Origin of the sequence: Promicromonospora iranensis (genome assembly GCF_028994775.1) — a bacterium.
In the GTDB taxonomy this organism is placed as follows: Bacteria; Actinomycetota; Actinomycetes; order Actinomycetales; family Cellulomonadaceae; genus Promicromonospora; species Promicromonospora iranensis_A.
In genome coordinates, this window is the sequence record NZ_JAJQMN010000003.1 from 229506 (window position 1) to 286617 (window position 57112).

Consider the following 57112-nt stretch of genomic DNA (forward strand, 5'->3'; position numbering starts at 1 on the left):
GACGTCGTCGACGTCCGCACCACCGACGCCGGCGCGCTCACCATCGGCGTCGAGCCGGCCGACGGCGGTGCCGTCCGGACCCAGCAGGTCGGCGACCACTTCTACGTGCTCCCCGACGCGGCGCTGCCGTACCTGGCGGCCGGCACGCTCGACCGCCGGCTGTTCGACGTCACGGCACTCCTGGAGCTGCGGTACGACGACGAGACCGCGGACGCCACGCCCCTCATCGTGGAGCGCACCGGGGCCCGCAGCCGGGCCGCCGCGCTCCCCGGCGCCACGCGGACGCTCGACCTGCCGAGCATCGACGCCGATGCGATCGCCGCGGACAAGGCGGAGGCCTCTGACTTCTGGTCGGCGGTCGCGCGCCCGGCCGACGGGGCGACCGACCGGGCGGCCGACCGGGGCGCGCGGGGCTCGGGCGACGCGGGGACGTTCGGCGCCGGCATCGAGAAGATCTGGCTCGACGGCAAGGCCGAGGCCACCCTCGACCGCAGCACCGCACAGATCGGTGCGCCCGAGGCATGGGCGGCCGGCCTGGACGGTACGGGCGCCACGGTCGCCGTGCTCGACACGGGTATCGACGCCACGCACCCGGACGTGGCCGACACCATCGCGGGGAGCAGGTCGTTCGTCCCCGGTGAGGACGCCACCACCGACACGCAGGGGCACGGCACCCACGTCGCCTCCACGGTGCTCGGCTCGGGCGCCGCGAGCGACGGCAGCCACCGGGGCGTCGCTCCGGGCGCCGACCTGCTGGTCGGCAAGGTGCTCGACGAGGGCGGCTACGGCCAGGACTCCTGGATCATCGCGGGCATGGAGTGGGGCGCCGCGAACGCGGACATCGTCTCGATGAGCCTCGGCGACGCCGGCCTCAACGACGGCACGGATCCCATGGCGCAGGCCCTGAACGTGCTGAGCGCGGAGACGGGCGCGCTGTTCGTCGTCGCGGCGGGGAACAGCTACGCGGAGGGCTCGCTCGGCAGCCCCGGCACCGCAGACGCCGCCCTCACGGTCGGCGCGGTGGACGACGGCGACGTGCGCGCCGACTTCTCCAGCTACGGGCCGCGCCAGGGCGACCATGCGATCAAGCCCGACCTCACCGCACCCGGCGTCGGCATCACCGCCGCCCGGTCGCAGCAGGCGGGCGGGGACGGCTGGTACGTCTCGATGAACGGCACCTCGATGGCCACGCCGCACGTCGCGGGGGCGGCGGCCATCCTCAAGGGCGCCCACCCGGAGCTCACCGGCGAGCAGCTGAAGACGGCCCTGGTCTCCTCGGCCGCCGACATCGACGCCCCGGCGTACGAGGTCGGTACGGGCCGCCTGGACGTCCCCGGATCGCTCGACGGCGTGGACGGTTCGGGGGACGGTTTCCTCGGGTTCTACGGCTGGCCGCACGACGGCGACGAGCCCGCCACCAGCACGGTCACCTACACCAACGGCACGGACGCCGACGTCACGCTCGCGCTCAGCACCGACGTCGTCGGGCCCGACGGCGCGGCGAGCGACCTCGTCATCCTGTCGGCCGACGACGTGGTGGTCCCCGCCGGCGGTACCGCCGACGTCACGATCAGCGCAGACGCCGACGACGCCGCGCTGCCCGGCAAGTACAGCGGCGCCGTCGTCGCGACGGACGCGTCCGGTGACATCACCGTCCGCACGTCGACCGCGCTGGTCAAGGAGGAGGAGCGGTACGGCCTCGACATCACGGCGCTCGACCGCTCCGGCGAGCCCGCGAGCGGGTGGGTGGACTTCTACCGCTACGGCGACCAGTTCGTCAGCACCCTGCCGATCGACCCGACCACCGGGGAGGTCGACACGCAGCGCCTGCTGCCGGGCGTCTACTCCGCCACGGCGTTCCTCGACGTCGAGGGCACGGAGGGCCCGGGCTCGACCGGCATCGCGCTCGTCGGCGACCCGCAGGTCGTGGTCGACGACGCGGACCAGTCGCTCGTGCTCGACGCGAGCGAGGCGGTCGAGCTGACCCTCGACACACCGAGGGAGAGCGACGTCGCCCACCGGCGGTTCCAGTTCTTCAACGACTCCGGCATCGGCGGCCTGTACGCGACGTTCGGCGCCACCTACGCCGTACCCGCCGACGTCGACTCGTTCTACGCCGCGCCGACGGGTGCCGTCGACAGCGCCGAGTTCGACTTCGGCGTGCGGTGGCGGGCGGTCGAGCCGGCTCTGGACCTGACTGCCCGGAGCCCCCGGCCGGTCGCGATCGACCCGGTGTACCAGGCCGGGCCGGCCCGGCTCGACGGACCGGTCTCGCTGCGGGCCGTCGCGGCCGGCACGGGGACGACCGCCGACTACGAGGACCTCGACGCCGAGGGCAGGGCGGTGCTCGTCACCCGGGACGACGCCGTACCCGCGCAGGAACGGGAGGCCGCGGCACAGGCGGCCGGTGCGGCGCTGCTCGTGGTCGTCAACGACCGTCCGGGACGGCTGGTCGAGCGCGTCACGCGCGACGACCTCCCCGTCGTCTCGGTGACGCAGGCCGAGGGCGCGCAGCTCCTCCCGGCAGCGGCGCGGGGCCGGCTCACGCTGACCGGCACCGCCGAGGAGTTCCCGTCGTACCTGTACGACGTGTCGCGCAGCTGGCCCGGCGAGATCCCCGCGGACCTTGCGCTGGCGCCCACGGCCCGGCAGCTCGCGACGGTGCAGAGCCGCTTCCACGACACCGAGCGCCGGCTCGCCGTCGACGACCGTGCCGACTGCCGCGACTACCAGTGGCCGCCGTGCCTCAGCGTCCCGGCGCTCCAGGACACCGCGGCGGTGCGTACCGACTACGTCTCCACGTACGACGACGTCACCTGGTACGAGAACGTGGACCACGAGAGCGGCTGGGGACAGCGCGGTGTCCGGCAGGCGTACGAACCCCGGAGCACCACCGTGCGCGACTGGTTCGCACCGGTGACGGCGCCCCGGACCGGGGACGGTTTCTGGGGTCCGTGGCACAGCGGCGACTGGTTCGCGGTCAACGTGGCACCGGCGGGCGGTCAGGACGGCATCACCGGGTCCTTCCCGTGGGGCGAGACCCCGGTGACCTCACGTCTCTACCAGGGCGACACACTGGTGCGGGAGTCCGTCGGCCAGGCGGTCCAGACGACCGTGTCGGCGGCCGAGGGCCCGCAGCGGTACCGGTTCGAGATCGACACCGACGCGGCAGACGACCAGCACCGGTTCTCGACCAGTACCCGCACGTCCTGGACGTTCGTGGCCGACCAGGCCGACACCGAGGACACGGCGCTGCCGCTGGTCCAGCTCGACTACGACGTCGACACCGCGCTCGACGGGACGGTGCGGGCGGGCGCCGTCGTCCCGTTCGCGGTGGTGCCCTACTCGGTGCCGGGTGCGCCGCGTGCGGGCACCGTCACCGGCGCGACGCTGGACGTGAGCTACGACGGCGGCGCGACGTGGTCCGAGGCCAGGCTGCGTCAGGACGGCGACCGCTGGGTGACGCGCCTGCGGATCCCGGCGCGGGGTGCCGAGCTGGTCTCGCTGCGGGCGAGCGCCCAGGACGACGCCGGCAACGCCGTCACCCAGGAGATCGCCTCGGCGTTCGGCGTGTCCGGCAACCGCTAGTCACGCCCCAACCACCCTGGTGGTCGAGCTTGTCGAGACCTGGCGAGGTCTCGACAAGTTCGACCACCGGTGGGGCGACCCAGGCGACAGGGTGGTACCCGGCGGTGCCAGTATCGGCGGGGCGCTCCCGCCCCTCGTGACCGGAGCGTTCGGCGCGCAGCCGCGCATCGACCTCGGCCGCGGACCGTGCCTGCAAAACGGTGTGATCAGGCGACGATGTAACGGGTGTCACCGATAGTGACCTCGACACTCAGCGTGCCGCCCAGGGCTTGGGCATAACGGCGCAGTGTGTCCAGACGGGTCGACTCCGCTCCGCCCGACTCGATCTGTGAAACCCGGTTCTGCCCAACGTGCATCCGTTCGGCGAGCTCCGCCTGCGTCAGTTCCTGCTGGGTACGCAGCTCTCGCAGCTGCCAGGCTCGCTGACGGGCCAGCAGCCGCTCCTCAGCGGCAGCAACCTTCTCCGGATCGACCGGGCGGGCCCGGTCAAGGTCGTCGAGACTCCTGGTCATCGCTCCCCTCCTGTTCCTGCTCCGCCGTCGTCAAGCTTCTTCGTCAGCGCCTTGAGGTGGCTGTCGTAGCGATCGTCGGCCAACGGGATCGCCGATCTGTACCAATCCTGCCACCGCCCGGCTTTGTCCCCGGCCACCAGAAGGATCGCAGAACGCGCTGGGTCGAACGCGAACAGCACTCGAAGTTCGCTCCGGCCCGCAGACCCGGGCCGCAACTCCTTCATGTTCTTGTGCCGGGATCCCGTCACGGAGTCGACCAAAGGGCGGCCCAACTGGGGACCTCGGTCACGCAGCACGTTGATCGCAGCGCGAACTTGGACGAACGACTCCTCCTCCAGATCGGTCAGCCACACGAACACCGCCTCATCGAACTCAACATCCCAGGACACGATATCAGGTTATCGTGATCTACTGATAGCTACCCGCGGAGCCAGCGGCTTGCATCAGGCCTGCGTCGACTCCACCGGATCGGGCCGAACGCCCTCCACCTCAGGTGAGACGCGGCGTCCGAGCGCGAACGCCACCGCGGCGATCCCGAGGCAACCGGCCACCATCACGCCGATGAAACCACCGGCCCATCCACGCTCCAGCAGCAGACCCGCGACCACCGGGCCTGCGATGGTGCCGCCCTGGAACGCGCCGGAGCTGATCGCGTTGTACCGGCCGCGCAGGTGCGCGGGCGCCATGTCGTTCGTCAGGGCCGGCAGCGCGGACTGCATGAGGGTCTCCCCCAGCCCGAAGAAGGCGTGGAACACCAGGACGATCACCACGGCCGCCATGCCACCGGGCACCATTCCCGCGACGCCCAGCAGCAGCCACGCCGCCACCCACACCACGGCCATCAACGCGAGCGCCCGCGTACGACGGCGTCCGCGCACCCGGTTCATCACCCAGAACTGGAGCGCCACGATCACCACCGTGTTCACCACGAACGCGAAGCCGATGGTGCGGGTCGAGACCTCGGCCACCAGGCGTGCGAAGGCGGGGAACCCGCCCTCCATCTGCCCGTATCCCACGAACGCCGCAAGCAGCCCGAGCCCCGACAGCCAGAGCACCTCGGGCCGGCGCAGGATGCTCAGGTAGCCCTCTGCCGCGCCGCCGTCCTCGGCCGGCCGGTCGACGCGCCCGTGCAGGTGCCGCAGCGGCCCCATGAGCACGAAGACGGGGACCACGAACGTCGCCGCGTTGACGAGGAACGCCATGACGAACGTGGCGGGCCGCTCGACGTCGACCACGAGGCCGCCCACGACGCCGCCGACTCCGACGCCCAGGTTGAGCAGCGCGAAGTTCACGCCGTAGTACCGCTGCCGCAGGTCACCCTCGACGACGGTGGCGACGATCGCGTTGACCGACGGCCAGCCGACGCCGAGCTGGACGCCGAACAGCGCGAGTCCCAGGGCGGCGACGGCGGGGACGGTGGCGAACGCGAGCACCGAGTAGCCGGCGACGGCGAAGAACAGCCCGGTGAGCATGACGCGCCGGGCGCCGTACCGGTCGACGAGCGCGCCTGCCGGCCCGGTGACGAGCAGGCCGACCACCGCGATCAGGCCCATGAGCGTGCCGGACAGGCCGAGAGAGAAGCCGCGCACCTCGTGCAGGTAGATGATCGTGAACGGGAGCGTCAGGCCGCGGCCGAAGAACTGCACCACCACGGTGGACAGGAGCCAGCGGCCGTCGCGGGGCAGCTCCGACCAGAATTCGAGCGCACCGGAGCGTGGGGAGGATGTCACGGGCTGATCCTCGCTCGCGCCGTGGCCAGGCTGCTAGCGGATTTCGGACGCTGTGGCACGTGCGACACCCCGTCGGCCGCCGTCGGGTGCGAGCCCTTCAGCCGTGCGCGAGCAGCTTCAGCGCGACGACGCCGACGGCGAGCGCGGCGAGCACGCCCAGAGCCAGGATCCGGGCGGGCCAGGGCAACGCGGAGCGACGGACGCCGAGCCAGGCGATGAGCACGAGCGACACGATCAGCGCGCCGACGCCGACCCGCAGCGCCGTCGTCACCTCCCACCACCCGAGGCCGGCGGCCAGCAGGGCGAGCAGCGGGATGACGAGAGTCGCGAGGGCGCCGCCACTCGTGCGTGTCATCGCACCCAGGTGGTTCCGGTCGGGAAAACCGCCGTGTGCCGCCAGGTGCGCGATGAGCTCGGCGAGCCAGGCTGCGGCGACCGTGCCGACGGCGGTGATCGTCAGTGACCCGGCGGCGACCCCGGCGGTGAGCCCGTGCGCATGGGCCAGCAGCGTGAGGATGACGGCGAGCGTGGCGAACGTGACGTAGACGCGTTCGCGGAGCCGCTCGGCGAACTCCTCCTTGTCGCCCTCGCTGTTGGTGGAGAGGGCGGGGCGCGCGGGACGGCGGGGCTGGCTCATGACCTCATTGTGCTGCCGGCACGCGGGTGGCTCCGGAGCGCGGGCCGGGGATGACAGTACGAATTCCAGCTCTGTCACTCACGGTAGACATCGTCTACGCAGAGCAACACACTCCGTATTCGTAGAGTCACCGCGGCAGCCCGCGGGGCGGTTCCGCGTCACGCCACGCCTCCGCCAGTGCCTCGACCGACTGCCACCGCGCCTCCCGCACCGGCGCCATGGCCCGGGCGGCCACCTCGAACAGCGCGTCGGAACCTACCCAGGCCTCGCGTGACTTGGTCGCGTCGTCGCCCAGGAACGTATGTGCCAGCGCCCCGAGCGCGAAGATGTTGGTGACCTCGTCGATGGGCGCGCCGAGCTGGTACTCCTCGGGCGACATGAACCGGGTCGAGCCCCACATCCGTCCCATCCGGTTGACCGCTGGGCCGCGTTCGTAGAGGTCGAGGTCGCACAGGACGACCCGCCCGCTGTTGGCGTCGAGCATCACCGAACCGTCGTACAGATCGATCGCCACCCAGCCGTGCCCTGCAGCGTGCACGTGGAAGTCGTAGATCTGCTGCACGGCAGCAGCCCGCGCCGTCAGTCCGAGGGACCGCACGACGTGCGACCGCTCGTACTGCCGACCGACCGGCGTCGCGTCGGTCCAGTCGAACACGAGGGCGTGCCCGCCACCGACGTCGGCGGCCTCGCGCAGCGTCACCAGGGACGGGTGCGCGAGGGCACGGTAGACCTCGGCCGAGCGGCGGAGGTTCGCCACCGCCGTCTCGGCGGCGCCGTCGTACCGCTCGGTCGGTGCGCCCGCGTACTTGACGAACACCCTGCCGGCGCGTCCGTCGACGCCGAAGCAGAGGTTGCCCGAGTCCTGCTGGTCGAGCACGGCGAACACGGTGCCCCAGCGCGCCAGGAAGGACAGGTCGTGCGGTGCGCGGAGACGCACGGGAATTCCGTCGAGCTCGGTCACGATCACGCGTGGGAGCCTAGGACCGGTCCGGCACCGGCGTCCCCCTCATTTGCGCACCCGCCCCCCGGCGGCTGACCGGTCCGCCCCACCCGCAGGGCGCGGATGCGTTTGCGTACGAGGCCGTCCAGCCTGTCATTTTCTTGCGTCTTAAGCAAGACCGCATGTCTGTGCCGCAACACCAGGCTAACGTCGTCCGTGTCCGGCCCTCGACCTCCGGGCCGCTACGGAAGGAAACGACACCCATGTCTGCCACGAGCCCCGCACCCGAACACACCGCCCGCGAGCTGCCGGCGGAGCCGATCGACGCCGTGGTGATCGGCGGTGGCGCCGCCGGCCTGAACGGCGCCCTCATGCTGGCGCGCTCACGCCGCTCGGTCGTCGTGATCGACAGCGGCACGCCCCGCAACGCGCCGGCCGAGGGCGTGCACGGCCTGCTGGGCCACGACGGCGTTCCGCCGTCCGAGCTCCTGGAACGAGGGCGTGCGGAGGTCCGCGGCTACGGCGGCTCGGTACGGACCGGCGAGGTGATCAAGGCCGCCCCGGCGGACCCGTCCGCCGACGGCGACCCGCGCTTCACCGTCACCCTGGCCGACGGCACCACGCTGCACGCGCGCCGGCTCCTGGTGGCCACCGGCCTGCGTGACGTCCTGCCCGACATCCCGGGCCTGGCCGAGCACTGGGGCCACAGCGTGGTGCACTGCCCCTACTGCCACGGTTGGGAGGTCCGCGACGAGCCGATCGGCGTCATCGCGACCGGGCCGGCGTCGGTCCACCAGGCGCTCCTGTTCCGCCAGCTCACCGACGACCTCGTCTACTTCACGCGTGGCACCACGCTGGACGACGACACCCGGGCGCGCTTCGCGGCACGCGGTATCCGGGTCGTCGACGACGCCGTCGACCAGGTCGTGGCCGAGGACGACGGGGGCATCGCCGGCGTGCGGCTCGCGGACGGCCAACTCGTGGCCCGGAGGGTCCTCTCCGTCGCGACCACCATGCTGGCGCGCACCGACGGCCTGGAGGATCTGGGGCTGCCCATGCAGGACCTGCCCCTCGGCATGGGCCGGCACGTCGTGACCGGGATGGCCGGGACCACCGAGGTACCGGGTGTCTGGGTGGCAGGCAACGCGACCGAGGCTTCGGCCCAGGTCGGAGCCTCTGCGGCGGCCGGTGCGATGGCCGGCGCCCACATCAACGCCGACCTGGTCACCGCCGACACCACAGCGGCTCTCGCGCAGACACCCCGGTAGCCGGAAGGAAACAACGAGCCGGTGGGCTCCCGCAGACGCGGGAGCCCACCGGCTCGTTCACCACCGGACGCGCGACGGTCAGTCGCAGGCGTCACAGCGGCCGGTCGCGGGCAGCTGCATGTAGCAGCCCGGGCAGCTCGCCGGGGCGGCGTCGGGCGCGTGCGCGAAGGTGTTGGTCTGCGTTCCGGAGAACCCGGCCATCAGGACGCGCTTGTACCCGCCGCCGTCCTGCTGCAGGTCGACGAAGCCCTTGTTGAAGAAGGCGCTCGCCTCTTGACCGGGGCCGGCCGAGACCGCCACGTACGAGCGGGACGAGGGGATCCAGATGCGGGTCTTGTCGAGCCCCTCGGCGATCTCGCGCATCGCCGGGCGGTGCACTTGCGGGATCGGCAGCGCCTCGAGCGCGGCCTCGAACGAGTCGAAGTCGTCGCGGCTGGTGCCCGAGAGGGCCACGAGGCACGTCTTGCACACCTTGAACTTCTGCCTGTCGAGGTCGGTCGCAGGCTGCAGGGAAGCCAGACGATCCTCGGACAGGTGCTGGCAGTCCTTGCCGTGCAGGACCTTGCCGTATGGAACCCGGAAGAGGAGCTCTACCGGGATCTCTGCTCCTGCCAGTGCAGGGGTCTCGCTGGACGTAGTCACCTGTTAAGTATCGCTGCTGAAAGTGGCCTGTGGGGCCGCCTCGGCGAACTCGTCCTCGACGAGCGCCCGAGCCGGCCCTGCCGACCGTGCGGCTGATCGTGCGTCCGTGCTCGTCAGGGGCCCGTCAGCGGCTCGTCAGATGCTCTTGCGCGATCCGTCGCACGCGGTCATCCCGATGCAGCCGTGGCGATGGTGGGCACGGGAACCGGATCGGGTTCCGTGTCCGCCCAGTCCGGCACCCAGGCGCCGTCGGCGCCCGGGCGCACCGTCCAGCAGAGGGCCGCGGGCTCCCACAGGAAGTCCGCGGGCTCCAGGCGCTCCAGGTGGTACTCGAACAGCGACCAGGTGAAGTCGAACTGCCAGCGCAACAGATCACGTCGGGAATCGCTCACCCGGGGACCCTGACAGCCCTCCCTCGTCCAGGAAAGCGATTGTCCGGTGGCAGGCCTCGCCCTGGCTGCTACCAGGGCAGCACCCCGTTCTCGTCCTGGAAGGTGCCGGAAGGCCCGTCCGGGCCGAGGGTCGCCAGGCGCACGACGGTCCGCGCACTCTCCTCCACCGGCCTGCCGATGCCGAAGGCCGCGGTCATGTCCGTCGCGGTCGCCCCGGGTTCGAGCGCGTTGAACGTGATGTCCGGCTGGGACTTCGAGTACTGCACGGTCAGCATGGTCGCCGCCGCCTTGGACGCTGCGTAGAGCGCGAGCGGTATGCCGGACTCGGGACGGTCGGGATTGGTCACCGCCCAGAACGAGCCCATGCTGCTCGAGACGGTCACCACGACGGCCTTCGAGGACTTGTGCAGCAAGGGCAGTGCCGCCTCGGTGACCCGCACCAGGCCTACCGCGTTGGTGTCGAAGGCCCGCAGGGCCGCCGGGCCGTCCACGGGCCCGTCCGCCAGAATCCCGGCGTTGTGGACGAGCACGTCCAGCACCCCTTCGGCCTCTGCGATGGTCGCCAGCGCGCCGGCGACCGAGGCGTCGTCGGTCACGTCGAGCTGTACGAACCGCGCGCCCAGCGTGGCCGCCGCCTTCTCACCCCGCTCGACGTCCCGCGCCCCGATGTAGACGGTGTGGCCCAGCTCCAGGAGCTGGCGGGCGGTCTCGTAGCCGATGCCCTTGTTGGCACCGGTGATCAATGTGACGGTCATGCGTCTCCCTCGTCGAAATTCCTGGCCCGATGGGGCCGTTGGAAACGCTATGGACAGCCACCCGCCTCGACCAGAGCCCCCGCGAGCCTGGGGTGTGGCAGGGCCCCCGCTGTATGCGGCCCGGCGCCATAGGTTGATCTCGTGAGCAACAACCCGAACACCCTCGGCGCCTACCTGCGTGCTCGACGCGAGCTGGTGACCCCGCAGCAGGCCGGCATCCCCGATGTGGGCGTGCGGCGCGTTCCCGGGCTGCGCCGCGAGGAGGTCGCCATGCTCGCCGGGATCAGCGCCGACTACTACCTGCGGCTGGAGCGGGGCCGGGACCGCAACCCGTCGGTACAGGTGCTCGACTCGATAGCGCGGGTGCTCCAGCTCGACGACGACCATCTCGCGTACCTGCTGTCGCTGGTCGTGGAAGCGCCCCGGCGGCACAGGCGGCGGGCGCGCGCGGAGACCGTGCCGGCCGGGGCGCTCAAGCTCCTGGACTCCCTCGCCCAGCCCGCCTTCATCGAGGACCGGTACTTCGACGTCCTGGCCTCGAACGACCTGGCCAGGGCACTCTCCCCCCGCCTCGCCGCCGGGAGCAACCAGCTGCGGGACATGTTCCTCGACCCGGCCGAGCAGGCCCTCTACCCCGGGTGGACCGACTACACGGAGTGCTTCATCGCCAACCTGCGCCAGGCGGTGGGCACCGACATCGACGACCCTCGCTTCATCGACCTGGTCGGTGAGCTCTCGCTGGGCAGCCCTCTGTTCCGGCAGCTCTGGGCCCGCCACGAGGTGCGCGGACAGCGCGGCGGGCTGATCCGGCTCGACCACCCCCAGGTCGGCGGGCTGACCCTCAACCGGGAACGACTGGAGATCAGCGGGACCGAGGGCCTGATGCTGGTGGTGTTCCACCCGGACGCCGGGTCCGACGACGCGGACAAGCTGGCCCTCCTGGCGTCCGCCGGTCTACCCACCTCGGGCAGGCGACGGGCTACCCGCGCCCCCGCCGAGGCCGGTTAGGAGCGTGACCGCACGATCCCGAGCTCGATGAGGCTGCGGCCTGTGTCGGCGAGGGTCGGCCGCGCCAAAGTCCGCTTCTACCCAGCGATTGGGCCCGAACCTCGCGCGATTGCGGGCCCAATCGCTGGGTAGACGCCTCGCACCGCGGCGGTCGTGCGGGTGGGTGGACGCCTGCCGAGTGGACGTCGGGTGGACGCCGGTCGGGTGAACGCCAGTCGGGTGAACGCCGGTGGACGCCGGTCGGGTGAACGCCGGTCGGGTCGACGCCGGTGGACGCCGGTCGGGTGAACGCCGGTCGGGTGAACGCCGGTCGGGTCGACGCCGGTGGACGCCGGTCGGGTGAGCGCATACCGGATGGCGGCATATCGGGCTGCGGCGGTGACTTCGGTCCAATGCATCGCGCACATATGACTTCGGTCGGTTGCTCTGAGATCGGTCGGTTGATTGACCGATCTCAGAGCAACCGACCGAAGTCAGTAAGCCCGCCAAGCAACCGACCGAAGTCACCGAGCCCCGCGAGGGCAACTGACCGAAGTCGGCGGCTGCTACCCGACAGTCGACGGCCGCTACCCGACCGGGGTGCCGTCGTGCCCCGGCTACTCCCCGTCCCGAGCTGATGCCTCGCGGCGGTGGCGGTTCACCGGGAGGCCACGCAGGAGGAGCCATTTCAGAGACTCTTCCTGCCGGCCGCCGCTACGGTGTCGCCAGGCACATCACCGACCTGTGAGCGGGGCACCATGGCGCGACGACCGAGCAGACGACCGAGCACGGACCGCCTCCGACAACACTGGGACCGGCAGTCCGCGGGCTACGACCGGAAGATGGGCCGTGCCGAACGCCTGCTCGGCGACACCCGCGACTGGGTGTGCCGCCAGGCCACGGGGCAGGTCCTCGAGGTCGCCGTCGGCACCGGCCTGAACATCGGCCGGTATCCCGAACAGGTCACACTGACCGGCATGGACCTCAGCCCGGCCATGCTCGACGGCGCCCGCGAGCGGGCGGCCGCCCTGGGTCGCGACGTCGACCTCCGGGTCGGCGACGCCCAGCGGCTCGAGTTCGACGACGCCTCGTTCGACACGGTGGTCTGCACCTTCGGGCTGTGCGCGGTGCCCGACGACCGGGGCGCCGTCGACGAGATGGTGCGGGTGCTGCGCCCCGGCGGCCTGCTTCTGCTGGCGGACCACGTGGTCAGCACCTCGCCCGTGGTCCGGCTGCTCCAGGCAGCCGCCGAGCTGTACAGCGTGCCGGTCGAGAACGAGCACTTCCGGCGGCGTCCGATCCTGCACGTCAGGGCCGCCGGGCTCGACATCGAGCGGCAGGACCGGTTCACGAAGGGGACCATCGAGCGCCTCGCGGCCCGCAGGCCCGCGAACTAGGACGTCACCGGGCCACCCGACCGGATGGCGGTGGTCGCCGGCGTCGCACAGCGGCGGCCCTGCTGACGGTCCCGTCCCCGACGACACGGTTGACTTCAGGTCGACATGAACTCGCATCATGACCGGGACACAGTCGACCGACCGGACGAGGACACATGGGCGCGCAGCACTGGGACGAGCGGTACAGCAGCAAGGACCAGCTCTTCAGCGGAAACCCCAACGGGGTGCTCGTCGCCGAGGCCGCCGATCTCCCGCCGGGCCGGGCGCTCGACGTCGGCTGCGGCGAGGGTGGGGACGCGCTCTGGCTGGCCGGACGCGGCTGGCAGGTGACCGCCGTCGACATCTCCCAGGTCGCACTGGACCGCGGCGCTGCCGCGGCCGCCGGAGCGGGACTGGCAGGACGGGTGACGTGGCAGCACGCCGATCTCACCGCCACGCCACCGCCCACCGGCCCGTTCGACCTGGTGTCCCTCCAGTACTTCCCGCTCCCGACCAGGTCGGGCCACGCGGCAGTGCGCCGTCTCCTGGACGTGGTGGCGCCCGGCGGCATCCTGCTCGTCGGCAGCCACGACATGGCCGACCTGGCCACGTACCGGCACCCGGACTTCGACCCCGCCGACTACTACGCGCCCGGCGACATCGCGCGGATCCTCGGCGACGACTGGGCAGTCGAGGTCAACGAGAGCAGGCTCCGCACCACCGCCCCGCCCGAGGGCACGCACCACGTCCACGACACTGTGCTGCGCGCCCGGCGCCTGCGCTGACGGGGCCCGTCAGGCGGCTGCCAGGGCACCCAGGGCGCGGGCCATCTCGGCATTGAACTCCTCCGGTGCCAGCGGCAGCCGCGCCTTGATGTCCCGGCTCCACTGGTCGGCGAGGACCTCGGCGGAGCCCGCCTCCACGCCGTCGAGCACCGCGTCGGCCAGGTCCGACGGCGCGAGCTTGTCCACCGTCCAGCCGGCCGACATGTCGGTGTCGGCCAGCCCCAGGTGGACGCCGGTCACGAGCGTGCCCTGCTCGGCGAGCTCCAGGCGCACGCCGTTGGTCATGGCCCACGCGGCGGCCTTGGTCAGGTGGTAGGTGTTCGCGCCGTTGACCCCGAACCACGACATGGCGGAGAGGATGTTCACGATCGCGCCTCCGCCGTTCGTGGCGAGCGCCGGCGCGAAGCTCTGGATCATGCTCAGGTGGCCGAGCACGTTGGTCTCCAGCTCGTGCCGGACCAGGTCGAACGAGCCGGTCACCAGAGCGGTGCCGGTCTGGATCCCGGCGTTGTTGACGAGCAGCGAGACGTCCGGGGCGGCCTGCGCCGCCGCGCGCACCGACGCGGGGTCGGTGATGTCGAGGGCCAGCGCCTCGACCCCGGCCAGGTCCACGGTCTCGGGCCGTCGGGCCGCCGCGTAGACCTTGCGTGCGCCCCGCTCGAGAAGGCGCTGGGCGATGGCACGGCCCAGGCCACGGTTGGCTCCGGTGACGAGGGCGACTGAGTTGTTGATGTCCATGCCCCGCACGCTAGGACCTGACGTTGACGTCAGGGGCAAGAGCAACCCGCCGGGCACCCGGCTACGGCCGGCCGACCCGCTCCCCGTCGACGTAGAGCTCCAGGTCGGCGCTCTTCTCCGGCCAGAAGCAGACCAGCCCGGCCACCCGCAGCGCCTCGCGCAGGGGTGTCTCGTAGCCCCAGACCACGTCAGGCACCTCCAGGTCCCCGACCTTCAGGGTCCAGTACGACGCCGATCCCTTGTACGGGCAGTGGCTCACGGTGTCGGTGGGCGTGAGCAGGTCCATCCGCACGTCGGTCCGGGGCAGGTAGTAGCGCGGGCCCAGCCCGGTCTCGGTGAGCACCACCGGACGGCGCGACTCGGCGACCACCTCTCCTCCGGCCACCACACGCACGTGCCGGCTCGACGGCAGCGCGTCGATCCGCACGTACGGGCTGCGCGTGTGGGTGTGCAGCACCTCTTCTTCCTCGAGCCAGGTGTCGAAAGCCGACCACACCAGGGTGAACGCGCCCCGGACGGCCTCGTCCGGGGCCTCCGGGTAGCTCCGCGCGGCGCCCTTCAGCATGCGGTCGCCGACGACGACGTCGAACACCTCGCTGATCCCGAGCGCCTCGGACTGCTTGCCCTGGCCTGCCGGGCGCAGCTCTGCCTTCAGATCCTCGGGCGCGAAGAAGTACCGGGGGAAGTACGCGTTCTCCCAGACCAGCAGCGCCGGGTCGGCGTCGGCCACCAGGGTGCCCTCGCTGAAGGCCCGGATCCGGGTCTGCCCGGACCGGGCCGCTCCCGGCGGGATCACGAACGGGTTCTCGACGATGTCAGACATCTCTGTCACCTCTCGCTGCGGGGCCTGGTCCCGGGGACCACGCTACCCACGGCCCCGGGCGTCTCACCCCTCGACAACCCGTCGGGCCGCCGAGGTTGTTCCCCGCCCGGGGCCGGCCGTCACGCGTCGAGGACGACGGCGATGACCACCGGTTCCCGTCGGGAGCTGCGGGCGAGCGACCGCGCGACGGTCTTCGCGATGATGTCCTCGAGCTGGTCGCCGGCGGTGGTCTTGTTCCGCGTGGCGTCCGCCAGCGCCTTCTCGACGGCGCGCGAGGCGTTGTCGAGGCTGTCCTGGCCGTGCACGGAGCCGCGGTGCAGGTACTCGAGAGGCTCGGCGAGCTCCGCGGTACCGGAGCGGAGGAACGCCAGGACGGTCAGGACGCCCGCCGCGCTGAGCTTGCGCCGGTCGGCCAGGGTGTCCTCGGTGACGTGGCCGACGGTCTGGCCGTCGACGTAGACGAGGTCGTTCTCCACCTGGCCGACGATGCGCGCGACCCCGTCGACCATGTCGACGACGACGCCGTCACGGACGATCAGGACGTTGTCCGTGGGCACCCCCGTGCGCTCCGCCAGGGCGCCGTTGGCGCGCAGGTGCTTGGGCTCGCCGTGGACCGGCATGACGTTGCGCGGGCGCAGGATGTTGTAGCAGTAGACGAGCTCACCGGCGCTCGCGTGGCCCGAGACGTGGACGCGCGCGTTGCCCTTGTGGACCACGTTCGCGCCCAGGTCGGTGAGCTTGTTGATGATGCCGTAGATCGCGCTCTCGTTGCCCGGGATCAGCGAGCTGGCGAGCAGGACGGTGTCGCCGTCGCTGATCCGGACCTCGTGCGTCTCGCCCGCCATCCGGGCCAGCGCCGCCATGGGCTCCCCCTGGGAGCCGGTGCAGATGAGCGTCACCTTGTTGGGGGGCAGGTTGCGCGTCTTGGCGTAGTCGATGACCAGTCCGCGCGGGACGGTGAGGTAGCCGAGCTCACGCGCGATCCGCATGTTGCGGACCATCGACCGGCCGACGAACGCGACCTTGCGGCCGCGGGCGTGCGAGGCGTCCAGGACCTGCTGGATGCGGTGGACGTGGCTGGCGAAGCTGGAGACGATGACGCGCCCTGGCGTCGTGGTGAAGACCTGGTCGATCGCCGGGGTCAGCTCCGTCTCGGAGATGGTGAAGCCCGGGATCTCCGCGTTGGTGGAGTCCACCAGCAGCAGATCGAGTCCCTCCTCGCCCAGGCGGCCGAAGGCGCGCAGGTCCGTCAGGCGCCCGTCGAGCGGGAACTGGTCCATCCGGAAGTCGCCGGTGTGCAGCACCACGCCGGCGGGGGTCCGGATCACGACCGCGAGCCCGTCGGGGATCGAGTGGTTGACGGCGATGAACTCGAGCGCGAACGGACCGGCCGTGTGGCGGTCGCCGGCCTCGACGTGCACGAGGACGGGCTTGATGTTGTGCTCGGTGAGCTTGGCGGACAGGAACGCCAGCGTGAGCTGTGAGCCGACGACAGGGATGTCCGGCCGCTGCTTGAGCAGGTACGGCACCCCGCCGATGTGGTCCTCGTGCCCGTGCGTGAGCACGATGGCCTCGATGTCGTCGAGGCGGCTCTCGAGGCTCGTGAAGTCGGGCAGGATGACGTCGATCCCCGGCTGGCTCTCCTCGGGGAACAGGACCCCGCAGTCGACGACGAGCAGCTTGCCGGCATGCTCGAAGACCGTCATGTTGCGGCCGATCTCGCCGATGCCGCCGAGCGGGGTGATGCGCAGGCCCTGCGGCGGTGCGGCGGGCGGGCGGGTGAGTTCTCGTGGTGCGGTATGCATGGTGTCCCTCCGGAACAGGTTAGCTGCAATGAGCTGGGCCCCTCCTGGCGTGGGACGACCGCCAGGAAGGGCCGGAGCTCAGCGTGGCGCGCCGCAGGTGCGGCGCTGTGGATACGTCTGTGGTCAGTGGCCGGCGCCCAGGTTGCCGGCGAGCCGCTGGTGTCGTGCCGCGGAGTCGTCGTTCATACCGACGATCGTCACGGTCTTGCCCTTGGCCTCGTACTTGGTGGTCACCGCGTCCAGGGAGGCCACTGTCGAGGCGTCCCAGATGTGGGCGTTGGTCATGTCGATCACTATGTTCTTGGGGTCGCCCGCGTAGTCGAACTGGTAGACCAGATCGTTGGACGAGGCGAAGAAGAGCTCGCCCTCGACGGCGTAGACGCGCCGGTCGTCGGCGTCGGACGCGTCGAGGCGCGTGACCGACGTGAAGTGCGCCACCCGGTTGGCGAACAGCACCATCGCGACCAGCACTCCCACGATCACACCGTAGGCCAGGTTGTGCGTGGCGACGGTGACCACCACCGTCGCGACCATGACCGTCGTCTCCGACTTGGGCATGCGACGCAGTGTGGACGGCTGGATCGAGTGCCAGTCGAACGTGCCGACGGAGACCATGATCATCACGGCGACCAGCGCCGCCATCGGCATGATCGCCACGACGTCGCCGAGGCCGACCACGAGGATCAGCAGGAACACGCCGGCGAGGAAGGTCGAGAGCCGCGTCCGGGCACCGGAGGCCTTCACGTTGATCATGGTCTGGCCGATCATCGCGCAGCCGCCCATGCCGCCGAAGAAGCCGGTGACGATGTTGGCCGCGCCCTGGCCCCAGGCCTCGCGGGTCTTGTTCGAGTGGGTGTCGGTGACGTCGTCGACCAGCTTGGCGGTCAGCAGCGACTCCAGGATGCCGACCAGTGCCATGGCCAGCGCGTACGGCGCGATGATCTGCAGCGTCTCGAGGTTCAGCGGGACGTTCGGGAAGAGCAGGCTGGGCAGCGACTCGGGCAGCGCGCCCTCGTCACCGACGGTCGGCACGTTGATGCCCGCGACGACGACGGCGGCCGTCAGCAGCACGATGGCCACGAGCGGGGCCGGGACGACCCTGGTCCAGCGCGGCAGCAGCACCATGATCACGATGCCGACGGCGACCAGCGGGTAGACGATCCACGGCACGTCGACCAGGTGCGTGACCTGGGACAGGAAGATGAGGATGGCCAGGGCGTTGACGAACCCGACCATCACCGACCGCGGGATGAACCGCATGATCTTCGCGACGCCGAGCAGGGCCAGGACCACCTGGATCACCCCGCCGAGCAGCACCGTGGCGATCAGGTACTCGATGCCGTGCTCCCGAACCACCGGCGCGATGACCAACGCGATGGCCCCGGTCGCCGCCGAGATCATGGCCGGCCGGCCACCGAGGAACGAGATGGCGACGGCCATCGTGAACGACGCGAACAGGCCGATCCGCGGATCCACGCCCGCGATGATCGAGAACGCGATGGCCTCGGGGATGAGGGCCAGTGCCACCACGAGACCCGCGAGAACCTCGGTGCGCAGGGTCCGGACCGAGCTGAACGCTGCCCGGAACGAGCCGGAGGCCGTCGCCTCCGGAGCGCCGGTGACGGGAACCGGCGCCGGGGCGGGATCAGGCAGGTCGGCAGGAGTGTGTGACACGCGGCTTCCTTCGGGCTCCGGGGCGCGCACGCCCCAAGGACCGAGGTCACGAGACCCGGTCCGACTGGACAGGACAGAGCACGCGACGCTGCGTACGAAGAGTAGGGGGCGGTGCCGGTCCCAGGACGAACAGGGTGGCGCCTTCGACAACTCTACCCTTACGTAAGGGTAGAGTTGCAACATGAGCATCCCGGACACGTCGACCACCATGCATATCGGCTCCGTCGCCGAGCGCACCGGCCTGTCCTTGCGCACCCTCCGGCACTGGGACGAGGTGGGTCTCGTCACCCCGTCGGGGCGCACCGACGGCGGATTTCGCCTCTACACCGAGGCGGACGTCGACCGCATCCTGCTGGTCCGCCGCATGAAGCCCCTCGGGTTCTCGCTCGACCAGATGGCCGATCTGCTCGACGTCGCCGACCGCCTGGCCGCCGGGCAGACGACGGGCCCGGACGACGCCGACCTGCGAGCGCGGCTCGACGAGTTCATCACCACTGCCCGTGCACGCCGGGCCGACCTGGCCCGCAAGCTGGACATGGCCGACGAGCTGATCAGCCAGCTCGGCGCCGTCTGACCCTTCGTCCTGCGGCTGGTCCCGGGACGCGCCCCGGCGTCACGCCTTCCCCAGCGACTCCGGGTCCCGCAGCATGTGCGACTCGATGAGCTCGTGGCGCCGGAAGTAGGTGGTCGCGACCGCCTGGATCGTCGCGGCGACGGGCAGTGCCAGGAACGCGCCGAGCACCCCGAACACCGCGCCGAACGCCAGCACCACCAGCAGGCTGACCGCCGCGTTCATCTCCAGCGCCCGGGCGGACACCTTCGGGGCCAGGTACAGGTTCTCGAACTGCTGGTACGCGATCACGAAGGCGAGCACGCCCAGCGCCTGGGGCCACCCCTGCGCGGTCAGGGCGACCATGGTGGGCAGCGCGCCGCCGAGGTAGGCGCCGATGGTCGGCACGAACTGTGACACCACGCCGACGAAGACCGCGAGCGGCACCGCGTACGGCGTCTGCAGGATCGCGAGGAACGCGAACGTGACCACCGTCGAGACCGCGGCCAGGACCACGCGGGAACCGATGTAGTCGGACACCTTGCCCTGCGTGACCTCCCACAGGTGCAGCATCTCCTGCTGCCGCGCCGGCGTCAGCCAGCCGCACACCGCGGCACGGAACCGCGGGCCGGCTGCCAGCAGGTAGTAGGAGACGAGCAGGATCGTCAGGGTCGCGAGGAGCCCGCCGACCACCGTCGTGCCGACCAGCAGCGCCCCGGAGGCGACGTCGTCACCGAACTCCTCGAGCGCCTGCCGCAGCAGGTTGCCGGAGTCGGGGACGATGATGTCGAACCGTTCGGCGACGAAGCCCTGCAGGCCCTCATAGAGACGTGGCACCGACCGCGCGAGCTCGACGAGCTGCTGCACGAACAGGTTGCCGAACAGGGCCATGAGCACGATGACCACGACGAGCGACCCGAGCAGCGTGACAGCGGCGGCCAGACCCCGGCGCCACCCGTGCCGCACCAGCCAGACGGTGCCCGGTTCGAGGGCCAGCGCGATGAAGACCGCGATGAGCACGTTCACGAACAGCCCTTCGAGGGCACCCAGGGCGTTCCACGCGAAGACCGCCACGAACACGGCCACCACGGCCATGAACAGCGCGCGGGGCAGCCAACGCGGCGGGCGCGGTGAGTCAGGAGCGCCCGGCGGCGGCTCCGGCTGGTCCATCGGGGGCCGGCCGATCGAGGGCTGGTCGGTCGGCGGCTGGTCGGTACCTGGTGGCACGTCAGGACCGGGAGCGCCGGTCTCGGACGAGCGGGGCGACGTCATGCCCAGACCGTATTCCCCACCGCTCCGTACACAGGCGTTCCCGGGCCGGAGTGTCGGGTCAGACGCCGCTGGCGACCAGAGGAATCAGCGGGACGTCGGGGTGGGCGCGCTCGAACGCACGCGCGTGCCAGATGTCGCGCAGCAGGACCAGCGGGGTCCCGTCACCGCGGCGCACCACCTCGACGCCCGGGTAGCCGGCGATGGTGTCGATGTCGCTCGGCGCGGCCTCCCGGGCCAGCGAGAGCCCCAGCGTCTCCATGCGGATCGGCGCGGAGAACTCGTGCTCCATGCGGAACGTCGCGACCTCGAACTGCAGCGGGCCGACGGCCGCCAGGATCGGGTTGCCGTCGCCGCGCGCCTCGGAGATCAGGACCTGGACGACGCCCTCCTGCTCCAGCTGGGCGATGCCCTTGCGGAACTGCTTGGAGCGGCCCGGGTCGGCCACGCGTGCGGCCGCGAAGTGCTCGGGCGCGAACACCGGCATCGGGGGGAACCGCACGCGGGGACCCGAGGAGTCGAACACCGTGTCGCCGACGGCTAGCGTGCTGGCGTTGACGAGGCCGACGACGTCGCCGGGATAGGCGTCCTCGACCGTCGACCGTTCGCGGCCGAAGACCGACAGGGCGTACTTGGTGGCGAACGGCCGGCCGGTGCGCTCGTGCGTGACGACCATGCCGCGCTCGAACCGGCCCGAGCACACGCGGATGAACGCGACGTGGTCGCGGTGGTTCGGGTCCATGCCCGCCTGCATCTTGAACACGAACCCGCTGAACGGCTGAGTGACCTCGCGGGCCCCGCCGTCGACGTCGGGCCGCGGACCGGGGGCGGGCGCGAGCTCGACGACGGCGTCCAGGAGCTGGCGGACGCCGATATTGGCCAGTGCCGCGCCGAACAGCATCGGCGTCGTCGTGCCGGCGAGGAAGGAGTCGTGGTCGACCGCGTCCAGGAGCTGCACGCTCTCAACGGCCTCGGTGTGGTCGTCGCCCAGGGACTCGGCGGCGGCCTGCGGGGTGAGCACACTCTCCTCGGCGATCGACGCGCCGCCCGGGGCGCGGCGGTAGGTGCGCACCTCACCGCTGGCCCGGTCCAGCAGGCCGAGGAACCGGCCCGCCTCGCCGATGGGCCAGGTGAGCGGCGTCGGGCGCAGGTTGATGCGCTCCTCGAGCTCGTCGCACAGCTCGAGCGCCTCGCGTCCGGGCCGGTCCCACTTGTTGACGAACGTGATGACGGGTACCCCGCGACGGCGGCAGACCTCGAACAGCTTGAGCGTCTGCGGCTCCAGGCCCTTGGCCGAGTCGAGCAGCATGACGGCGGCGTCGACGGCGGTCAGGACGCGGTAGGTGTCCTCGGAGAAGTCGGCGTGGCCGGGCGTGTCCAACAGGTTGATCACGACGTCGCCGTAGACGAACTGGAGCGCCGCCGAGGTGATCGAGATGCCGCGCTTCTGCTCCATCTCGAGCCAGTCCGACACGACGCCGGCACGGTTGCCCTTGCCGTGCACCGCCCCGGCCTCCTCGATGGCGTGCGCGTGCAGCGCCAGCGCCTCGGTGAGCGTCGACTTACCGGCGTCGGGGTGGGAGATGACGGCGATGCTGCGCCGTCGTGCCGCCTCGACCTGTACCGGACGGACATCAGAGCTAAGGACGGTCACCGAGACTCACCGATCTGTTCGTGCTGCAACAACAAAACTCCACCTGTCTTCGTCCGCCGGCGCTCAACTCTACCCGCCCCACCCCCCGCCTCGTTGAGTGCTGGGTATTTGTGGCTCAGCACGGCCAGATCCCACAGATAGCCAGCACTCAACGGAGTCTTCGTTGGGTGTATACATCGTGTGTATAGTTCGGTGCATGAGTATTGGACACGCGTTGCTCGGGCTGCTCGAGGGCGGGCCGCGGCACGGGTACGACCTGAAGCGCTCCTACGACGAACGCTTCGGCCAGGACCGCCCCCTGGCTTACGGCCAGGTCTACTCGACGCTCGCCCGGCTGCTGAAGAACGGCCTCGTCGAGGTCGAGTCGGAGCCCGGCGCCGGCCCCGAGCGCAAGAAGTACGCGATCACCGACGCCGGAGTGTCCGACGTCACCGGCTGGCTCGACCGGCCCGAGAAGCCGGAGCCCTACCTGCAGAGCACGCTCTACACGAAGGTGGTGCTCGCCCTGCTCACGGGGCACGACGCCAACGACGTGCTCGACACGCAGCGCTCCGCGCACCTGCGCCTCATGCGGGACCTCACCCGCCGCAAGAACGACGGCGACCTGGCCGACCAGCTCATCTGCGACCACGCGCTGTTCCACCTCGAGGCGGACCTGCGCTGGCTCGAGCTCACCGCCGCACGCCTGCAGCAGCTCGCCGCGCAGGTCCGCGCGTAGCCCGCCCCGGCCCGTTCCCCGCCCGAGACCGCCACACCCTGGAGCCCTGATGCCCACCGAACCACTGCTCACCGCCGAGGACCTGCACCTCAGCTTCGGCCCCACCACGGCGCTGGAGTCGGCGTCCGTCGAGGTGCACGCCGGGGAGGTCCTCGCGCTGATGGGGCCCTCCGGCTCCGGCAAGTCCACCCTGCTGCACTGCCTCGCCGGGATCCTCACACCGGACTCGGGCCGCGTGACGTACGCCGGACGCGACCTGACCGCCCTGCACGACAACGAGCGCAGCGCCCTGCGGCGCAGCGAGTTCGGGTTCGTCTTCCAGTTCGGTCAGCTCGTCCCCGAGCTCACCTGCGTCGAGAACGTGGCGCTCCCGCTGCGGCTGGGCGGCGCGAGCCGCCGCGCGGCCCTGCGCAGCGCGGAGGCCTGGCTGGAGCGGCTGGAGGTGTCCGACGTCGCGGGCAAGCGCCCCGGCCAGGCGTCCGGCGGCCAGGGGCAGCGCGTGGCGGTCGCTCGCGCGCTCGTGACCCGGCCCAAGGTCGTCTTCGCCGACGAGCCGACCGGCGCCCTGGACTCCCTGAACGGCGAGCGGGTCATGCAGCTCTTCGTCGCGGCCGCCCGGGACACGGGGGCTGCCGTCGTACTCGTCACCCACGAGCCGCGGGTCGCGGCGTACTCCGACCACGAGGCGGTCGTGCGCGACGGCCGCGTGCGTGCGCGGGAGTACGTCCGATGAGGCGCATCGCGGACCTCGCCCTCGGTGTCCGTCTCAGCGTCGGCGGCGGGCGGTCCGGCTGGACCCGGCTGGCGCTGATCGCCGTCGGCGTGGGGCTCGGGGTGGCGATGCTGCTGATCGCCGCCAGCGTCCCCACCGTGCTCGACGCCCGCGACGCCCGTGCCGACGCCCGCTCCGTGGCCTTCGAACAGGAGCTGACCCCGGGCGAGCCGACGGTCCTGACCCAGGAGGTGCGGTCGATGTTCCGCGACGATCCCGTCGTGGGCCTGCAGCTCCAGCCGGAGGACGACGACGCCCCGCTGCCTCCCGGTGTGACGCAGCAGCTCGCGCCGGGCGAGGTGGTGGTCTCCCCCGCCCTCGCTGAGCTGCTCGCCTCCGACGACGGTGCGGCGCTGCAGGGCCGGTGGGGCGACCAGGTCGTCGGCACCATCGGGGACGAAGGGCTGGCCGGACCCGAGGAGCTCAGGTTCTACCTGGGCACCGACCAGCTGACCACGAACTCGGTCACCGTCGACCGAGTCCAGTCGTTCGGCGGGGCCGAGACGCCCGACGAGGGCCTCGATGCCATCCTGCTGCTGCTCGTCCTGGTGGGCATGGTCGTGCTGCTGCTCCCCGTCGCGATCTTCATCAGCACGGCCGTGCGGTTCGGCAGCGAGCACCGGGACCGCAGGCTCGCGGCGGTACGCCTCGTCGGGGCGGACGTCGCCATGACCCGCCGGATCGCCGCGGGCGAGACGCTCGCGGGCGCCGTGGGCGGGCTGGCCGTCGGAACCCTGCTCTTTCTCTCGATCGGACGGGTGGCGGGCTATGCCGTCCCCGCGGAGCTGAGCTTCTACCCGGCAGACCTGCGCCCCGTCCCGGTGCTCGCGGCGCTGACCGTGGTGCTGGTGCCGGTGACGACGGTCCTGGTCACGCTGTCGGCGCTGAAGCAGGTGCTGGTCGAGCCGCTGGGTGTGGTCCGGCGCAGCAGCGAACACCACCGGCGGTTCTGGTGGCGGCTGCTCGTCCCGGTGGCGGGCCTGGCCCTGCTGACCCCGCTGATCGGCGGGTTCGACGAATCGCTGGGCAGCCAGGCCATGGTCGTGGCCGGCCTGATCCTCGTCCTGGCCGGTATGGCGCTGATCCTGCCGTGGCTGATCCAGGCGACGGTGCACCGGCTGCACGGGGGCGGGGTCGCGTGGGATCTCGCGGTGCGCCGCCTGCAGCTGGACAGCGGGACGGCAGTGCGCGCGGTGTCCGGGATCGCCGTCTCGGTGGCCGGCCTGATCGCGCTGCAGGGACTGGTGGGCGCGATCGGTGTGGTCACCGCCGAGTCGCAGGCCGACACCACCACGTTCCAGGCCTCGGTGCTGGACATCGATCCCGACGCGGACTCCGCGGCGACGTGGGCCCATGAGCTGTCCCGCGCCGAGGGCGTGGCGGGGGTCGGGACACTGTCCTCCGTGTGGGTGCAGGCGGCACCGGGTACCGGACGGTCCTCCGGTGACGAGACGGCCGGTGACGAGATCGGGGTCGACGCCGGTACCTGCGAGGTGCTGGCACAGGAGGCCCGGCTCGATTCGTGCGACGACGGCGACGTGTTCGTCGTCGCGCCTGACGGTGCGACCGCCCCGGAGGCCGGCAGCACGTACCTGCTGGACACCGGACGAGAAGAGCAGACGCGATGGACGCTCCCGGCGTCGGCCCAGGTCGTGGAGCCGGCGCAGGGCGGCCTCGGCGCGATGGGCGGGATGCCGGCCCGGATCCTGGTCACGCCTGGTGCGCTGGACGGGATCGACGTCCGCCCGGAGTCGGTGATCGCCTACGTCAGCCTCGATCCCGCCGTACCGGACGCGCTGGAACACCTGCGCACCGCGGCGGCCCAGGTGGACCCTGCCGCCTATGCCAACCCGATCGAGCAGGAGCGCGTCGCCTCGGTCCTCGGCGGCGTCCGGCAGGTGCTGCTGGTCGGCACGGTGGCCCTGCTGGTGCTGATCGGTGCGAGCATGCTCGTCAACGTCATCGAGCAGCTCCGGGAGCGCCGTCAGCTGCTCGCGGTGCTCGTCGCGTTCGGCACCCGGCGCCAGACCCTCGGCGGTTCGGTGCTGTTCCAGGTGGCCATCCCGGTGGTGCTCGGGCTGGCCCTGGCCGTGCTGACGGGCTCGGTCCTGGCGCTGGCGCTCCAGGCCGCGGTCGAGGCGCCGCTCACCTTCGACTGGCAAGGTGTGGGGCTGACCTCAGGAGCCGCGGCGCTCGTGGTGCTCCTGACGACGACCGGCAGCCTGCCGCTGCTGTGGCGGCTGACCCGTCCGGGAAACCTCCGGAGCGAATGACGCCGGTGCCTCGTTCGATGGTCGAGCTTGTCGGGACCTCACCGGGTCTCGACAAGCTCGACCACCGGCAGCGTCAGCCCCGCGGCGTCACCTTCGCCGTCGCCTCCGAGACCGCGACGCCCGGGAACGCGCCCGGCCGCTGCGCGGTCACCCGCACAGACATCCGGTGCCCGACGTCGGCGCTCGTCAGGCGCAGCGTCTGGCGGGTCGCACCGTCCACCGGCTCACCGTCGCGGAGCCACTGGTAGCTGAACGCGACGTCGTCCTGGTCCCAGGTGCCGGGCGTCCCGGCGAGCGTCGCCCCGACCGCCGTCCTGCCCCGCACCTTCGGCGTACGCAGTGCCTCGGGCTGGACGCCGTCGTAGGGCAGCGGGTCGACGCTGGTGAGTGTCGGCACCACCTTCTGCATGAGGCCGTCGTCGCCGAAGGTCAGCCGGTCGATGGTGGTCTCACGGTGCGTGCCGTCGCCGCCCGGGATCCCGAACCGGTGGTAGGCGATGTACCACTCGTCGGTCCCCGGTACCTGCACGATCGAGCTGTGCCCGGTCCCGAGGATGCCCTGGCTCGGGTCCTTCTCCAGGATGACGCCGCGGTACGTCCACGGACCGTGGACGCTCGTGGCCGTGGCGTAGCCGACCCGGTAGTTCGGCGAACCGGTGTCGTCGATCGAGTAGGTCAGGTGGTAGAGCCCGTCGCGGTAGTTGAGGAAGAGGCCCTCGCGGAAGTCGTTCAAACCGCTGATCCGCCGGAGCGTGTCCTGCTTGATCGAGAGCATGTCGTCGCTCAGCTCGGCGTAGACCGGCCCGTTCGACGGCCCGCCGTTGCCCCAGAACAGGTAGTACTTGGCGGTCTCCGGGTCCTGGAACGCCGCCGGGTCGATCGCCTGGCCCGACGTGATCGCCTCGTTGCCCAGGACCATCGCCGTCGGCTGCGCGGTGAACGGGCCCTCGGGGCTGTCGGCCACGGCGACGCCCAGCGTCTTGCGGTTGTACGTCGGGTTGTGGCCCGAGAAGTAGAAGTAGTACTTCCCGTCCCGTTCGATGATGGTCGGCGCCCAGGCGTTGCCGCTCGCCCAGGGCACGTTGCCTCCTCCTCCGTCGAGGGTCAGGAACGGCTTCTCCGAACGCTCCCAGTCGGCCAGGTCCGTCGACTTCCAGACGTAGAAGTCCTTGCCGCCCCAGCCCGCGACGCCGTCGGTGGTCGCGTAGATGTAGTAGTGGTCGCCGAACTTCGCGATGTTGGGGTCGGCGTACAGGCCGGGCAGGACGGGCGACCGCATCTCCACGGCGCGCACCGTCCAGTCCCGGGTGGCGCCGTCCTGCGCGGTGACCGTGAACGTCCTCGCGGACGAGAGGTCCATCGGACCCGTCACGTCCGGCGCGATCGACGACGTGGACACGACCTCGAAGGCCGGCTCCAGCGCCGTCCGGTCGGTACCGGGCCGGACCGGCAGCGTCACGGTCGAGGTGGCGTCGTCGATCACCGCGGGGACCTTGAGGCTGTCGAGCTCCACCCCGGTGATGGCCGTCGGGTCCGCCCCGAGCTCGCGGACCTCGTCCGCCGACAGCGCGCGGTTGTAGATGCGGAAGTCCCGCACCTTGCCCTTGAGGTACCTGTCCGAGGCGTAGTTGGAGCGGCCGATGTAGTTGGCCGTCGTCCGGCCCTTGCCGATGTCGCCGGGCTTGATGGTGACGCCGGTCTTCTCGCCGACCTCGACGCCGTCGAGGTAGAGCGTGGCGGTCCCGTCCTGGAGCGTGTAGGTCAGCGTCTTCCACGCGCCGCGCGGCAGCGCGGAACCCGAAGCGACGGTCTGCTCGGTGCTCCAGTTCCCGGTGGCGATCGAGGTCCGGTAGTTGTTGCCCGTGGTGAACAGGTAGCCGTTGCCGACACCGGCGCCGTCGGTGTTGCCGAGGCCCCAGATGAAGTACGGCGTGGCCTGGGCGGGATCGAGCCAGACCTTCGTCGACACGGTGATCGCGTCCAGCCCCGCCATCATGTCGTTCGGCAGCTTCACGTGGCCGTCGGTGCCGCCGAGGTTCAGCGCGCCGTCGGCGAACGTCGCGTCGCCGCTGACCGCGCCGTCGTACCCGTGGCCGGTGCTGTCGGTGGCGACGGAACCGCTGGTCTCGTCGAAGTCGTACTGCGCGACCAGACCGTTCTCGTCGGCGACGACGGGGGTGGGCTCCTCGGGGACCACTATGCCGTCGCGCAGCGCCGCGAGCTCCGCGGCCGTGACCGGGATGACTGTGCCGTGCCGCGGGCTGCCGGGCAGGTCGTACGACGGCGGGACCTGCCAGTCCGGGTTCTCCAGGTCCTCGGTGCCGAGCGGGATGTAGCCGCGGCCGCCGTACTCGTCGACGAACAGGTAGTAGGGCGAGCCGGACGTGTCGCCGGGGTTGGCCTCGAAGACCGTCGGGCCCTCGACGGCGGAGGTGCCGGCGTCGCGGCCGATGCAGCCGGCCATGAACTCCCACGACGGGTCGCCCGGCAGGTCCACGGCGGTCAGCGTCGGGGACTTCTCCTGGATGATGTCGGAGCAGCCCGTGCCGCCACCGCCCTCGTCCTTGGTGAAGCGGTAGTAGGTGTCGTTCTCCTTGATGACCGTGGAGTCGATCCGGGACTCACCGCGGTCCTGCCAGACCTTGGCCTCACTGAACGTCACGAAGTCGCGCGTGGTCGCGTAGAGCATCCGGTTGTACGCGCTGCCGGTGTGGTCCGGGTCGTCGGCCGCGTACAGCTTCGAGGCCCAGAACACCACGTACTGCCCGAGTGTCTCGTCCCAGTACGCCTCGGGCGCCCAGGTGTTGCCGGCGTTGTCCGGCGAGACCTTTACGTGCCGCTGCTCGGACCAGTTGGCCAGGTCCGTGGACTCCCAGATCTCCAGGTACTTGCTGCCCTGGCGCTGTGCGGCGTCCCAGTTGCCGTTGCGGCCGATCGACAGGTCGGTGGCGATCAGGAAGAAGCGGTCGCCCTCGGGCGAGCGGATCAGGAACGGGTCGCGGAGGCCGAGCGTGCCCTCCGCCGACTCGAGCGTCGGCTGCCCGCCGCCCAGTTCGTCCCACCGCAGCGCGTCGTTGCCGCGGCTCGCCGCGAAGTAGATCTTCTCGCCGGCGATCGAGTTGCCCGTGAAGTAGCTGAACGCGTAACCCTCGTACGGCGCGGCGGCCGGCTGCTCGCGCACGGTGAGCGGGATCTCCCGGGTGGCGGTCGCACCGCCGACGTCGGCGGTCGCGGTCAGGGTCACCCGGGCGTCCCCCGCGCCGTGCGCGGGACGGTGCACCACACCGTCGGTGGCGACGACGGCGGGGTCGGACGACGCCCAGGTGACCGTCGCGTCGTGCAGGCCGGACGTCGGCAGCGTGAGGTGCCCGCGCACGTCGTCCGCATGCACGATGCTCAGCGCGGCGGCAGCGGAATCGGCCTCCGCCTGGGTGGCGCCGTCGGCGGCGGTCGCGGTGACGGCGGTGGTGGTGCCGGACATCGTGGTCTCCAGCGCCGTCGCGGGCACCCGCGCCCCCGTGGCGCTCGCGGGCAGGAACGGGATCAGGCTTCCGAGCAGAGCCGCGACAGCGCCGACGGCAACGGAGCGGAGAGGCAGGCGGGAACGTCTGGTGCTTCTTTGCACGGGGACCTCGCAAGAATGTGAGCGTTAACAGTCGCGCCATACGACCATCGCGAGATCGTCGTGTCAACCCGCCCCGGAAAATTCCTTGGCGCTCTCCCGCGGCAGGCTCCTAGAGTCGGCTCCGATATGAACGCAATGATCAGGCAGCGTTCCGCCCGCTAGCGGCGCGGAACGCACACCACCACCCCAGCGCGTGCTCCGCGCCGCCGGCTCCCGCCGGGCGGCGCGTTTCGTGCTGCCCGGAACTCGAGTACCGACGACTTCCGGAGCACACCATGTCGCGCAACCGTTCCTCACGCACCTATGCCCGAGACACCGCCCGCAACGCCGCCTCCCGTGGGGCCTCGCCCGATCGACGGGTCACCGCGGAGGCCGCCCACGACCTGCCGGGCGGCGCCCACGAGCTGGGCCAGAACCTCCTGGTCGACCCGCAGGTCGTCCGCCGCGTCGTCGACCTCGTCCCCGATGTCGACCGGCCGCTGGTCGAGTGGGCGGCGGGACGTGGGGCGCTGACCCTGCCCCTGGCACGTCTGGGCCGTCCGCTCGAGGCGGTCGAGATCGACCCACGCTCCACCGGACGGCTGGGTCAGCTGGTCCCGGGCAACGTCACGGTGACGCGGGACGACATCCTGCGCCACGCACCGCCGTCGGACCCCCACGACCTCGTGTGCAACGTGCCGTTCCACCTGACCACGCCCGTGCTGCGGCGACTGTTCACGCTGACCGGCTGGCAGCGGGCCGTGCTGATCACGCAGTGGGAGGTCGCGCGCAAGAGGGCCGGCGTCGGCGGCGCCACTCTCCTGACCGCCCAGTGGTGGCCGTGGTTCTCGCCCCGCCTGGACCGCCGCGTCCCCGCCGCGGCGTTCCGGCCGCGGCCGAGCGTGGATGCGGGGCTGCTCGTCATCGACCGTCGTGCGGCACCCCTCCTGCCTCCGAGCGAACAACGCCGCTACCAGCGGTTCGTGTCCGCCGTGTTCAACGGTCGCGGCCGGGGACTGCACGAGATCCTCACGCGCCAGGGGCTCGCGCGGGACGACGCGCGGCGGTGGGCACGGGAGCACGGCGTCCGGCCGGGTGCGCTGCCCCGCGACCTGGACGCCCGCGCCTGGGTCGGGGTGTTTCGCCTGAGCAGGCGTTGAGCCGCCCCGGACCCATCACAGCACGCCCAGCGGATCGTCATGTCCGTGCTGTCGAATGGTCCCCATGACACGGAGCACCCCTCATCGTCCTCGCCGTCGCTGGATCGTCGCCATCGCCTCGGTGGTCGGTGGGCTGGTCGTGCTCGGTGTGGCCGGCGAGCTCGTCCTGCGGGGCATCATCGACGACCGGATCGCGGCCACCGAGGCAGACCTCCCCCCGGGGGTCACCGTGACGCGCGACGACACCCCCGCGCTCTGGCAGGTCGCGACCGGTCGGGCCACCGTGTCGGTGCGGGTCTCCCCCGAGGCCCTCACCGACACGGCGCGGTCCACGACGGACCTGCCGGAGCTCGAGGTCGCCGCGGAGTCCGGGAACCTGGTGGCGCAGGTGCCGCTCTCCATCGCGGGCAACGAGCAGACCGTGGACGTGCTCCTCTCGGTGGCGGCCGAGGGCGGTCAGGCCGTCCTGCGCGCGGACACCGTGCGGTTCGGCGGGCTGACCCTCCCCGTCTCCGTGCTGGCGGATCAGCTCGACAACCCCGACCTGGACCGGCTGGCGGAGGGCGTGACCTTCCCGGAGGGGCAGGACGACGTGACGATCTCTTCGGCACGCGCGACCGACGACGGGCTGGAGCTCGGGGCCGAGGTGACGATGTGGTGAGCCTTCCCGGCTGACCGGACACACGTGCCAGACTGCCCATATGGGTCGACGGACAGTGATCGTGGTCATCGCAGTGCTCGGCACCGTTCCCGTGCTCAGCGGGCTGCTCGGCATCGTGGGTGGCCCGGCGGCCCTGCCCGACGGCGAGGCGGTGAACGCCACGGTCGACAGCGAGTACCGGTTCACCAACGTGTTCTGGCTCGCCGCGGGACTGCTGCTCTGGTGGAGCCTGCGCCGGCCCCGGGAGCGGGCTGCCGTGACACGGGTGATCCTCGCGATCGCGTCGCTCGGCGCCGTCCCGCGGCTCGTCTCGGTCGCGGTGACGGGCTGGCCGCACCCGGTGTTCATCGGAGCGCTGGTGCTCGAGCTGGTCGTGGTGCCGCTCGTGATCTGGTGGCACGTCCGGACGTTCCCGCGGTCGGCCGAGCCGGAACCCCGCCGAGCATGACCTCGGTCGCCGGAACCATCCGGTTCGCCGTCGCCCGTGTCTCCGACGAGCTCGGGGAGGACCTTGAGGTCCAGGTCTTCGTGGACGACATCGAGATGACGTCCCGTGGCGCCGGGCTCGGCATGTCGCCGTTCGGGCTGCTCCTCCCGGAGAACCGGCTCGTCGCCACGGCCGAACCCCGCGTCGTGCCGATCGCCCGCTGCACGTGCGGCACCTACGGGTGCGGCGTCACCGACGTCCAGATCCGGCGGGAGGGCCACGTCGTGCACTGGGACTGGCTCCACGCGACCCCGGTCGATCACGGGGCGACGTTCGACGCGGCGGCGTACGACGCCGAGGTCGCGCGCATCGGCGCCGACCACACCTGGGAGCGACCGGAGGACACCGCGGAACGCCTGATCCTCACCGGCGTCGACCACGCGTGGCTCGCCGCCGAGGGCTTGCGGCTGCAGTTCGCCCGGCCGGTCTTCGACGACCCGTCGACCTACCGCGTCGTGCTGCGGACGACGGACCCCGGGTATCAGGTGTTTCTCCGCTTCCCGCTCCGCGGCCGCTCCCCGGTCGAGGTGGTCGACGAGGCGCTCAAGACGCTCCGCACGCCCCCGGCGAGCTGGCCGGCGACGTTCAGCCCGATGTCGACGGCGGCGGTGGTGGCCGGCCCGCCCGCGATCGCGGGTCGGCGCTGGCGACAGGAACACTTTCTCCGCCGCCGCGGTAGGAAGGGCTGACGGGGGCTCGGTGAGCCAACCGGAGCCGTGTTGCCGAGAGCAGACGTTGTCTACGGAGGGCAACACGGTCCGCGGACTACCTGCTTGCCCCTGGCGAGCGGAGCGACGGCCCGTACCGGCTCACCCTGTGCGCCCGGCGCACCAAGACCGGCGTCAGCTGAGCACCAGGCTCGCGATCTTCCCGTCGCGCAGCACGAACTTGAACGGCCCGGTCCCGTTGAACCGGTTGCTCGTCACCTTGATGTTCGCGGTGTACTCGCCGTGGGCGGAGCCAGGCAGCACGGAGATCAGCTCGAACTGGCTCTGCATGCCGATGTTGTCGGTCTCGTTCCAGCTCCGGACGCCGTCGGGGCCGTGGAACTCGCGTCCCCAGTCGTTCAGGTACGCGTCGTCCGCGAAGGTGGCCACGAAACGTTCGGTGTCGGCCGCGTTGGTGGCGTCGATGAACTCCTGGATGACGGGCGGGACCACGGCGGGCGGATCGTTGACAGCCATGCAAACCTCCAAGGCACTCGGTCTCCTCGACCATAAGCACACTTGGCTCCGTCAGCCAGGGATCGGCGGTCCTCCCGAACTCTAAACGTTTCAACAGGTAGTTTTCGCCCGCTCAGCCTCCGCACAGTGTTCCTGCACGCGCCGTGGCGGGCTCCGCCAGGCGCACTCGCCCGAGCACCTGGAGGAACCCATGTCCGTCCGTGCGCACAAGCGCAGTCTCACGCTCGCCATCACCGCGGCACTGGTCGCCCCGTTCGCCATGGTGGCCGCGGTCACCGCGGACACCATCACGGCGGCACCGGCGTCCGCACACGGTTCCGTGACTGACCCGCCCACCCGTAACTACGGGTGCCTCGAGCGCTGGGGCAGCGATCACCAGAACCCCGACATGGACGAGCTCGACCCGATGTGCTGGGGCGCGTGGCAGCACGACCCCAACGCCATGTGGAACTGGAACGGCCTCTACCGGGAGAACGTGGGCGGCAACCACGAGGGCGTCATCCCGAACGGGCAGCTCTGCTCCGGCGGCCGCACCCAGTCGCCGCGGTACGACTACATGGACACCCCTGGTGAGTGGATCGCCAAGGACGTCCCGCAGCAGTTCCACCTCACCCTGACCGACCAGGCCCGGCACGGCGCCGACTACCTGCGCATCTACGTCTCCGAGCCCGGCTTCGACCCGACGACGGAAGCGCTCGGCTGGGACGACGTCGAGCTGGTCAAGGTGACCGGCTCGTACCCGGCGCAGGGCACGTACGAGACCGACGTCGACCTGTCCGGCCGCAGCGGCCGGGCGGTGCTGTACACGATCTGGCAGGCCTCCCACCTGGACCAGCCCTACTACCTGTGCTCGGACATCAACATCGGCGGCAGTGGGGCCGAGACCGGGACCGGGTCCGAGTCCGAGTCCGAGTCCGAGTCGGTCGTCAGGACAAAGGTGGCGACGACGGCGGCCGCCGCCTGCCGTCTCGGCCAGTACGCCATCTGACCCACGTCCGGCGGCCGGACCGGCATCGGCCCGGCGTGGACCCAGCAGCAACCCGGCACAGATAACCCTCAGCGGCCCGTCGGCCTCGGTCCTTCGGTGGACCGGGGCCGATGTGGTGTCCGACGACGATCGGTCACTGTCCGGCGGCAGTCGGGAGCCGCCCGGCAGTCGGCGCAAAGTATCGACATGATCGATACCTGAGACAGATCTTGTCTCACAGTCCTCGCGCGCGTAATCTGCTCCAGGCGAGCCGATGGCCCGCTACGGAACATGCAGCCGCGCGGCCAGCTGGCCGCCCCACGCAGGGAGGACGTCTTGAGCACCGTGCGCTCCGCACTCCCCACCTCCGCCCTCCTGGCCGCCACGCACTCGATGTGCGTAACTGACTGCTGCCCCCGAGGCTGTCTGTAGAGCGTCCGCTCTGCGCCCGACCACACCGGCCCGGCCGTGCGTGGCCCTGGCGCCGGCGCGACGCTCCGGACCCCGCCCACACCCCAGACGATCCACGCCAGTCCCGAGGTGCGCCTCCGCACGACCCGGGCGCCGACGTCGGACAAGCACGACCCCAGCCAGCCACACCGCCACACAGCGAAGGAAGTACGAACAATGGCCCGCATCTACGACGACGCGACCAAGCTCATCGGTAACACGCCGCTCGTCAGGCTCAACCGCCTGACCGAGGGCCTCGAGGCGACGGTTCTCGCCAAGCTCGAGTTCTACAACCCCGCCAGCTCCGTCAAGGACCGCATCGGTGTATCGATCGTCGACGCCGCCGAGGCCTCCGGCGAGCTCAAGGAGGGTGGCACGATCGTCGAGGGCACCTCGGGCAACACCGGCATCGCGCTGGCCTTCGTCGGCGCGGCCCGCGGCTACAAGGTGGTCCTGGCGATGCCGGAGACCATGTCGAAGGAGCGCCGCGCCCTGCTGCGTGCGTACGGCGCCGAGCTGGTGCTCACGCCGGGCTCCGAGGGCATGAAGGGCGCGGTCGCCGCGGCCGAGAAGATCGCCGCCGAGCGCCCGGGCGCCGTCCTGGCGCGCCAGTTCGCGAACGAGGCCAACCCGAAGATCCACCGCGAGACCACGGCCGAGGAGATCTGGGCCGACACGGACGGCGCCGTCGACATCCTCGTGGCCGGTATCGGCACGGGCGGCACCATCACCGGCGTCGGCCAGGTCCTGAAGGAGCGCAAGCCCGAGGTCAAGGTCGTCGCGGTCGAGCCCGAGGAGTCGCCGATCCTCAACGGCGGCGCCCCCGGCCCGCACAAGATCCAGGGCATCGGCGCGAACTTCGTGCCCGAGATCCTCGACACCAACGTGTACGACGAGGTCATCGACGTCAACGCCGGCACCGCCATCGAGTTCGCCCGCCGGGCGGCCCGCGAGGAGGGCCTGCTCGTCGGCATCTCGTCGGGTGCGGCACTGTCCGCGGCGCTGGAGGTCGCGAAGCGTCCGGAGAACGCCGGCAAGACGATCGTCGTGATCATTCCCAGCTTCGGCGAGCGCTACCTGTCCACCCCGCTGTTCGAGGGCCTGGTCGACTGATGGCGCGGGCGCACGGGCTCCTCCAGGTTCTTGCCGAGGACCTGGACGCCGCGCGCGCCCACGACCCGGCCGCGCGGTCCCGCCTGGAGGTCGCACTCGCCTACCCCGGCGTGCATGCTCTCTGGGCCTACCGCGCGGCGCACCGTATGTGGCGGGTGCCGGTCCTTCGCCTGCCCGCGCGGCTGCTCTCGCAGCTCGCGCGGGCGGCGACGGGGATCGAGATCCACCCCGGTGCCCGGCTGGGGCAGCGGCTCTTCATCGACCATGGCATGGGTGTGGTGATCGGAGAGACCGCGGTGGTGGGCGACGACGTCATGCTCTATCACGGCGTCACGCTGGGCGGCCGGTCGCTCAACCGGGGCAAGCGGCACCCGACTCTCGGCGACCGGGTGACCGTCGGCGCCGGCGCCAAGGTGCTGGGCCCCGTGTGGGTCGGGGACGACGTGCAGATCGGCGCCAACGCCGTCGTCGTGAAGGACGTTCCCGCGGGAGCCGTCGCGGTGGGTATCCCCGCACGGGTCCGGGTGCCGAACGCCCCGGTAGCGGACCGCGCGCGACACGAGGACCCCTCGGAACTCATCGAGTACTCGATCTGACCCGCGCCGCGCCCGCGCAGCGCGCCGATCGAGTGGTCGGTAGAAGGTCAGAAGGTCGGCAGTTCAAGTTGCCGACCTTCTGACCTTTTGCCGACCGCCGGACCTCTTGCCGACCACGCGGACGCGGCTCCCGGCCCAGGGGCACGAAGTGCTGGATGGTGAAGAACCCCGGCCGGCCCTCCGCCAGGATCGCCTCCTTCTCCCCCAGGTCCTCGACGCGTACGCCGACGATCGGGCCGCCCGGCACGGGATCGTCCCCGTACCGCTCGAGATCGGCCCGGGTGAACGGGCGCTCCCAGGCGAACGCCTTGCGCCCGACGGACCAGGCGCGGTGGCGGTAGCTCGTGCCCTCGGAGGTCTCGGGCAGCGCGAGGGCGAGCCGGGCGACGTCGTCGTAGGTGGCCACGTCTCCACGGTAGCCGGAGCGGTTCCACCGACCACCGCGATCACGGGTGCGCTAGCGGTAGGGTGGGCGCGGTACCTGGGACGTGTCGTTTCAGGTAAGACGTTTCCACGACGAGGTGAACCCCTATGCGTATCGGATTCCAGACCGGTTACTGGTCCCGCAGGCCCCCGAAGGGCATCCAGCAGTTCATCGTGGCCGCCGACAGGCTCGGTCTCGACTCGGTCTGGACGGCGGAGGCCTACGGCTCCGACGCGTTCTCGCCGCTGGCCTGGTGGGGCTCCCGCACCAAGAACGTGCGGCTGGGCACGGGCATCGCCCAGCTGTCGGCCCGCACGCCGACGGCGACCGCCATGCAGGCGCTCACGATGGACCACCTGTCCAAGGGCCGGTTCGTGCTCGGCCTCGGCGCCTCCGGGCCGCAGGTCGTCGAGGGCTGGTACGGCCAGCCGTACCGGCGCCCGCTGGCCCGCACGCGCGAGTACGTCGACATCGTGCGGCAGGTGATGCGGCGCGAGGCACCGGTGACCCACGACGGTTCCTTCTACCAGCTGCCGCTGCCCGCCGAGGCGCCCGGCGCGATGGGGCTGGGCAAGGCGCTCAAGCCGACGGTGCACCCGTTCCGGCCGGAGATCCCCATCGTGCTCGCCGCGCAGGGCCCCAAGAACGTGGCCCTCGCCGCCGAGATCGCCGACGGCTGGATGGCGGGCTTCTACGCGCCCCGCATGGACGACGAGTTCCGCGCGCTGCTCGCCGAGGGCTTCGACACTCGCGCGGAGGAGCGTTCGCCGGCGGACCGGTTCGAGGTCGCGGCGACCGTCCCCGTCGTCGTGCGGGACGACGTCGAGGCCGCCGCCGACGTCATCCGCCCCCACATCGCCCTCTACGCGGGCGGGATGGGCGCCAAGGAGGCGAACTTCCACAAGCAGTCGCTCGACCGGCTCGGCTACCAGGAACCGCTCGACAAGGTGCAGGAGCTGTACCTCGCCGGGCGCAAGGAGGAGGCGGCCGCGGCTGTCCCGACTCAGCTCGTGGAGGAGATCGCGCTGGTCGGACCGATCGACAAGATCCGTCGCGAACTGCCCACCTGGGAGCGCACGGCGATCACGACGATGCTCGTCCAGGGCGACCCGGCTTCGATGCTGGCGCTGCTGTCGGCGTCGCAGGACTCGTCGCTCGGCGGCCGGGTCCGCTCGACGACTGGCGCGCTGCTGTCCCGGGTAGCCCCAAAGAAGGTCTGACGTGTTGAGTGCTGGCTATTTGCGCTGTTTCGAGCGCTGAGAGCGCAAATACCCAGCACTCAACGACCGGTCAGGGGAGGACCGTGATGCGGCCCTCCGTCGTGACGTCGATCGTGGTCAGCGTGCGGGCGCGGTCCGCGATCACCTCGGCGTCGACGGGCGCCTCACCGATCGGCACCAGCACCTCGGCGTCGGCGAACCCGCTGACGCCGTCGCCGCCCCCGGCCACGTAGGCGGTCACCGCGACGGTGTAGGCGGCGTCCGGGTCGAGCGGCGCGCCGCCCACGCTGATGTCCCGCACGCGCGCCCCCACCGGGGCGGTCGGCGAGTAGGAGTACGCCATGCCGGAGACCTGCGGGAACCCCCCGCCGGCGTCCTGCACACGCGAGACCGCGTCCTCCAGCGACTGACGCAGCCCGGACCCGGTGACCCGTACGTTCAGCACCCGGTTGGCGAACGGTGCGATCGAGTAGGCGTCGCGGAGCGTGAAGTCCGGTCCTGGCGCCTCGGCCCGCAGCCCACCCCCGTTCACCCAGCCGACGTCGGCCCCGTGCCGCGCGCGGAACGCGTCCGCGACGAAGTTGCCCAGCGCCGTCTCCTGGGACCGGCTGATCTGGCCCGGGTTCAGCAGCGGCGTCCGCACGTCGGCGAGCACCTCGGACAACCGCTCGTCCATCTCGGCCGCGTAGCGCTCCTCGACCTCGCGCAGCGCGGGGTCCGGCGTGACCGTGTGGTCCACCTCCACCACCGACGGCGTCACCACGTGCTCCCCGCGCCGCTTGGTGATGTCCAGGCGAACGAGCGAGCCGATGTTCCCCTCGGACGCCATGAGCGGCACGTCGCCCTCGTACTCGATCACTGAGTCGTACTCGGCCATCTCCTCGCCGAACACGGCGTCCAGCTCCGGGACGGCCCGCACCAGCTCGTGGTTCTCGGCCATGGGGTACTGCGTGACAGCGACGACGACGTCGGCCTTCGCATGCTCCTTGAGGTCGGCGACGGCGGCGCGCGCCGCGGCTATCGGGTCGCCCTCGACGAGGTCCCCGGCGGCCGACGTCGTCTCGATCGCGTCCGTGAGGCCGACGAACCCGACGCGGACCTTGCCCACCCGCTGCACCGCCCAGGTGCCGCCCTCGACGAAGGGCGCCCCGTCCGCGGTGGTCAGGTTCGACGTGATCCACGGGAAGTCGGACGCCGCGACCAGCTCGCGCGCGTGGTCGACGCCGAAGTCGAAGTCGTGCTGCCCGAAGTTCGCCAGGTCGACACCGACGTCGTTGAGCGCCTCGACCATCGGCATGCCCTTGTACAGGCCGCCGAAGAGCGTGCCGCCCGCGAGATCGCCACCGAACACGACGGCGGTCGCCGGGTTCTGCTCCTCGACGGTACGCACCGCCGTGGCCAGGCGGGCGACGCCGCCGCGGTCCTGCCCGCCGGTCAGCACCGGGCCGATCTCGTGCGCGTCGTGGAAGTACAGGAGCGTCGCGGAGTGGTTGGCACGATCAGGGGCATGACCTGCGGCTGGGTCGACGGCAGCGCCGGTGGCTGGGTCGGCGGCCGCGGGCAGCAGGCCCGACGTGGCCAGGCTGGACACGAGCAGCAGGGTTCCGAGAGCCCCGGTGATGCGGGCGAGGGGGCGGTGCATGGCAGTACCTCCGACGGCGGATCAGATTCGGCTCGGCACGTTAGCGGGCGGCCGTGAACGGCACCGTTCCCCGGGCATGAACGATGGGTGACGCCGATTCTGCGGGCTCGGGCTCGGGCTCGGGCTCGGGCTCGGGGCGCAGAGTGCTCCGGTGGTGGGTGCCGGTATACCTGAACCAGGTTCGGCTCTGGACCGCATATGCGGGCTGTCCTGAACAATTCAGCGCAGGTGAACTAGCCCTGCCTGAGGTGAACGTTCTTCAGCACTGCCGGCACCTGCCTCAGAGACCTGACCGACCCGGCGGCTCGTCCTCGGGGAACCAGACCGCCCGGCGCAGGTTCACGCGGCGGCCGTCCCGGGACAGCGGGCAGCCCTCGGCGCGCAATGCGTCCAGAGCCTCGGTGAGGTGATGCTGCGGCGGAGAGCCGGCGGCATTGACGACGCGCCACCACGGGACGCGGTCGCCATACGGGTCGGCGCCAGCGTCCGGGTCGGCACCAGCGTCCGGGTCGGCACCAGCGTCCGGGTCGGCGCCCTCGTCCGGGACCAGGTGCGCGTACCGGTCCCCCGACCCGGCCATGACGCTCCCGACCTGACGTGGCCCGCCGCGCCCGAGCTGCTCGCCCACGATCTCCGCGATCAGCCCGTACGTCATGGCGCGGCCGGACGGGATGCGCCGGACGACGTCGAGCACGGCGGCGGCGTACTCCTCGACGTCGGTGAGCTGGGATCCGGGCGGCGAGTCGGTCACGGATGCGATCGTAGACGGCCGCGCTACTGATACGTCTTCAGCAGGTTCCCGGCGGCCATAACCCAGCCGGTGATGGTCGCCCGAAGCCTGCTGAACCCAGCTCAGCCCACGGCCGCGCTCGGGAAATTGCTTGCGGCGGATGCGACGATCGCATCATGGCACTCCCCCAGATCGCCCTGCCCGCGGGCTACCGCTGGCGCACGCTGACGCCCGCCGACCGCCGCCTCGTGACCGAGCTGGACACCTGGGCGTTCCCGTCGGGAACGTCCCACGACGACATCGACGCCGCCCCGTCGCCGCTGACCTGGGACCGCGCGATCGCGATCGAGGCAGACGGTTCCGACGGCCTCGTTGCGATGCACGCGTCGTACCCGTTCGGAAAATTCCCCGTGCCCGGGGCCGAGGTGCCGACGGCCGGCCTGACCTGGGTGGGCGTGCACCCGCAGCACCGGCGGCGCGGCCTGCTGACGGCGATGATCGACCTGCACCTGGCCCGGTGCGTCGAACGCGGTGAACCGCTCAGCGCGCTGTTCGCCGCCGAGGCGCCCATCTACGGCCGGTTCGGCTACGGCCACGCCGCCGACGACCTGCGCCTGGACATCCCGCGCGGCGCGGCCCTGCGAGACGTGCCGGGCGCGGAGCGGCACACGGTCCGGGTCGAGGTCGCAGGCCGGGAGCGGCACGGGGACCTGGTCGACCGCCTGCACCGCGCCGCCGGCGCCGCACCGACGGGCGTGCCCGGCATGAACCGTCCCGGCTGGGTCACGCGTGAGACCGAGGAGCTGCAGGCCGCGCACTGGGACGACACCCCCGCCCACCGGGGCGGACGCGAGTCCCGGCGCATCATGATCGTCGAGCTCGACGGCGAACCGCGCGGCTACGTGACGTTCCGCCGCACCCTGGCGTGGGGGGCCACGGGCCCGCGCGGGCAGGTCAGCGCCGGTGAGGTGGTAGCGGTCGACGCCGCGGCCGCTCGCGCCCTGTGGGGCGCGCTGCTCGACCTCGACCTGACGAACGAGGTCACGCCGTTCACCCTGCCCGTCGACGACGTCGTCACACAGCTCCTGGTGAACCTGCGCGCCGCCTCACCCCGCACCCCGGACAACCTCTGGGTCCGGCTGGTCGACGTCGCCGCGGCGCTCGCCGGGCGCCAGTACGCGGCCGACGTCGACGTCACGATCGAGGTCACCGACGGCCGGCTACCGGCCAACGCGGGCGTCTACCGGCTGCAGGCCGAGGCGTTCGGTCCGGCCTCGGTGGAGCGGGTCGACCCGGAGTTCGAGGCCCCCGAGCTGTCCCTCGATGTGCGCGACCTGGGCGCCGCTTACCTCGGCGGCAAGTCGCTCGCAGCGCTGGCCGCGGCCGGCCTCGTCACCGAGCATCGCCGTCAGGGTCAGCGCGCAAGCGTGCTCGCCCGCGCGAGCACCGCGTTCGGCTGGCCGGTCGCGCCCGGGTCGTCCTGGGTCTTCTGACGCGTCCCACCCGACATGCCCCACCCCTTGGTTGTGAACGCGATCGCTGCGCCTGCGTAGCCGCTTCAGGCGCACCGATCGCGCTCACGGCCAAGGAGCGTCGCGAGGCCGGAGGTCAGGTCTGGCAGGTGGGGCACCAGAACAGGTTGCGGCCCGCCAGCTCCTTGACCAGCACGGGCGTCCCGCACAGCCGGCATGGCAGGCCGGCGCGGTGGTAGACGTAGAACGCGTCCTCGGACGGCACAGCGCCCGGCGTCCCGTCACCGTTCTGCCGGGTCCGGCGCCGGCTCTCCACAGGTCGGGCCGCCTCCGCTGGTCGGGCCTGTCGAGACCTGTCCTCCGGCCGCGTCGTCACGATCGCGCCCCGCGCCACGCCGTCGCGCATGAGGAACACAAGATCGTCCCAGATCGCACGGACCGTCTCCGCGGGCACGTCCCGCCCCGGGATGAGCGGGTCGACACCGGCCCGGAACAGCACCTCTGCGCGATAGATGTTGCCCGCACCCGAGATGACCGACTGATCCATGAGCTGCTGGGCGATCGTCACCCGTGACCGGCCGACCGCGGCGATGAAGGCGTCGACGTCGGCGTCGTCCCGGATGGGATCGGGCCCGAGCCGCGCCTCGACGGCCGTCTTCTCCTCGGAGGTGATCACCTCGCACGCGGTGGGGCCGGTGAGGTCCGCGACAGCGTGGTCGCCGAGCAGGCGCACACGCACTTGTCCGCGAGGCTCCGGCACCGACCAGGCTCGGGTCCCGACAGGCTCGACCGGCGAAGAGGGCTCGACCGGCGAGGACGGCGCCGCTGGGGTGGTCTCGCGCTCACCGATACGTCTGCGGGGCGCGCCGATCGCATGCACCACCTCGGGCGCGTCTGGGGCTCCCGCGAACGTCCAGGCGCCGTACAGGCCGAGGTGCACACGGAGCCAGAGGACGTCGGGTCCCGCAACCGCGCCGGTCATCGGTGCGTCCGCGCTGTCGGCGGGTACGAAACCCAGGAAGAGCTGCTTGCCCCGCGCCTCGCTCGCCACCAGACGGCGCCCCGAGAGCACGGCGGCGCCGTCGGCGAACCGCCCTTGCGGGCTGCTCACCCGGAGAACCTGACCGGCGTAGAGCGACGCGAAGGTCCGCGCGAGCCGATGGACGACGTTTCCCTCAGGCACGCTTTGCTTCGTAGTCGGCGAGCTGGTCGATGCGGCGCTGGTGCCGCTCGTCGCCGCTGAACGGCTCGGCCACGAAGGCCTCGACGAACGACGTCGCCTCCTCCGCCGAGTGCATGCGGCCGCCCACGGCGATCACGTTCGCGTCGTTGTGCTGGCGGCCCAGTCTGGCGGTCTCCAGCGACCAGGCGAGGACGGCACGGACGCCGGTCACCTTGTTCGCGGCGATCTGCTCCCCGTTGCCGGAGCCGCCGATCACGATGCCGAGCGAGCCGGGCTCGGCGACGACGGCCTCGCCGGCGGAGATGCAGAAGGCGGGGTAGTCGTCCTGGGGGTCGAGCTCGTGGGCCCCGTGGTCGACGACCTCGTGCCCGGCGGTGGTGAGGAACTGCACCAGGTGCTGCTTGAGGTCGTACCCGGCGTGGTCGGCGGCGATGTGCAGGCGCATGGTCCCCATTCTTCCCCATCCCGGAGGTGCGGCGCGCAGCACGAGAACCGCGATGCGAAGGTTGCGTACGCTGGCGCAATGACCACCGACGCCACGGGTCTCACGTCGGGCATCGACCTCGACGCGCTCGACCCCGCAACCCGACCGCAGGACGACCTGTACCGCCACGTCAACGGGCGGTGGATCGACAGCCACGAGATCCCCGCCGACCGCGCCATGGACGGTGCGTTCCGAGAGCTGTACGACAAGGCAGAGGTGCACGTCCGGGAGATCATCCAGGACGCGCCGACCGGTTCCATGATCGGCGACCTGTACGCGAGCTTCATGGACACGGAGCGCATCGCCGGCCTCGGCACCACACCCCTGGACGAGGACTTCGCCCTGATCCGGGACGCCCACGACATGGCGGCCCTCACGCGCGCGCTGGGCACGCTCCAGCGCACGGGCGGCACGGCCGGCGTCCGCTTCTGGGTGGACAACGACGCCACCGACCCGGAGAAGTACGTCGTCTACCTGCGGCAGTCCGGGCTCGGTCTGCCCGACGAGGCGTACTACCGCGAGGAGCAGTACGCGCCGATCCGCAAGAAGTACCTGCAGCACGTGTCCCGGATGCTGCGCTTCGCGAAGGTCCACGAGACGTGGGGTATCTCCTGCGACGACGCCGCCCGGCGGGTCTTCGACCTCGAGAAGCGGCTCGCCGCCCACCACTGGGACGTGGTGCGCGACCGCGACGCCACCCTCACGTACAACCCGATGACGCTGGCCGACCTCGTGGAGTCGGCGCCCGGCTTCGGCTGGGCGGCGTGGGCCGAGGCCCTCGGCGTGCCCGACGGCGCGTTCGACCACCTCGTGGTCCGCGAGCCCGACTACGCGACCGGGTTCGCCGCCCTCTGGCGCGAGCTGTCGGTGCTGGACTGGCAGCTCTGGATGACGTACCACGTGATCAGCGCCCGGGCCCCGTACCTGACGGACCAGATCGTCGAGGCCAACTTCGACTTCTACGGCCGCACGCTCACCGGTGCCCAGGAGGTGCGCGAGCGCTGGAAGCGCGGCGTGGCGCTCGTCGAGGGCGCGCTCGGCGAGGCTGTGGGAGCCGAGTACGTGGCGCGGCACTTCCCGCCGGCGAACAAGGCCAAGATGGACCGGCTCGTGGACGCCCTCGTGGTGGCCTACCGCGAGTCCATCCAGAGTCTCGACTGGATGACGGACGAGACCAAGGCCAAGGCCCTGACCAAGCTCGAGAAGTTCACCCCCAAGGTCGGGTACCCCGTGAAGTGGCGTGACTACTCCGAGCTCGAGGTGGACGCCACGGACCTCGTGGGCAACGTCCGGCGGTCCAACGCGTTCGACCAGGACTACGAGCTGGCGAAGATTGGCAGGCCGCTCGACCGCGACGAGTGGTTCATGACGCCGCAGACCGTCAACGCCTACTACAACCCGGGCATGAACGAGATCGTGTTCCCGGCGGCGATCCTGCAGCCCCCGTTCTTCGACCCCGAGGCCGACGACGCCGTGAACTTCGGCGGAATCGGCGGAGTCATCGGGCACGAGATCGGGCACGGCTTCGACGACCAGGGCTCCAAGTACGACGGCGACGGCCGCCTCGAGGACTGGTGGACCGACACCGACCGCACCGAGTTCGAGAAGCGCACCAGCGCGCTGATCGCGCAGTACGACCAGTTCCGCCCGGCGCAGCTCGCGGCCGCCGCCACGGCGCCCGAACGCGAGGGGGCGGACGGCGAGGGTGTCGAGGACGCGCACGTCAACGGCGGCCTCACGATCGGCGAGAACATCGGCGACCTCGGTGGGCTGTCGATCGCGATCAAGGCGTACCGGATCGCGCTCGGCAAGCCCCTGGAGGAGGCGCCGGTCATCGACGGCCTGACCGCCCTGGAGCGGATCTTCCTCGGCTGGGCGCAGGTGTGGCAGTCCAAGGGCCGCGACGAGGAGGTGCTGCGCCGTCTCGCGACGGACCCGCACTCCCCCAACGAGTTCCGCTGCAACGGCGTGGTGCGCAACGTCGACGAGTTCTACACGACCTACGACGTGCAGCCCGGCGACGCCCTGTACCTCCCCGAGGAGGACCGAGTCCACATCTGGTGAGCGGCCTGTTGAGTGCTGGGTATTTGTTGGATCAGCGGCTCTGATCCAACAAATACCCAGCACTCAACGAGGGGTCAGGCGTCCGCGGCCTGGGCCTTCAGGGCTCGCTCCGTGCCCGCCAGGGACTCCACGATCAGGCGGCGCAGAGCTGGGGCCGCGTCGGTGTTCGCCTCAAGCCAGGCCGCGGTGGCGTCCCGCAGCTCCGCCGACGCCAGCGGGGCCGGGTAGAAGCCCTCGATGACCTCCTCGGCGATGTGATAGCTCCGCTCGTTCCACACCTTCAGCACGGCGTCCAGGTACGGCTGTACGACGTCGGCCAGCGCGGCCGGGTCGTTCACGTGGACGAACCCGAGACCGGTGTTCCGGATGATCGCGTTCGGCACATCCGCGTCCACCACCGACGACAGCGCGGCCAGCTTGCCCTCGACCGTCGGCTTCGCTGCCCGTGCGCGTGCCGCTGCCTGGCGGCCGGTGGCGGTGTTGTCGGCCGCGAGCATCTCGTCGATCTCCTGGTCGCCCGCGGCCCCGTTGAGCACGAGACCTTCCAGGAGCTCCCACCGGAGATCGGTGTCGAGGGTCAGCCCGTCGAGACCGACCGAGCCGTCGAGCAGCCCGGACAGCGTCTCCACGTGCGCCGGCGTGGAGGCCACGTGCGCGAAGAACTTCACCAGCTGGAACTGCGTGTCGGAGCCGGCCTCGGCCTCGCCCACGAGCGTCCAGAGCGTGTCGCCCACCTCGGCGAGCGTCGCCGCCCGGGTCGACGGCGCGACGTACTGCTTGGCCGCCAGCACCATCTGGTTGAGCGTGGTCCGGAGCGTCGTCGACTCGGTCTCGCGGGCGATGCCCCCGAGCACCAGGCGCACGTACTCCGACGCCGGGACCTCGCCGTCGCGCACCGAGTCCCAGACCGAGCCCCACACGAGGGAACGGGCCAGCGGGTCCGCGATGTCGGCCAGGTGCTCCAGCGCGACACGCAGCGACGAGGCGTCGAGGCGGATCTTCGCGTAGGCGAGGTCCTCGTCGTTGAGCAGCACGAGCGCCGGGCGGTCGAGCTCGACGAGCTCCTTCACGTCCGTCCTCGGTCCGTCGACGTCGACCTCGACGAAGTGGGTGCGCACGAGCTCGCCGGCGTCGGACAGGCTGTAGAAGCCGATGCCGAGGCGGTGCGGGCGGATCGTGGGCCACTCGGCGGGCGCCGTCTGCTCGACGACGAACGACATGATGCGGCCGTGGCTGTCCGTCTCGATGACCGGGCGGAGCGTGTTCACGCCCGCCGTCTCCAGCCAGAGCTTCGACCAGGCCTTGAGGTCGCGGCCGCTGGTCGCCTCCAGCTCGGTCAGCAGGTCCGGCAGCTCGGTGTTGCCCCACGCGTGCTTGCCGAAGTACGCCGAGACGCCCGAGATGAACGCCTCACGCCCCACCCAGGCCACGAGCTGCTTGAGCACGGACGCGCCCTTGGCGTAGGTGATGCCGTCGAAGTTGACCTGGACGTCCTCGAGGTCCTTGATCTCGGCGACGATCGGGTGCGTGGACGGCAGCTGGTCCTGCTTGTAGGCCCACGACTTCTCCATCGCGGAGAAGGTGGTCCAGGCCGCCTCCCACTCGGTGGCCTCGGCCGTGGCGAGCGTGGAGGCGTACTCCGCGAACGACTCGTTCAGCCACAGGTCGTTCCACCACTTCATGGTGACCAGGTCGCCGAACCACATGTGGGCCAGCTCGTGCAGGATCGTGACGACCCGGCGCTCGCGCACCGCCTCCGTCACCTTGGAGCGGAACACGTACGACTCCGTGAAGGTCACGCAGCCCGCGTTCTCCATGGCGCCCATGTTGTACTCGGGCACGAACAGCTGGTCGTACTTGGTGAACGGGTACGGCACGCCGAACGTCGACTCGTAGAACTCGAAGCCCTGCCGGGTCTTCTCGAAGATGTAGTCGGCGTCGAAGTGCGCGGAGAGCGACTTGCGGCAGAACGCGCCGAGCGGGATCTCCCGGCCGTCCGACGACGTGAGCGACGAACGGACCACGGCGTACGGGCCGGCCACGAGCGCCGTGATGTACGTCGAGATGCGGCCGGTGGGCTCGAACGTCCAGGTCGCGACGTCCCCGCCGGCTGCCGCGGGGACCGGCTCCGGAGTCGGCTCGTTGCTCACGACCTGCCACGCCGCGGGCGCGGTGACGGTGAACTGGAAGGTGGCCTTGAGGTCCGGCTGCTCGAAGCAGGCGAACACGCGGCGGGCGTCGGGCACCTCGAACTGCGTGTAGAGGTACACCTCACCGTCGACCGGGTCGACGAAGCGGTGCAAGCCCTCGCCCGTGTTCGTGTAGCCGCAGTCGGCGACGACGAGGAGCTCGTTGTCCTCGGCCAGCCCGTCCAGGGCGATGCGCGAGTCCGCGAACACGGCGGCCGGGTCCAGCTCGCGGCCGTTCAGCACCACCGATCTCACCGACGGGGCGACCAGGTCGACAAACGTCGAGGCGCCCTCCGTGGCGGTGAAGCGCACAGTCGTGGCGGACGCGAAAGTCTCGGGACCGGTGGTCAGGTCCAGCGCGATCTCGTACGACTCGACCGATACGACGGCGGCGCGTTCGACCGCCTCGGCGCGGGTCAGGTTCTCTCCGGGCACAGGCCCTCCACGTCTGTCTTCTCGTGGGCGCCGGTAGGCGCCCCGCGCGTCCGTTGGGCGCGCCTTTTCGGTTGGCTTGTCGTCCGGTCTGTGAACTACCTGCGACGACTCGTCGATCATGCCACGCAGGAGTAACAGCGAGTAACGCCTTTGTGTACGATCGACCGCGGTCGCCCGACCGACCGATTTGAGCTGAGGGAGTCGCCTGATGTCCGGCACAGTGCCGCCGCCACCGCCGCCAGGCGGTTGGCCCGACGAGGACCCGGGTGCGCAGACCCAGGAGCAGCACCCGCCCACCGCACCCACGCCTGCCCAGCAGGCACCGGTGCAGCGTGTTTCCGCGGCAACCCGCAAACCACCCGCCATCTCGCCCGCGAACCAGTTCTCGCAGGCCGTCACCCCTGCACCCGCCGCGCCAGGTGCCCCGGTGGTCCAGTCCGTCCACATCCACAACGGCGGTGGTGAGCCGCAGTACTACACCGAGCAGTACCAGCAGCCGTACCAGCAGGGCTACGCACAGCCTCAGGCGTACGCGCAGCAGGCGCCCCAGGGCGGTCAGTACCCTCCGCAGGGCTACCCGCCGCAGGGCTACGACCAGTATGGCCAGCCGGTCTACGCCGCGCAGCCCGGCGGCTACCCGCCGGAGCCGCCGCGCGAGCGCAAGAAGCTCAGCCCGGGCTGGATCGCCTTCATCGCCCTGGACGTGCTGCTCGTCATCGCCGCGATCGTGTTCGCGGTCAACCTGCTGGGCCAGCCCGACGAGACCCCGGAGACGAGCGGCACGCCGGCCGCGGAGCAGCCGGCGTCGCCGGAGCCCGAGGAGGGTCTGGAGACCGACGGCGGGGCAGGTGTCGAGACGTTCGCCGCGCCCTCGCTGAACATCACGTGCACGATCTCCGCGGACGCCGCCACGTGCGGCATCGCACAGCTCGACCAGAAGCCGGCGCCGGACGCCGCGTGCGACGGCGCCTCCGGCTACGTGGCGAAGGTCGACCCGAGCGGCAACGTGACCCAGCCGTGCGTCGGCAAGAAGGACCAGCCCAAGAAGGCGGGCGGTGACATCGCGATCCTGAACTACGGTTCGGAGAAGAAGGCGCACGGCTTCACGTGCCTCAGCGACGAGAGCGGCATGAAGTGCGTCGCCGACGAGAGCGGCAGCGGCTTCTCGATCGCTCGTGCCGGTATCGGCGCCGCCTGACCTGCACCTGACCCGGAAGCACGACGCCGCGGAAGCGACGCCGCCGCGGCAGACGGCGAGAACGGAGCTGTGGCGCACCCCGCTCGGGGTGCGCCACAGCTCCGTCTCACCACCGTGCCGCCTCGCCGCGGCTACCTCGGCGGATCGGCCTCCGGCTCCTCCTCGTTCATCACGCCCACCAGCGACCGCAGGCGCGCGTTGCTGAAGAGGTCCCCGAGCAGCACGACGGTGCCCGCGGAGTCCGCCAGCGGAACCTTCCAGTTCGGGTACTCGGTGTCCGTCCCGGGCTGGTTCTGAGCGCGTCGCTCTCCCACCGCGTCGGTCAGGTACACCCCGACGAGCGCGGACGGCGTGTCCTTGAGGTAGCGGTGCAGACCCTCGACGAGCTCGCGTTCGGACGGGTCGAAGGTCGTCAGGCCGCGGCGGGACAGCGCCTCGACCAGCGACTCCCGCTCCGCGCGTGCCTGTCCGCGCAGCACCGTCGGCTCCTCGGTGAGCAGCCCGAGCCGCTCGCGCAGGTCCACGTGCTCGCCGGCCAGGTACCCGGCGGTCGGCGGCAGGTCGTGGGTGGTCACCGTGGCCAGCGCCGCCCTGCGGTACGCCTCCGGCTCGACGGGCGCCCCGGCGGCGTCGCGCTCGAAGAGCAGCACGGAGGTGCCCAGGATGCCGCGCTCCTCGAGGTAGTCGCGGATCCAGGGCTCGAAGGTGCCCAGGTCCTCGCCGATGACGATCACCCCGGCGCGGTGCGCTTCCAGGCACAGGATGCCGATCAGCGCCTCGTGGTCGTAGGTGACGTACGCGCCGGCCGAGGCGCGCGCTCCACCCGGGATCCACCACAGGCGGAAGAGCCCGAGGATGTGGTCGATGCGCAGCGCGCCGCAGTGCCGCAGCACCGTGCGCAGCATCTCGCGGTAGGGCGCATAGCCCGCCTTCGCGAGGGCCCGCGGGTGCCACGGCGGCTGGGACCAGTTCTGGCCCTGCTGGTTGTACATGTCCGGCGGAGCACCGACGGAGACGCCCTGGGCGAGCACCCCGGCATCCGCCCAGGCGTCGGCGCCGTCCGAGGCCGAGCCCACGGCGAGGTCCTTGAGCAGGCCGAGCCGCATGCCCGCGTCGAGGCCGGCCCGGTGCGCCGCGCGGAGCTGATCGTCGGCGACCCACTGGAGCCAGCAGTAGAACTGGACCCGCTCCGAGAGCGCGTTGCGCAGCGTCGTCACCGCGGACGACGACGGGTCGGCGAGCTCCGGCGGCCAGTCGCGACCGTCGAGGTGCTCCGTGATGGCGCACCACGTCGCGAAGTCGACCAGGCCCTTGCCCTGCTCCAGCACGAACTCGTCGAACGCCGTCTGCCGGGCGGCCGACCGCTGGGCCGTCCAGACGACCTCCAGCGCCGCCTTCTTGGCCTCCCAGATGGCGTCCCGGTCGATCGGCCCGGAGTCCTCGGACAGCTCCCGGACGGGCTCGCCCGCCCACTCCACGAGCGACCGGTCGGCGGCGGAGAGATACGCCGTCTCACGGATGTCCTCGACACGGATGTACAGCGGCGACATGAACCGCCGCGACGTCGGTAGGTAGGGGCTCGGTGTCACGGGCAGCACCGGCTCGGTGGCGTGCAGGGGGTTGATCCCGACGAAGTCCGCCCCGCCGTTGTGCGCCGTCTGCCAGGCGAGGTCGCCCAGGTCGGCGAGGTCACCCATGCCCCAGGAGTCCTTGGACCGCACCGAGTAGAGCTGGACCATGAAACCCCAGGCCTGCTTGCGGGCGACCTTCTTGCGCAGCTCCAGCCGCTCGGGGGTCACCACGAGCGGCGTCTGCGCCGTCTGCCCGCCCGACTCGGCGTGCAGCGTGTGCCAGCCGAGCGGCAGGTCGGCCGGGACCGTGAACGTGGCCCGCGCGACCTTGCGGCTGTCCACCGTGCGGGGCTCGGCGTAGACGTCGGCCTGCCGCAGCTGTACCCGGGGGCCACGCACCACGGCGAACGATCCGGTAGCGGTCGCCTGCGGCGCCGTCACGCGCCACGGGGTGGCACTCGCGGGCACCACGGGCTGGTCGGACTGCTCGAGCTCGATCCACGCCGTGACGTCCGCGCCGTCCGCGACGTGCACCGGGACGCGCACCTCCCGGCCCTCCCGCGTCACGATGGTGGGCGGCAGCATCGAGCGCCACTCGTCGTCGCGGACCCGGTCCAGGCTCGCCGCGACGGCGCCGGGCGTCGACGCCGGTACGTCGAGCGCCTCCAGCGCCGCGACGACCGTCGACACGCTGACCTGCTGCAGGCGGCCGTCGTGGTCGGTGTACTCGCACTGCACGCCGTGGGCGGCAGCCAGCTCGGCCAGCTCCGGAGGCACGGTGGAGCCGTCTCCGGTGGACCCGGGCATCGGTTCGTCGGTCACAAGGAAAGATCTTGCCATCAACCGGCGCTCACCGGGCGCAACGCGGGCGTGTCCGGCGAATTGACAGCATCAGAACCTGGGCCGAGCCGGCCGAGGCGAGTGGCGGCAGGGCCGCCGTGGACATCACCGTGGGGGCCGCCGGCGCGGCCGCCCGTCCGCGGTCAGGCAGACCCGGTCTCGCTCTGTGCGCTCTCGTCGTACGGCACGGTCGACGAGGCCAGGACGACGCCGGCGTCCAGCAGGGCCGCGTGCGCCGCCACACGGAGCGACCGGGCGACGAGCCACTGCTGCGCGGGGCGCACCTGCGCGTGCAGCGTGAAGGTCAGGCCCAGGGCGTCCACGGCGTCGACGCCGCGCACCGACGGCGTCTCCAGGAGGCTGTCCGCGATCTCGGGGTCGTTCTTCACCCGGTCGACGGCGCGGCCCAGTGCGGCACGGACGACGTCGACGTCGGTCCCGAGCGGGACCTGCACCGAGGCCACCGCACGGCTCCATTCCTGGGTGCTGTTGCCGGCGCGCAGGATCTCGCCGTTGCGGACGTACCAGAGGGTGCCGTCGAAGGCGCGCACCTGGGTGAGCCGCAGGCCCATCGCCTCGACCGTGCCGACCACCCCGCCGCCGAGGTCCACGATGTCGCCGACCCCGAACTGGTCCTCGATCAGGAGGAAGACACCCGAGAGGAAGTCCTTGACCAGACTCTGTGCGCCGAAGCCGATGGCGACGCCCGCCACGCCGGCGGTCGCCAGCAGCGGCGCGATGTCCAGGCCGATGGTCTGGAGGATGTACAGCACCATGATGGCGCCCACCACGATGTTGACCGACGAGTTCAGCACCGAGCCGACGGTCCGCGCGCGCTGGGCGCGCCGTTCGGCCGCCCGGGGGTTGGCCACGTTCAGGGCGTCGGCCAGGGCCTGCGGCGACATCAGCATGTTCTTGCGGCGCCGCTTGCCGTTCGCCGGCGCGGCGCCGGGCACGCCGCCCGTGGTGGTGGCCACGGGGTCGGTGGCACGCTCCACCACCGTGCGCGGCTTCTGGCCGATGGCGATGCGCTCGGTGAGGGAGGTGATGACGCGCCGCAGGACGTAGATCGTGAGCAGGCCGATCACGACGGTCAGGATCACCGTGAGGGGCTTGTCCAGGAACCAGGACCAGAAGTCCTCGGCGCTGTCGAAGACGGTGGCAGCAAGAGACTCGAACACGACTGCCAACCTACTCGGATCGGGATGCCGCATCGGACATCTCCGGCCGCGCGCGAGGGACTCCTGCGCGATTTTCACAGGGCGTTCGCCTCACGGTCGCGCGCGGCGACGCGATCGTGAGGCCGGTCACGGACCCGGGAACCCCCGGGCCCGTGCCGTCACACCCTGAGCGTGTCGAGCTCCGCAGCGAGGTTGTCCGCCTCGGGCCCGACGATCACCTGGACCACCCGGCCGGACCGGACCACGCCGAACGCGCCGGACGACTTCAGTCCCGGCTCGTCCACGAGGGACGGGTCGCTCACCTCTACTCGGAGCCGAGTGATGCACGGCTCCAGCTCGACGACGTTCGAGGTCCCTCCGAGTGCCGCAAGGATCTGGTCAGCCTTGGTCATGTCTCAACTCCCACCGTGCGTCGCTGCAGGTCTCCGACCAGCCTATCGGTGCTGGCAAGCGTTTGGCCCCCGCTGCTGTCGACTCGGTCACAAGAGACCGCGTTTCACGCCGCTGTCATCGTCCTGTCACCGTCCAGTGGCAGGATGACGGACGTGACACAGGAATCCTTCTTCGACGCCGTGGGCGGCCACGACACGTTCGTGCGTCTCGTCGACGCGTTCTACGACGGCGTCGCCGACGACCCCGTGCTGCGCCCCATGTACCCCGAGGAGGACCTGGGGCCCGCGAAGGAGCGTCTGACGATGTTCCTCGAGCAGTACTGGGGCGGCCCCACCACCTACTCGGCGCAGCGCGGTCACCCGCGCCTGCGCATGCGGCACATGCCGTTCAAGGTCAATCCCGACGCTCGCGACCGCTGGCTCGCGCACATGCGGACCGCCGTCGACTCGCTCGGCCTCGCGCCGATCCACGAGTCGCAGCTGTGGGACTACCTGGAGCGCGCCGCCTTCAGCATGATCAACACGTTCGAAGACTGACCAGAGGACCGACGAGGAGACGCCCGCTCGTGGACGCCACCACCCCTGACCCGACCTCCGGCGGCACCGCGCCGGACCGCCAGCCCGACGCCCTCGACCGCCTGCTGCAGGTGCTCGACCTGCGGCACCTCGAGGGCTGGGGCCCGCGCGGCGAGGAGGACGTGCTGCGCGGCGACAGCATGCCCGGCCCGGCCAACCGCGCCTACGGCGGCCAGGTACTGGCGCAGGCCATCCTGGCCGCGGACCGCACGGTCCCGGACGGCCGCCTGATCCACTCGCTGCACGGCTACTTCCTGCGCGAGGGACGCGTCGAGGAGCCCATCGACTTCGCCGTCGAACGGCTGCGCGACGGACGCTCGTTCAGCGCCCGCCGTACCCACGCCATCCAGTTCGGCAAGCCGATCCTGTCGATGATCGCGTCCTTCCAGGACGACCAGCCCGGCTACGAGCACGCGATGCCCATGCCCGAGGACGTCCCGCCGCCCGACGAGGTCCGCTCCGCGTTCGACGAGCTCTCCAGCCTGCCGGAGGGGGTAGCCGTCCGGGCCCAGTTCTGGACGGACTCGGCGTTCGAGCTGCGGCATGTGGGCGGCTCGCTGTACCTGCAGCCGGACACCGCGGTGGCCGACGGAGGCACGCCGCCCGCCACCCAGATGGTCTGGATGCGCACCCGCCGTCCGCTGGAGAACAAGGAGCAGGCGATGCACCGCGCCCTGCTGGCCTTCGCATGCGACCAGCTCATGCTCGAGCCCGCGCTGCGGGCCGCCGGCAGGTCCTGGCAGGACGTCGGCGCCTCGGTGCCGATGGCCAGCCTCGACCACGGCATGTGGTGGCACCGCGACGTCCGGGTGGACGAGTGGATGCTGTTCGTCCAGACCTCGCCCACCGCCCAGGGCGGCCGTGCCCTGGGTACCGCGAAGGTCTACACGCAGGACGGCGCCCTCGTCGCCTCGGCCGGCCAGGAAGGCATGATCCGACTGCCGGCCTAGGCGCCGAGCTCCGCCAGGCGGTCATGGGCCGCCCGGACCGCCTGGCGGGTGGCTGCCACCTGTTCCGGGCCGGCACCTGCCTCGATCCGCAGCTCCAGGGCCCGCTCGAACAGTGCCAGGGCCTCACCGAGGTAGGGCCGGGCCTGGTCGGCGTGCACCTCGAGCGCCTGGTCGTACCGGCAGGTGCCCCAGTGCTGCAGCGCGAGGTACTCGAGCCGGTGCGCGTGCTCGATGCTCGCGGCATGCTCCCCGTAGTAGTGCGCCGCCTCCAGCGCCAGGCCGAACAGCAGGTCCGCCTCCGAGAACCGGTGCCGCCACTGCAGCACGTGAGCCAGCCGCATCAGCGACGGGACGGCACCGAGGGGTACGTCGGAGGCGTTCGAGTGCGCGGCCGCCGCGTCGTCGCTCGGCCCGCCGTTCAGCCGGACGGCGAGCCACCCGAGCCGCTCGGCCTCGGCCAGCTCGCGGTCGGGGTCGTCCGCCTCGGCGGCGAGCGCACGGGTGAGCGGCACGCGCACGGCGAGCACGTCCGGCGTGTCACGGTCCGAGCGCTCCGCCAGCTCGGCGAGAAACGCCTGGGCGGCGGGGCCGTCGTCGAACACCTCGTGCAGGGTGACCGGGTCGAAGTGGTGCCTGGGCAGATCCAACTGTTCCTCCGGGGCGAAACCAAGGGGATGAATCTACCAATTCGGACAGGCTGAAACCACTCTGCCGACGGCCGGGCCGCAGGTCGTCACGCGTGGAGGAAAATGAGCACCATGACACGCCTCCATGTCCCCGTCACGCTGCGCTGGTCCGACCTCGACGCCTATGCGCACGTCAACAACGTGGCGATGTTCCGCCTGCTGGAGGATGCCCGGATCACCGCCTTCTGGCTGCACCCCGAGGCCCCTGAGGGCGAGGCCTGGCCGACGGCGGTGGTTCCCACCGGACCCGACGCCGACTCGCACACCCTCGTGGCCGGCCAGCGCATCGAGTACCTGCGGCCGCTGCTGTTCACGCGCACACCGGTGCGCGTCGAGATGTGGCTCGGCCGGATCGGCGGCGCGAGCGCCGAGGTCTCCTACGAGGTGCACGACGGCGTCGCCGGCATGGCGAAGACCGGTCCGACGTCGGGCGGCAAGCCCTACGCGCGCGCCACCACCACTCTCGTGTTCGTCGACGCCACCACGAACCGGCCCCGAAGGCTCACGGAGGGCGAGCGGCTGGCGTGGAAGCCGTTCGAGGAGGACCCGGTCACGTTCCGCCGCTGATCACCCCCACCCCGTGCCGTGGGCATGACGGAGCGCGGGTCAGCTCGCGGCGACCGTCGCCGCCGTCCGACAGCTCGCGAGCCGGGAGAGCTCGTCTCCCACCGGAGCACGTACCAGCTGGTCCGCGACCGTGCCGACCGACTGCCGGAGGCGGCGCCGGGCGCCCATGGCGCGGCGGCGGGCGCCGAGCGCGCCGAACACCCGGCAGACCAGGGCGAGCAGCAGGCCGAGCGCCAGTCCGCCCAGCACCATGAGCGTGGGCCACGGGATCAGGAAGGGGTCGACGCCGAGCCCGTCGCCCGCGCCCGAATCCGGCGCCCCCGGGAACACGACGCCGCCGTCCCCCGACCAGGTGGGCAGGGTGAGCACCGGCGTCGGCGGCGGCGGGAGCTGCAGGTACGCGAACCCGAACAGGACCAGCAGCCACAGCAGGCCCGCTGCCACCACGGCGATCAGGGTCCACTGGACCACGTTGACCAGGGACCACCACATCGGGCGACGCGACGCCTCCACCCGGGTGCTCGCCACCGCCTGGTCGAGCGCGTCGGGGAGCGTCTCGATCCCCGCCTGCCCGCGGGCGCGGGCGGCCAGGACCCAGGGGTCCGCGGCACCGCGCGTCACCTCCTCGACGTAACGCCGCACGGCTGAGGCGGCGGCCGACCGCACGGCAGGCCGGGCGGTCGGCAGCGACGTGCGGACCAGGTCGTCGCGGCCCGACGGCGCCCGGTGCTCCCGGTCCGCGGTCCGCAGCCCGAGCCGCCGCAGCGGGTCCCTGCGCAGCCGCCCGATCCAGCGGGTCAGCGGCCAGCCGGTCGCCGCACGCGCATCCCGGCGGGCGGAGGCCCGTACGGCGTCGACCACCGTCGGCACCCCTGCTGCCGCCTCGAGCGCCGCCACCAGCTCGCCCTTGGCCTGGTTTCCCAGGCGCGACGGCGGCGGTGTGCCGCACTCGTCGACGATCTGCTGTGCCACCGCCCGCTCGTCCGCGGCGAGGCGGGCGGTCGCCGCCTCCCGTTTGGCCGCCGCCTTCGCCAGCAGGGCGCGCAGATCGTCCATGCCCTGGCCCGTCTTGGCGGACACGGCGAGCACGCGCGCCCCCTCCAGGCCGTCCTGCGCCATCAGGCGCTTGAGGTCGGCCAGCATCGCCGAGGTCTCGTCCGCGGTGAGGCGGTCCGCCTGGTTGAGCGCGACGACGACC

Annotated in this window: 50 protein-coding genes (2 of these 50 only partly in view); 23 read left to right on the forward strand and 27 right to left on the reverse strand. The window is 71.5% G+C overall.

What is annotated here, in order from left to right; genetic code table 11:
* Positions 1 to 3588: the 3' portion of a S8 family serine peptidase gene (locus LUU90_RS06430; RefSeq protein WP_275002521.1), read on the forward strand. Its footprint begins 225 nt before the window's first position; only the last 3588 of its 3813 coding nucleotides appear in the window; its start codon lies beyond the left edge, outside the window; the stop codon is at positions 3586 to 3588.
* Between the two features lie 206 nt (positions 3589 to 3794).
* On the opposite strand, the gene LUU90_RS06435 is transcribed toward LUU90_RS06430, so the two are convergent.
* The 5 genes from LUU90_RS06435 to LUU90_RS06455 form a co-directional block, all read right to left on the reverse strand.
* Positions 3795 to 4100, reverse strand: coding sequence for a helix-turn-helix domain-containing protein (locus LUU90_RS06435; protein ID WP_275002522.1), 306 nt, complete (start codon positions 4098 to 4100; stop codon positions 3795 to 3797).
* Positions 4097 to 4489 carry a type II toxin-antitoxin system RelE/ParE family toxin gene (locus tag LUU90_RS06440; RefSeq protein ID WP_275002523.1) on the reverse strand — a complete coding sequence of 131 codons (393 nt, stop codon included), beginning with the start codon at positions 4487 to 4489 and terminating at the stop codon, positions 4097 to 4099. Before LUU90_RS06440 ends, LUU90_RS06435 begins: the two co-directional genes overlap by 4 nt.
* A gap of 54 nt (positions 4490 to 4543) precedes the next feature.
* On the reverse strand, positions 4544 to 5830 hold the full coding sequence (locus LUU90_RS06445; protein WP_275002524.1) for an MFS transporter: 1287 nt from the start codon (positions 5828 to 5830) through the stop codon (positions 4544 to 4546).
* Between the two features lie 97 nt (positions 5831 to 5927).
* The gene (locus tag LUU90_RS06450; protein WP_275002525.1) at positions 5928 to 6467 is read right to left on the reverse strand and encodes a hypothetical protein; all 540 of its coding nucleotides are present in this window, start codon (positions 6465 to 6467) and stop codon (positions 5928 to 5930) included.
* A 127-nt stretch (positions 6468 to 6594) separates the two neighbouring features.
* Positions 6595 to 7434 (reverse strand): hypothetical protein, encoded by an 840-nt coding sequence (locus LUU90_RS06455; protein ID WP_275002526.1) that lies wholly within the window; start codon positions 7432 to 7434, stop codon positions 6595 to 6597.
* A gap of 236 nt (positions 7435 to 7670) precedes the next feature.
* Here LUU90_RS06455 and LUU90_RS06460 point away from each other — a divergent pair, with 236 nt between their 5' ends.
* The gene (locus LUU90_RS06460) at positions 7671 to 8675 is read left to right on the forward strand and encodes an NAD(P)/FAD-dependent oxidoreductase (RefSeq protein WP_275002528.1); all 1005 of its coding nucleotides are present in this window, start codon (positions 7671 to 7673) and stop codon (positions 8673 to 8675) included.
* 78 nt (positions 8676 to 8753) lie between these two features.
* Here LUU90_RS06460 and LUU90_RS06465 read toward each other — a convergent pair whose 3' ends face one another.
* The 3 genes from LUU90_RS06465 to LUU90_RS06475 all read right to left on the reverse strand — a co-directional run bounded on the left by LUU90_RS06465 (position 8754) and on the right by LUU90_RS06475 (position 10464).
* The gene (locus LUU90_RS06465) at positions 8754 to 9317 is read right to left on the reverse strand and encodes a hypothetical protein (protein ID WP_275002529.1); all 564 of its coding nucleotides are present in this window, start codon (positions 9315 to 9317) and stop codon (positions 8754 to 8756) included.
* 167 nt (positions 9318 to 9484) lie between these two features.
* A complete protein-coding gene (locus tag LUU90_RS06470) occupies positions 9485 to 9709 on the reverse strand; it encodes a hypothetical protein (RefSeq protein ID WP_275002530.1) in 225 nt (74 codons plus the stop codon).
* Positions 9710 to 9777: 68 nt separating this feature from the next.
* A complete protein-coding gene (locus tag LUU90_RS06475; protein ID WP_275002531.1) occupies positions 9778 to 10464 on the reverse strand; it encodes an SDR family NAD(P)-dependent oxidoreductase in 687 nt (228 codons plus the stop codon).
* 141 nt (positions 10465 to 10605) lie between these two features.
* On the opposite strand from LUU90_RS06475, the gene LUU90_RS06480 reads away from it, so the two are divergent.
* The 3 genes from LUU90_RS06480 to LUU90_RS06490 all read left to right on the forward strand — a co-directional run bounded on the left by LUU90_RS06480 (position 10606) and on the right by LUU90_RS06490 (position 13612).
* Entirely contained in the window at positions 10606 to 11472 is an 867-nt protein-coding gene (locus LUU90_RS06480; RefSeq protein ID WP_275002532.1) for a helix-turn-helix domain-containing protein, read from the forward strand.
* Positions 11473 to 12293: 821 nt separating this feature from the next.
* Positions 12294 to 12848: a class I SAM-dependent methyltransferase gene (locus tag LUU90_RS06485; RefSeq protein WP_275002533.1), complete on the forward strand. Its 555-nt coding sequence runs from the start codon at positions 12294 to 12296 to the stop codon at positions 12846 to 12848.
* A gap of 155 nt (positions 12849 to 13003) precedes the next feature.
* On the forward strand, positions 13004 to 13612 hold the full coding sequence (locus tag LUU90_RS06490; protein ID WP_275002534.1) for a class I SAM-dependent methyltransferase: 609 nt from the start codon (positions 13004 to 13006) through the stop codon (positions 13610 to 13612).
* Between the two features lie 9 nt (positions 13613 to 13621).
* On the opposite strand, the gene LUU90_RS06495 is transcribed toward LUU90_RS06490, so the two are convergent.
* From LUU90_RS06495 to LUU90_RS06510, 4 genes are all read right to left on the reverse strand, one after another.
* On the reverse strand, positions 13622 to 14350 hold the full coding sequence (locus LUU90_RS06495; protein ID WP_275002535.1) for an SDR family oxidoreductase: 729 nt from the start codon (positions 14348 to 14350) through the stop codon (positions 13622 to 13624).
* A gap of 61 nt (positions 14351 to 14411) precedes the next feature.
* Positions 14412 to 15173 carry a DUF427 domain-containing protein gene (locus tag LUU90_RS06500; protein WP_275002536.1) on the reverse strand — a complete coding sequence of 254 codons (762 nt, stop codon included), beginning with the start codon at positions 15171 to 15173 and terminating at the stop codon, positions 14412 to 14414.
* Between the two features lie 119 nt (positions 15174 to 15292).
* A complete protein-coding gene (locus LUU90_RS06505) occupies positions 15293 to 16978 on the reverse strand; it encodes a ribonuclease J (RefSeq protein WP_275002537.1) in 1686 nt (561 codons plus the stop codon).
* A gap of 123 nt (positions 16979 to 17101) precedes the next feature.
* Positions 17102 to 18652, reverse strand: a complete 1551-nt coding sequence (locus LUU90_RS06510; RefSeq protein ID WP_275002538.1) for a SulP family inorganic anion transporter — start codon at positions 18650 to 18652, stop codon at positions 17102 to 17104.
* A 181-nt stretch (positions 18653 to 18833) separates the two neighbouring features.
* On the opposite strand from LUU90_RS06510, the gene LUU90_RS06515 reads away from it, so the two are divergent.
* A complete protein-coding gene (locus LUU90_RS06515) occupies positions 18834 to 19226 on the forward strand; it encodes a MerR family transcriptional regulator (protein ID WP_275002539.1) in 393 nt (130 codons plus the stop codon).
* Positions 19227 to 19265: 39 nt separating this feature from the next.
* On the opposite strand, the gene LUU90_RS06520 is transcribed toward LUU90_RS06515, so the two are convergent.
* Together LUU90_RS06520 and LUU90_RS06525 are read right to left on the reverse strand one after the other, a co-directional pair.
* Positions 19266 to 20474 (reverse strand): AI-2E family transporter, encoded by a 1209-nt coding sequence (locus LUU90_RS06520; protein ID WP_275002540.1) that lies wholly within the window; start codon positions 20472 to 20474, stop codon positions 19266 to 19268.
* Positions 20475 to 20532: 58 nt separating this feature from the next.
* Positions 20533 to 22125, reverse strand: a complete 1593-nt coding sequence (locus tag LUU90_RS06525) for a peptide chain release factor 3 (RefSeq protein WP_275002541.1) — start codon at positions 22123 to 22125, stop codon at positions 20533 to 20535.
* 196 nt (positions 22126 to 22321) lie between these two features.
* Between LUU90_RS06525 and LUU90_RS06530 the strand changes: the two genes are divergently transcribed.
* From LUU90_RS06530 to LUU90_RS06540, 3 genes are read left to right on the forward strand one after another with little or no spacing between them, the layout of a single operon-like run.
* Positions 22322 to 22843: a PadR family transcriptional regulator gene (locus LUU90_RS06530; RefSeq protein ID WP_275002542.1), complete on the forward strand. Its 522-nt coding sequence runs from the start codon at positions 22322 to 22324 to the stop codon at positions 22841 to 22843.
* Positions 22844 to 22892: 49 nt separating this feature from the next.
* Positions 22893 to 23576, forward strand: coding sequence for an ABC transporter ATP-binding protein (locus LUU90_RS06535; protein WP_275002543.1), 684 nt, complete (start codon positions 22893 to 22895; stop codon positions 23574 to 23576).
* Positions 23573 to 25888 (forward strand): FtsX-like permease family protein, encoded by a 2316-nt coding sequence (locus LUU90_RS06540; protein WP_275002544.1) that lies wholly within the window; start codon positions 23573 to 23575, stop codon positions 25886 to 25888. Before LUU90_RS06535 ends, LUU90_RS06540 begins: the two co-directional genes overlap by 4 nt.
* Positions 25889 to 25961: 73 nt before the next feature.
* Here LUU90_RS06540 and LUU90_RS06545 read toward each other — a convergent pair whose 3' ends face one another.
* Entirely contained in the window at positions 25962 to 29513 is a 3552-nt protein-coding gene (locus tag LUU90_RS06545) for a family 43 glycosylhydrolase (RefSeq protein ID WP_275002545.1), read from the reverse strand.
* Positions 29514 to 29788: 275 nt separating this feature from the next.
* Here LUU90_RS06545 and erm point away from each other — a divergent pair, with 275 nt between their 5' ends.
* The 4 genes from erm (at position 29789) to LUU90_RS06565 (ending at position 32489) form a co-directional block, all read left to right on the forward strand.
* Positions 29789 to 30652 (forward strand): 23S ribosomal RNA methyltransferase Erm, encoded by an 864-nt coding sequence (erm, locus tag LUU90_RS06550; RefSeq protein ID WP_275002546.1) that lies wholly within the window; start codon positions 29789 to 29791, stop codon positions 30650 to 30652.
* Between the two features lie 64 nt (positions 30653 to 30716).
* The gene (locus tag LUU90_RS06555) at positions 30717 to 31313 is read left to right on the forward strand and encodes a hypothetical protein (protein WP_275002547.1); all 597 of its coding nucleotides are present in this window, start codon (positions 30717 to 30719) and stop codon (positions 31311 to 31313) included.
* Positions 31314 to 31353: 40 nt separating this feature from the next.
* Positions 31354 to 31761 carry a DUF4345 domain-containing protein gene (locus tag LUU90_RS06560; RefSeq protein ID WP_275002548.1) on the forward strand — a complete coding sequence of 136 codons (408 nt, stop codon included), beginning with the start codon at positions 31354 to 31356 and terminating at the stop codon, positions 31759 to 31761.
* Positions 31758 to 32489, forward strand: coding sequence for a hypothetical protein (locus tag LUU90_RS06565; RefSeq protein ID WP_275002549.1), 732 nt, complete (start codon positions 31758 to 31760; stop codon positions 32487 to 32489). The genes LUU90_RS06560 and LUU90_RS06565 overlap by 4 nt, the downstream gene beginning before the upstream one ends.
* A 153-nt stretch (positions 32490 to 32642) precedes the next feature.
* On the opposite strand, the gene LUU90_RS06570 is transcribed toward LUU90_RS06565, so the two are convergent.
* The gene (locus LUU90_RS06570) at positions 32643 to 32984 is read right to left on the reverse strand and encodes a nuclear transport factor 2 family protein (protein ID WP_275002550.1); all 342 of its coding nucleotides are present in this window, start codon (positions 32982 to 32984) and stop codon (positions 32643 to 32645) included.
* A gap of 190 nt (positions 32985 to 33174) precedes the next feature.
* Between LUU90_RS06570 and LUU90_RS06575 the strand changes: the two genes are divergently transcribed.
* The 3 genes from LUU90_RS06575 (at position 33175) to epsC (ending at position 36110) form a co-directional block, all read left to right on the forward strand.
* Positions 33175 to 33972, forward strand: a complete 798-nt coding sequence (locus tag LUU90_RS06575; protein WP_275002551.1) for a lytic polysaccharide monooxygenase auxiliary activity family 9 protein — start codon at positions 33175 to 33177, stop codon at positions 33970 to 33972.
* 606 nt (positions 33973 to 34578) lie between these two features.
* Positions 34579 to 35514 (forward strand): cysteine synthase A, encoded by a 936-nt coding sequence (cysK, locus tag LUU90_RS06580; RefSeq protein WP_275002552.1) that lies wholly within the window; start codon positions 34579 to 34581, stop codon positions 35512 to 35514.
* Entirely contained in the window at positions 35514 to 36110 is a 597-nt protein-coding gene (gene epsC, locus LUU90_RS06585; protein ID WP_275002553.1) for a serine O-acetyltransferase EpsC, read from the forward strand. The genes cysK and epsC overlap by 1 nt, the downstream gene beginning before the upstream one ends.
* Here the strand turns inward: epsC and LUU90_RS06590 are convergent.
* Positions 36091 to 36516: a hypothetical protein gene (locus LUU90_RS06590; protein ID WP_275002554.1), complete on the reverse strand. Its 426-nt coding sequence runs from the start codon at positions 36514 to 36516 to the stop codon at positions 36091 to 36093. The two genes, epsC and LUU90_RS06590, sit on opposite strands and share 20 nt — an antisense overlap.
* Before the next feature lie 125 nt (positions 36517 to 36641).
* Between LUU90_RS06590 and LUU90_RS06595 the strand changes: the two genes are divergently transcribed.
* The gene (locus LUU90_RS06595; protein WP_275002555.1) at positions 36642 to 37754 is read left to right on the forward strand and encodes an LLM class F420-dependent oxidoreductase; all 1113 of its coding nucleotides are present in this window, start codon (positions 36642 to 36644) and stop codon (positions 37752 to 37754) included.
* A 70-nt stretch (positions 37755 to 37824) separates the two neighbouring features.
* On the opposite strand, the gene LUU90_RS06600 is transcribed toward LUU90_RS06595, so the two are convergent.
* Together LUU90_RS06600 and LUU90_RS06605 are read right to left on the reverse strand one after the other, a co-directional pair.
* The gene (locus tag LUU90_RS06600) at positions 37825 to 39396 is read right to left on the reverse strand and encodes a bifunctional metallophosphatase/5'-nucleotidase (RefSeq protein ID WP_275002557.1); all 1572 of its coding nucleotides are present in this window, start codon (positions 39394 to 39396) and stop codon (positions 37825 to 37827) included.
* A gap of 280 nt (positions 39397 to 39676) precedes the next feature.
* Positions 39677 to 40147, reverse strand: coding sequence for an MGMT family protein (locus tag LUU90_RS06605; protein WP_275002558.1), 471 nt, complete (start codon positions 40145 to 40147; stop codon positions 39677 to 39679).
* Positions 40148 to 40302: 155 nt separating this feature from the next.
* On the opposite strand from LUU90_RS06605, the gene LUU90_RS06610 reads away from it, so the two are divergent.
* Positions 40303 to 41619 (forward strand): GNAT family N-acetyltransferase, encoded by a 1317-nt coding sequence (locus tag LUU90_RS06610; protein WP_275002560.1) that lies wholly within the window; start codon positions 40303 to 40305, stop codon positions 41617 to 41619.
* A 115-nt stretch (positions 41620 to 41734) separates the two neighbouring features.
* Here LUU90_RS06610 and LUU90_RS06615 read toward each other — a convergent pair whose 3' ends face one another.
* Positions 41735 to 42781, reverse strand: a complete 1047-nt coding sequence (locus tag LUU90_RS06615) for an Fpg/Nei family DNA glycosylase (RefSeq protein WP_275002561.1) — start codon at positions 42779 to 42781, stop codon at positions 41735 to 41737.
* Positions 42774 to 43226 (reverse strand): ribose-5-phosphate isomerase, encoded by a 453-nt coding sequence (locus tag LUU90_RS06620; RefSeq protein WP_275002562.1) that lies wholly within the window; start codon positions 43224 to 43226, stop codon positions 42774 to 42776. The genes LUU90_RS06615 and LUU90_RS06620 overlap by 8 nt, the downstream gene beginning before the upstream one ends.
* 78 nt (positions 43227 to 43304) lie before the next feature.
* Here LUU90_RS06620 and LUU90_RS06625 point away from each other — a divergent pair, with 78 nt between their 5' ends.
* Positions 43305 to 45329, forward strand: a complete 2025-nt coding sequence (locus LUU90_RS06625; RefSeq protein ID WP_275002564.1) for a M13 family metallopeptidase — start codon at positions 43305 to 43307, stop codon at positions 45327 to 45329.
* 74 nt (positions 45330 to 45403) lie between these two features.
* Here the strand turns inward: LUU90_RS06625 and pepN are convergent, their stop codons facing one another.
* Complete coding sequence (gene pepN / locus LUU90_RS06630) at positions 45404 to 47953, reverse strand: aminopeptidase N (protein ID WP_275002565.1); 2550 nt, start codon at positions 47951 to 47953, stop codon at positions 45404 to 45406.
* A 208-nt stretch (positions 47954 to 48161) separates the two neighbouring features.
* On the opposite strand from pepN, the gene LUU90_RS06635 reads away from it, so the two are divergent.
* Positions 48162 to 49151 carry a hypothetical protein gene (locus tag LUU90_RS06635; protein ID WP_275002566.1) on the forward strand — a complete coding sequence of 330 codons (990 nt, stop codon included), beginning with the start codon at positions 48162 to 48164 and terminating at the stop codon, positions 49149 to 49151.
* Positions 49152 to 49282: 131 nt separating this feature from the next.
* Here LUU90_RS06635 and malQ read toward each other — a convergent pair whose 3' ends face one another.
* The 3 genes from malQ to LUU90_RS06650 form a co-directional block, all read right to left on the reverse strand.
* Positions 49283 to 51529, reverse strand: a complete 2247-nt coding sequence (gene malQ, locus LUU90_RS06640; RefSeq protein WP_275002753.1) for a 4-alpha-glucanotransferase — start codon at positions 51527 to 51529, stop codon at positions 49283 to 49285.
* A 176-nt stretch (positions 51530 to 51705) separates the two neighbouring features.
* Positions 51706 to 52743, reverse strand: coding sequence for a mechanosensitive ion channel family protein (locus LUU90_RS06645; RefSeq protein ID WP_275002567.1), 1038 nt, complete (start codon positions 52741 to 52743; stop codon positions 51706 to 51708).
* Between the two features lie 158 nt (positions 52744 to 52901).
* Positions 52902 to 53135 carry a glucose PTS transporter subunit EIIB gene (locus tag LUU90_RS06650; protein WP_020018155.1) on the reverse strand — a complete coding sequence of 78 codons (234 nt, stop codon included), beginning with the start codon at positions 53133 to 53135 and terminating at the stop codon, positions 52902 to 52904.
* A gap of 144 nt (positions 53136 to 53279) precedes the next feature.
* Here LUU90_RS06650 and LUU90_RS06655 point away from each other — a divergent pair, with 144 nt between their 5' ends.
* Both LUU90_RS06655 and LUU90_RS06660 read left to right on the forward strand, forming a co-directional pair.
* Positions 53280 to 53672: a globin gene (locus tag LUU90_RS06655; RefSeq protein ID WP_425596201.1), complete on the forward strand. Its 393-nt coding sequence runs from the start codon at positions 53280 to 53282 to the stop codon at positions 53670 to 53672.
* Between the two features lie 29 nt (positions 53673 to 53701).
* Complete coding sequence (locus LUU90_RS06660; RefSeq protein ID WP_275002569.1) at positions 53702 to 54661, forward strand: acyl-CoA thioesterase; 960 nt, start codon at positions 53702 to 53704, stop codon at positions 54659 to 54661.
* Here the strand turns inward: LUU90_RS06660 and LUU90_RS06665 are convergent.
* Complete coding sequence (locus LUU90_RS06665) at positions 54658 to 55308, reverse strand: hypothetical protein (protein WP_275002570.1); 651 nt, start codon at positions 55306 to 55308, stop codon at positions 54658 to 54660. The two genes, LUU90_RS06660 and LUU90_RS06665, sit on opposite strands and share 4 nt — an antisense overlap.
* Positions 55309 to 55419: 111 nt before the next feature.
* Between LUU90_RS06665 and LUU90_RS06670 the strand changes: the two genes are divergently transcribed.
* Positions 55420 to 55914, forward strand: a complete 495-nt coding sequence (locus LUU90_RS06670) for an acyl-CoA thioesterase (RefSeq protein ID WP_275002571.1) — start codon at positions 55420 to 55422, stop codon at positions 55912 to 55914.
* Between the two features lie 39 nt (positions 55915 to 55953).
* Here LUU90_RS06670 and LUU90_RS06675 read toward each other — a convergent pair whose 3' ends face one another.
* Positions 55954 to 57112 carry the 3' portion of a GTPase gene (locus tag LUU90_RS06675; RefSeq protein ID WP_275002572.1) on the reverse strand. Its footprint extends 596 nt past the window's final position, so the window shows 1159 of its 1755 coding nt (coding positions 597-1755); its start codon lies beyond the right edge, outside the window; its stop codon occupies positions 55954 to 55956.

What these genes read in the sequence shown, in the direction of transcription:
- LUU90_RS06435 (WP_275002522.1), bottom strand. Translation starts at nt 4,100, where the DNA reads ATGACCAGGAGTCTCGACGACCTTGACCGGGCCCGCCCGGTCGATCCG.
- LUU90_RS06450 (WP_275002525.1), bottom strand. Translation starts at nt 6,467, where the DNA reads ATGAGCCAGCCCCGCCGTCCCGCGCGCCCCGCCCTCTCCACCAACAGC.
- LUU90_RS06460 (WP_275002528.1), top strand. Translation starts at nt 7,671, where the DNA reads ATGTCTGCCACGAGCCCCGCACCCGAACACACCGCCCGCGAGCTGCCG.
- LUU90_RS06475 (WP_275002531.1), bottom strand. Translation starts at nt 10,464, where the DNA reads ATGACCGTCACATTGATCACCGGTGCCAACAAGGGCATCGGCTACGAG.
- LUU90_RS06485 (WP_275002533.1), top strand. Translation starts at nt 12,294, where the DNA reads ATGGGCCGTGCCGAACGCCTGCTCGGCGACACCCGCGACTGGGTGTGC.
- LUU90_RS06490 (WP_275002534.1), top strand. Translation starts at nt 13,004, where the DNA reads ATGGGCGCGCAGCACTGGGACGAGCGGTACAGCAGCAAGGACCAGCTC.
- LUU90_RS06495 (WP_275002535.1), bottom strand. Translation starts at nt 14,350, where the DNA reads ATGGACATCAACAACTCAGTCGCCCTCGTCACCGGAGCCAACCGTGGC.
- LUU90_RS06500 (WP_275002536.1), bottom strand. Translation starts at nt 15,173, where the DNA reads ATGTCTGACATCGTCGAGAACCCGTTCGTGATCCCGCCGGGAGCGGCC.
- LUU90_RS06505 (WP_275002537.1), bottom strand. Translation starts at nt 16,978, where the DNA reads ATGCATACCGCACCACGAGAACTCACCCGCCCGCCCGCCGCACCGCCG.
- LUU90_RS06515 (WP_275002539.1), top strand. Translation starts at nt 18,834, where the DNA reads ATGAGCATCCCGGACACGTCGACCACCATGCATATCGGCTCCGTCGCC.
- LUU90_RS06520 (WP_275002540.1), bottom strand. Translation starts at nt 20,474, where the DNA reads ATGACGTCGCCCCGCTCGTCCGAGACCGGCGCTCCCGGTCCTGACGTG.
- LUU90_RS06530 (WP_275002542.1), top strand. Translation starts at nt 22,322, where the DNA reads ATGAGTATTGGACACGCGTTGCTCGGGCTGCTCGAGGGCGGGCCGCGG.
- LUU90_RS06535 (WP_275002543.1), top strand. Translation starts at nt 22,893, where the DNA reads ATGCCCACCGAACCACTGCTCACCGCCGAGGACCTGCACCTCAGCTTC.
- LUU90_RS06540 (WP_275002544.1), top strand. Translation starts at nt 23,573, where the DNA reads ATGAGGCGCATCGCGGACCTCGCCCTCGGTGTCCGTCTCAGCGTCGGC.
- erm (WP_275002546.1), top strand. Translation starts at nt 29,789, where the DNA reads ATGTCGCGCAACCGTTCCTCACGCACCTATGCCCGAGACACCGCCCGC.
- LUU90_RS06555 (WP_275002547.1), top strand. Translation starts at nt 30,717, where the DNA reads ATGACACGGAGCACCCCTCATCGTCCTCGCCGTCGCTGGATCGTCGCC.
- LUU90_RS06560 (WP_275002548.1), top strand. Translation starts at nt 31,354, where the DNA reads ATGGGTCGACGGACAGTGATCGTGGTCATCGCAGTGCTCGGCACCGTT.
- LUU90_RS06565 (WP_275002549.1), top strand. Translation starts at nt 31,758, where the DNA reads ATGACCTCGGTCGCCGGAACCATCCGGTTCGCCGTCGCCCGTGTCTCC.
- LUU90_RS06570 (WP_275002550.1), bottom strand. Translation starts at nt 32,984, where the DNA reads ATGGCTGTCAACGATCCGCCCGCCGTGGTCCCGCCCGTCATCCAGGAG.
- LUU90_RS06575 (WP_275002551.1), top strand. Translation starts at nt 33,175, where the DNA reads ATGTCCGTCCGTGCGCACAAGCGCAGTCTCACGCTCGCCATCACCGCG.
- cysK (WP_275002552.1), top strand. Translation starts at nt 34,579, where the DNA reads ATGGCCCGCATCTACGACGACGCGACCAAGCTCATCGGTAACACGCCG.
- epsC (WP_275002553.1), top strand. Translation starts at nt 35,514, where the DNA reads ATGGCGCGGGCGCACGGGCTCCTCCAGGTTCTTGCCGAGGACCTGGAC.
- LUU90_RS06595 (WP_275002555.1), top strand. Translation starts at nt 36,642, where the DNA reads ATGCGTATCGGATTCCAGACCGGTTACTGGTCCCGCAGGCCCCCGAAG.
- LUU90_RS06600 (WP_275002557.1), bottom strand. Translation starts at nt 39,396, where the DNA reads ATGCACCGCCCCCTCGCCCGCATCACCGGGGCTCTCGGAACCCTGCTG.
- LUU90_RS06610 (WP_275002560.1), top strand. Translation starts at nt 40,303, where the DNA reads ATGGCACTCCCCCAGATCGCCCTGCCCGCGGGCTACCGCTGGCGCACG.
- LUU90_RS06620 (WP_275002562.1), bottom strand. Translation starts at nt 43,226, where the DNA reads ATGCGCCTGCACATCGCCGCCGACCACGCCGGGTACGACCTCAAGCAG.
- LUU90_RS06625 (WP_275002564.1), top strand. Translation starts at nt 43,305, where the DNA reads ATGACCACCGACGCCACGGGTCTCACGTCGGGCATCGACCTCGACGCG.
- LUU90_RS06635 (WP_275002566.1), top strand. Translation starts at nt 48,162, where the DNA reads ATGTCCGGCACAGTGCCGCCGCCACCGCCGCCAGGCGGTTGGCCCGAC.
- malQ (WP_275002753.1), bottom strand. Translation starts at nt 51,529, where the DNA reads ATGCCCGGGTCCACCGGAGACGGCTCCACCGTGCCTCCGGAGCTGGCC.
- LUU90_RS06650 (WP_020018155.1), bottom strand. Translation starts at nt 53,135, where the DNA reads ATGACCAAGGCTGACCAGATCCTTGCGGCACTCGGAGGGACCTCGAAC.
- LUU90_RS06655 (WP_425596201.1), top strand. Translation starts at nt 53,280, where the DNA reads ATGACGGACGTGACACAGGAATCCTTCTTCGACGCCGTGGGCGGCCAC.
- LUU90_RS06670 (WP_275002571.1), top strand. Translation starts at nt 55,420, where the DNA reads ATGACACGCCTCCATGTCCCCGTCACGCTGCGCTGGTCCGACCTCGAC.